Genomic DNA, 57,671 nt, shown 5'->3' with positions numbered 1-57,671 from the left:
TGTTTCTTGGCGTTAAGCCAAACGCGGCCAATCGAAATTCCAAAAAATTTCCTGACGTGGAGGTGAAAGAAACCGGATTAAATGTTAAAACCGAAGTAACTCCTCCATTGGCTCCATCAAGGGACAACGATAAAGGTCCAGAAGTAGTTACTGGCACATTAGCCGGCACATCATTACCTCCTGACCTCCCACCAATTATTGCCAAACGGCTTCCTGTATTTCTGTAACCAAGTTGGTTAGGTCCTCCATCAAAATTCTGCGTAATTGATGTTGAACCTTGAGCTTGAGCGGCATCAATCGTCAATCCTAGCGCAGCAGCTAAAAGCAGGGTGTTAGGAAGCTTAAGTTGTTGAATAAAAGAGGAAAAGTTTTTCATACTGTTGCAGGTGGATATGTCAATTTTTTTATAAATAAAGTTAAATAAACAACAAATACCGCAACTCTTATTATGATTATTTTTTGTCTTGCTATAACCACTTATCTGCTTCGCATAGGCAGTTATATTATCAATACCATTTTTTCCAAAAAAGACCATCCCACCTGATACATATGCAATTGCCTTTCAGCAGAATATAGTTTATCAAGTAGTAGATAAATTATACTGTATTGCTTCCTAGTACAATAACCAGCGTCATCAGATATAGCCTACTTCTCTCGCTATTGAGAGAGGTAGGCTATACCTGAATTAGTAGCAGGTGCGCTACTTTAATCCGCTTTTGTGAACTTGCGCACTATGCGTCCGGTGCTAGAAATTACTTCTAGCTGATACAATCCTACCGGTAGCGACGCCACGTCTATTACGGTGGTAGTGCCAGGAACCTCGCCGGTTAAGACTACGCTACCCGTTGTATTCAATATCCGGTAGCGCGTATTAGGGGCTGGCACCACAACCGTAATCGTCGTTTGGGCTGGTACGGGATACAGGGCCAACTCCTTTTCTGAAGTGAATGTTACAACTGGCGAGAAGTTTTCGTTGCCATCAATGTCGAGCTGGCGGAGGCGGTAGTAACTGATGCCGACAACAGGGTTTCGGTCGAGAGTAGCGTAGTGCTGTGGTCGGCTGCTTTGCCCTTGGCCGGCCACAGTAGCCACAGTAGTGAAGTGGCGACTATTAGTGGAGCGTTGTACTTCAAATGCTGCGTTATTCGTTTCCGAGGCGGTAGTCCAGCGCAATTCTACACTCTGTGAATTGCGCCGCGCCGAGAAACTAGTAAGCACCACAGGTAGCGGGTTGGCTATTCCGGCGGTGCTGGCTAATGCAAAGCTACTGAATGAGGTGAACGGCGCCGACACCAGAGAGGTAGCCGTATTGCGAGACCGACTAATACTGCTCCAGCCGCTACCATTGCTCTTGGCCACTACAAACGTTGGATCGGTGGGGTCTGTCACACCGTCATTGCTTCCAAAGCTCAGTTCGATAGTTCCCTGGAATGTATTAGCCGGCGGCACCGGGCTGGGTGTCACAGTATAATAGCGCACTCTCGACACGCGGGTAAGGGTACCAGTTAGTACTTGGTCGGCGGGGGCGCCTTCCTGCTGCTCGGCGGTGTAGGTGGTTGTTCCGGCAGGGGCAGTGCTTATAGTGAGGGTCAGTGGCCGATAGTGGCCGCCCTTACCTATTGGAAACGTAACGGTACCGGTTGTAGCTACCTCGCGCGCTAGGGGCCCACTTATGAAACTGCCGGAGGTATTGCTTACAGAGCCGGCAACAGTTAATACGCTGGCAGCCGTGGTAGCAACTATGCCGCTGGTCAGCACGAGGCCACCGTTTACACGTAGCGGGGTGGCCAGCGTCAGGCCGGATGGATTGTCTACTACCACGTCCACGTTGGCTCCCAGGCCTGAGCTGGTGGATGAAGTAGGAGTAATCAGGGCCGAGCCACTGATAGTTTGGGATGCAATACCGTTGAAAACCAGTTGCTGAGTGGACGAACCGGCTGGGATAAATCGGAAAGCCCCCATATTAATTAAATTGCCACTCAACCTAACACTGGCATCCAGCGAAATCGTGAGGGTGACATTGGCATCGATGCTAAGGTTGCCACGGACTACCAGGGCGGAGCCACCCGATGATACATAGGATTGTGCAGTGGTGGTAGTGGCCCGAAACGCGAGGCTACCGAAGGTGCGGCCCGAGGCAGAGATAGTTGCCGAACCGGAGTTGGTATCAAACTCGAAAAGACCGGTTTCCGTACCGGCCCCCGCTGACAGATTTTCAATCAAAGCCGTGGCGCTGCGGATCGTTCGGTGCACGTATCGGCCGCCATTGTAGATGATGAAGTTTGGGCCACTAGCCGTTACGTCAACCGGAACAGAGCCGCCGGTAGTCGAGCCGGAATTATTAATGAACGTGGCGCCGCTGTGCAATACAAAAGCCGCTGCTGAGTTGGTGAGACGCAGATAGTTACCGGCCGTGTTTGTGCTCGGTAAAATGGCTGTAATGCTGGGGCCACCTCCAGGATTGATAACGAACGAGCCTAAGCTTAGCGTGCCGCTAGCCGCTGAGGGCAGCATAATGGTATATGCACTGGCTACTACGCTATGGTCGAGTAGTACGTCGTCGTTGGTGGTAGGCACTACGTTGGTAGTCCAGTTCTGCGCATCGGCGAAGCTTGCGCCATCTCCCCCACCATCCCAGCGCACTAAGCCTGGTACCGGGTTAGCAGTACCGGTAACTTCCACCTCAGCCCTAGCGCCATTCACGTCGTGTAGTACAGGGGCTGATGCAGTAGTACCTGGCGTAGCTCCCGCCAAGAAGCGCACCCACACCTGCTGTGTAAGCGTGCCGGTAGCAGTAGCGGTAGCAGTTTGCTGACTGGCGAAACCAGCGGCCGCCGAAGTAACCGACACCTCAAACGAAGCCGGCGCAGTAATAGTCACGGTGCTATTTGCCCCGAGCATAGCCCCATCGAGCGTGTAGGTTTGGGCCGCGGCAGTGGTGTTGACCTGGGTGGTGAAGCTTAGAATAGTTGCCGAGGTAGTAAGTACCGGCGTGGTATTGATTGCAACGGCACCATACAGGTTCACTTCATCTACGCTGTAGGTGCCGGCGTTGCTGGCGCTGGCAAAAGCGTAAAATCGGAAAGCCACACCCGTTGTCAATCCACTGAAGTTATTGAGGATTATCGTTTTCAACCCTCCTCCAACGGTTCCGCTAGCTATAGCCCTTGCGTAGTTATCTAGGCTAGACCGGATTTCATACTGTACAGGGCCGGTTGCCGATGTCTGATCCACAAAGGAAAGGCTAGTGAGTTCGGCTTGGTAACCGGTAGCTGGCGCGAAAGTGAATTGTACGTAGCGGTTCAACCCAACGCTGGTAGTCGTAGGCCAGTCGTTGGAGTTGTAACGGCCAGTGCCAGCAGCGGCCGTTACCCCGACCCGGCTAAAGACTGTACCCGTCACGTTTGCGGCCTGAATGGAAGGACTGTCGCTATTCGCAAAATCATACCCAAGCAACGGTGGTACCGCTGGAACAGCCTGCGTAGTGGCTATCTGGTCGGTGCCGTAGCCAGTACCAGCACTATTGGTTGCATAAGCAGCTATGTAGTAAGTGGTTCCCGGCGTCAGGTTTCGCAACGAACTAGTGTAGCTCCCAACACCCGAACTGGCCAGTTCATTGAATACTCCGGCCGCTCCCAGCCTGGGGCCAGGCGCGGTAGCATACACCACTCCTCGCGCCGTGATGGTAGCATTTCCGGTAGCTATTACGTTACCACCCGTTTCGGCGGTAGTAGCAGTGATAGTGGTAACGGCAGCGGTAGTAACCGTAGGAACCGCCAAGGCCGTTGCACTCAAAAGAATTTCATACGCTGCCTCATCGGCATCATTGCTGTTCACTATCAGGCGCGCGGTTTTAGTGCCAGCGCTGGTTGGCGTAAACACCACAGAATAGTTGCTGCTTCCTGCCGCTCCAATGGTAGCGGCTGGCTGCATGGTAACCGCAAACTGCGACGCTCCCATGCCCGCAAGTATCACTGGGGGCTGGCTGGTCAGGTTCAGCGCAAGCGTACCAGTGTTTTGAATCGTGAAAGTTCGGACATCCGTGCCTCCTACCGCAGTGTTACTGAAGCCAGCGTACGTAGCACCATTCAGCACGTCAGCACCTGCTTGCTGTATATTGATTTCCGGGGCCGCGGACAGCGCCAGCGTACGAACGTCCAACTTAAGCGGGGTAGTTTGCAGATTAGGCACCAAGTCTTCCGCTACCACATACACATCATACTCCGTGGCCGCAGTCAGGCCGGTTATCTGGCTGGTTTGGGTGGTGTTGGGAGCAGCCACCGGAATATTGCCGCTAAACGACGCTGCGACAGGCGTGTTAATGGCCGTCTGAGCATTCTTTACTTGCGTGGCAGTCGGTGCGGCAGCGCCATCCGGCAATACTATATAATAGGCGGTACCAGCCTCGCTGAGGCTGTTCAACACAGAAAAACTAGTAACCGCAATACTGCCAATAGCGGGGAAAGCCGCAGTGAAGCTAGGCGGAGCGGTATCGGCGTTGGCAGGTGTCAGTCCCGCCGTAACCGACAAGTCATCTATTGCTAGCCCATCATTGTCGCCCGTAGCGTTAAAATCCAGAAAACGTAGCCATACCCCTCCCCCATTCACAATGGTAAGCCCAGTTATAGTGTAGGTTTTAGAAGTTTTATTAGCGGCGGCATTTCCATCAAGCGCTCCTATGGCGCCCATTGCAGTAGGCGCGTTGAAGTCAAGCTGGTCAACATCAATGTAGCTACCGTTGGTGAGGTTAATGGCGTTGGTACTATACTGACATTCGAGTCGGTCAGGTCGATTCGCTGCACCAAGGCGATACTGCTCCCCAGTATAGCTGATAGTGAGCTGGTTGATGGTTTGGCCTGTGTTATTGGTGTATGCTACTCCAAAAACAGAAGCAAATGTTGCTCCGCCCGATATACTTCCCAGAGCCCGGTCGGTGGCCCCAAGGGTACTACCAAAGCTGTATGTGTCAGCCGTTGCACCACTGCCAGTGTTGATGGTATAGCTGGCGTTAACAGCGGAACTTGTACCGGTCTCGCTGAAAAATACCCCATTGGGTAATATTGAAGAGGTGGCTGCGGTGGCTGCTAATCCGTTGAAATTCTCTGTTACAGGAACTCCAACCGTTGTTATAGCCTTCGCTTGTCCCACTCCCACTCTAGGATGCAAGGCCAGCAGCAGAAAGGTGAAGGACACAAAACGAAAATAAAAAGCTTGACCTATTGTATATATTCCAGACATACGCGAAAGACAGAGAACCACGAAGTGTAATGCCTTGACTATCAATTAGCCTAGAACGTTATAATGGTATTACCCCACAGCAATATATCATTTTACTATGACTATCTGTAATTTAACCATAAAAAAAGCCCTCTACTATGGTAGAGGGCTTTTATAGCTGAGTAGTAGAACGAATTAGTTCTTCACTACTTTACGGGTTACTTGTTGGTCGCCAGTGCCTACTGTTACAAGGTAAGTACCAGACTGCAACTGGCTTAGGTTCACCTCGCCAGTAGTCGGCAGTGTTTGTGCACGTACTACACGACCGGCCAAATCAGTGATGGTTATTTTCTGGGCTACACCTGCTTGGGCTTGTGGCAGACTGATGGTAAGGGTGCCAGAAGTTGGGTTTGGATAGAAGTTGACTTCGGTCAGACCAGCATTCTTCACAATCACCACTGGTGAGTAGCTAAACTTGCCATCGTTGTCAACTTGCTTGAGGCGGTAGTAGCTCAATCCAGCGAATGGCCGCTCGTCTACGGCCTCATAGGTAGAGCGGGCAGTGGTAGTACCGCGTCCTTCTTTGAAGAGCAGCGTTGTAAACTGCTGCCCGTTCTGGCTGCGCTGCACTTCAAAGCCCCGGTTGTTCTTTTCAGAAGCCGTTACCCAATTTAGGTTCACCTTTTCGTTGCGCAGTTGCGCTGTGAAAGATACCAGTTCCACTGGCAGCGGTAGCTGCACCGTTACCGGCAGGTTTGGAGTCTTGTAGTTCTCTGCGCCGCCTACCTGGTCATTGTTGTACTCGAACCCAAAGAAATAATAATTCACGTTGGGGTCGAGGTTGGTAACCACTGCTGTAGGAGCCGAGCTGGCAAACACCACATAATTGCCATTGATTTGGGTACCATCTCCGTAACGGTTGTTACCAGGGTCATACGAAGCAGCGTCTTGTGGAAAGAAGCCAACTCCCAGTGTGCTGCTAGTGCTAGCAATAATCAGTCGGTTCTGACCAAAGCCAGCAGCTTCAGGATTGCCTGGGAAAGGGGAGCTATCCTCTTGCGTGAATACCAACGTTACGCTAGTGCGGTCTGCCGACCGAGTTACGGTACCCGCTGACTGGCGCGTAGGCTCTATAGCAATAGAATTGCCTTGTAAGCGTACCCGGGGTTGATCAGACTCTACATTGGAGTTGATGTCTACAGTCCGAAACAGCAAGTCAGCCAGCGCCGAGCCTACCCGCGTTGGAGCATAGCGCACATACAACGGACGACGCGCAATACTGTCATTGGCATCGGGAGTATACGTTACTTGCGTGCTGAAGTCATTGGCATTTCCAGTAAGCGAAATTTCAAACTGTGGTGTACGGCTGGGGTTCAGCGGTGACTCTGCTCCTTGCGAAGGCTCAGGGTCTCGTGGCACCCGGATGGTGAGCGTGTTTCTTACCCGGGCCGCCACTACTGTCAGAGTCTGAACACCAGACTTGGTAAATTTCACTTGGTTTGTTACCGATGTGAACAGTCCACGCACCAATACTTCCGGTTCGCTGGAGCCGTTTACAGAAACGAACTGAGTGCGAGCCGGCGAACTGCTGTTAGACACTACCTGTCCCCGGTTAGTTTGCGCACCTGGTGGATAGTAACGGACATAAATTGTAGTTAGGTCTACGTCGCCATTCTGCGTAGGATCAGCGTTGCCACTCTTTGGAGTCAGAACGATGGAGTTGCCAGTATTGGTGCCCAGGCTGCTGAAACCGGCAGCTCCGGCCGTAAGCGAAATCTGGAAAAACTGGGGCGCAGTGATAGTAAGGTTACGAAGCAGGTTATCGGCCGAAACGTTGTACGACTGAATGTCGGAAGGAACACCAGGCGCCGTACTGAATTCGCGCAAACGGGCATTAGTAAGAGAGATATCCGAAATACCGCCGCTTGGGTTACTGGCTGTTACGTTTACTATCACGTTTGCAGCGTTGGCGCTGCTAAGCGTAATAGTACCAGCAAACGAATTGATAGGTACCGTAGCAACCAGGCGTACCTCAATGGTTTGGTTGGTGATGTTACCGAATGAGTTTGGCGTAATGGATACGCTGCTCCCAAAGCTACCACCGGCTGTTGCATTTCTGATTTCAATGTTAGCTACGGATGGCGTCAGCACTAAGGGCTCCCCTAAGCTGGTAGCACTCACTGTGAAGCTTTCCACCTGAGCAGAGCCACTGTTCGTTACCGTGCCAAATGCCACTGTAGTTGGCGTTGCATTGATAACAGGAGTAGATGGAGCAGCCGAACCAGAACCGCTAACAGCTACATTTATTGAAGCTGAACCAGCAGTTGCTCTTACGTTACCAGCAATGGCACCTGTAGTGCCAGGCACGAAACGAACATCAATAGTGGCGCTAACCCCTTTATTCACCAAAGGAATAGTAATTGGGTTAGGCGAGAAAGGATTGTTACCGACACGAATTTCGTAACCTGCTGGCGCAGATACGGTTACATTACTGGTCAAATCCTGGCCTTCTAGCTGAAAGGACTGCGCAGGTGAACTGGTACCTACTGTTTGAGGGCCAAAGCTCAGAGAAGTCTGGTCGGATGTAAGAGAAGGAATGGCAGGCGTCGCCGGGCCAAGTACATCTATACCACTAGCAGGCGTGACATCTGCACCAACGCTAGCTACAGTTATAACGCCGCTTACGTTACTTGGAGGATTAGGAGCCTCATTGCTGGTCGGAGCAAACTGAACTTCAACTATTGCCGAAGCATTGCCAGCAGCATTAGGAGTAACTGCAACAGTTTGGCTGAATACACTACTAGTCCCAATGCGAACCAAGAAACCACTTGGGGCAGTTACGACTACATCGTCTGTCAGATTACTGCCCGTTAAAGTAAAAGGCTTCGGCGCAGAGGTTGCGTTTACAGCTGTATTTGGGAAATTGAGAGCAGTAGTGCTAAGCTGAATAGTTTTGGCCAGGCTGTTTACTGTTACGTCGTCTAGACGAAACTCTTTGTTGTTGTTGGTAACTGCAGTAGCCTGAGCTGTACGCACGAAATTAAATGCCAGTGAGTTGACATTAGGAATCGACGTCGTAACCGTGTATAGATTCCAGGCGAAGTTGTTGTTAGCGGCTGTGAAGTTCGTGGTGCGGGTATAGCTCAAATTAGTAAGAGCACCACCATTAGCAGAGTATTGCACTACAAAATCGCCAGCTACAGGGGCAGCCCCACGGTATGTATACAAGCCAAAAGTCAATTCTACTCGCCCCAGAGCAGAAGTATTAATATCACGGATATTAAAATTCTGGGGAAGTACCTGAGTACCATTTACAGGTGCTCCATAGAAAATAGATACCCCGCGCGAGGCACCAGGATAGTTATTGGAAGCAGCCGCAGCAGTAGTAGCTATTAATGCATTACCAGAATACACGAATGTACCCCTATCGGTACCTAATGCGTCGTAAGCGAAGCCCCCTTTGTTTGTGTAGGAAGTAACTGTTTCGCGCGACACACCATTTACACCACTGTCGCTCATCGGCTCAGAGAAAGTTTGGGCTTTCCCTGCTAGCGATGCTGATAGAAGGAAAAGCAATACCACCCAAAAAGGGTGATTTTTCGTCGGGCGTGACGCAGGTATCTGGTAGTGAGGTTGCAAGGCCCGGCGCATGGTACGCAGGTAAGAGTGACTCATAATGGTATGAAAAATTGGGAAGGAGTTACAAACAGAAAACGAAGTGACTAAAGGAGTAGCTTCTAATGAAGCTGAGGCTAATTACGAGAGATACATATGGATAGATTGTTAAATTTCTTAGATGTTATAACATTTTCTATAGAATTGCGCAGCCTTAGCGTTTCACGAATTGTTCATCTATCGTGCCAATTGCTTTCCTACTCTGTATGCTTAAGAGAAAATTGCTTTACGCTCATCAGTTACATCCGGCTCCGTCCTAACAACTATTTAAAACTGTGACTCTTTGCGTGCAAAAATGCAGCATTTTTTACTCTTCACCTATCTACTTTTATTAAAAAAAACAAATTTTTAGTTAGGCAACCGTTACACGCATAATTAACCCCTATTTAGCAATTTGCGGTTATCAATACTACATGCGCCGCTTATATAACGGAACTATCAATAGTCAAATTTTTTCACAAAAATATTAAATTACACAAATATCAAGGCTCTCTTGTGTGTATATGGCTAAGTACAACTAGGATTGATTAATATTCACTTTTTTATAAAAATAATTTTATTTTTTACTAAGAAACATAGCGTTATAATACATCGAACGAAGCTATTTATATGATTATTTTTATGAAATTTATCAACTATTTAATCATGTATTAACACATGATTAGAAATCAGATCTACTTGTACTTATCTATCTACACAAGCCTTATTAATATATTAAATCATTTTTAACAATACCTAAATATATTCTTGTTTTCAAAATGTTGTACATACACCTGTTTGCTCAAGTGAGCAAGTGGGGTACAAACTCTGATAAATTGGTAATGAATCCTGTTTCGCGGCGGAAGCCAATAGCACAAGCACTACCAGCCCAGAACACTCCAGCCTGATAATATCGCCCTTGCTGATCTTGTGGTAAATTGGCAAAACGTTGGCGCACCTGAGGTTGGTGAGAAAATTCGCCTGGAATAGCTTGACCTGGCTGCGTACCGATTAGCTCCGTCACATTCTGGCCTTCGCGCCCGAAGAGCGGCTTGCGCACATAGCGCCCTTCTAAATCGTCAAGCGAGGCTTCCAACAAAAGCGGATGGTATGGGAAGTTCTGCCACAGCCAAGCCAATATGCCTTTGCTTTGAAACAGGAGAGTATAGGCCGGATTAGCAATAATAAGGTCGCGGCTTTGAAGCAGTTGGACAAGATCCGCGGTTAGCTCGGGCTCTTCTTCCGCCAGAATTTCCCAAGGCACCAGCTTGAACACGAAGGCAAACCGCTGCCACTTACCGGACTCTACTTCTGCCCAAGCCCCCCGCTCTTCCCCCTGTACTGACACGTTCATGGCGTCAACAGAGCATACATGCGTCAGTTCGAATCCTGCCTCGGTGGCAGCAGCAGCCAGAACAGCACAGTTAGCTGCGTCTTCTTCGCTCTCAGGCAGATGCACCAGCAACAAAGTTGGCTCTAAGTCGCGGTTGAGGTCAAGCCATTGCGCTAGCTGGCTTTGCAATCCTTCAAATAACCCATTGGCCTGCCGCTCATCATCGGCTTGGCCGGCGGCTATTAAACTAGCCCATTGCACCACTGCTGTTTCAGGTAAGCAAGTGGCCGTATCGGCGTTGAACTCAAGCAGCTTGGGGCCGTCGGGCGTGTCGGCAATATCGAAGCGGCCGTAGAGGTGCCAGTGCCGGTCGTCGTTCCAAGAGTGCCGCACAGCAGCCCACAAGTTGTTGGGCACAGCCAATACTCGTAGCAATTCGTCGGGAATAGGATCGGGAATAGACTGCACCATCAACTCGTAGAGCGTGTCGGCGGCTTGTAGCAATGTATCGGCCGTAGCCTCGGGAAGCTGCACGGCCTCCCGAGCTACGTAGTTCTGGCAGGCATCTTCAATGGCCCAGTCCCAACCTAACTCCCGCACAGCTGGGCCGATGTCGCCGGTAAGTGGCAATAGTTGTATCTGTGTCATAAACGTACCTATTACCTATATATAAGATACTAGCCCCCGAAGCCCCTGCTGCTGGCGCGGCTGCCAAAGCCTGAGCTCCGCCCTGATGGCGCGCTGCTCCGCACGCTACTATTGCGGCCAAAACCGGTGGTGCGCACTACGCTAGAACTGGGTCGTATGCCCGAAGTAGATGAGGTGCGGTTGCCACTGAAACCACGCCCAAAAAATCCCCGGCCCTGGTCTCGCTCCTGGGCTACCCGGCTGCGCCAGCTATTATTTTGCTGAATAAGCCCCGGATTGGCGTAGGCTCCCACGTTAGGCGTAAGAAAACGACCGGCCATGTAGCCAATGCCACCCCACATTAAAATATCCATCATGCCGGTGCCGCCGGCGCGGTTTTCGGGATAGGCGCGGCTGTAATCCTGCATCTGCTTTTGCAGCGCCTGACCTTGCAGCGTATCCACCTTGCCATCGAAATGCTTGAGCACGGCAGCCACTTGTTCTTTGCCGGCGGGCCGTTCGGCCGTTATTTTCCACTCGCCAGGCTTTACTTCCGTCATTTCGGTAATAACTCCCTCGGAGTATGAATCGCCGTTGCCGCTGCTCCAACTGTCGGAGGTATTTTCGGGTTCGGAATTGCCGGAACAGGCGGGCAAGCCTACGCCCAAGCTGGCAGCCGCAGCTACCAAAAACATGTTACGGCGCCAGTCGCCGAGGCGGAAGTATGGTTTGTTCATAGCAAAGGACTACTTAATAGCTGGGCTTGGTTGATGATTCGAGGTAGTTAACGCAAAACCTACAATTTCATCTAGCTTCAGCTACCATTCATGAGCAATTTTCAAGGGTATTGGTTGCACCTGCTTGGCTGGCTGTGGCTTTTATAAGCCGCAAAATCACACTACCAGAACGCAACACGGGCTGGCGAAAACAGATTTCGCCAGCCCGCAGGTGGTTGTTTTGAAACGATTTGATGGGCCGTCGGCTAGAGAAACCACGTCGTAGCGGGCAGAGCAAGCGAAGTCGGCTTTGCGGGTCCAGGTGTTGGCGCTGGGGTCGTACTCCCAGAAGTCGTTGAGGCGGTTGACGCCATCGTAGCCGGTGCCCATGTAACCTTTGCCGTTTGCCTCAGCGTGACCAGCAGCATTCGGGGGTGATTTATAGGGCAAGAAGTAGGGAGGTTGAACAGCTGAGGGAGTACCAAACCAGCCAGCAGAGTTGCGGCCCTGCTACTTGGCCTGAGCACTTTCACTCACCTACACAAGCCTACCGGCTCCCCTGCCCGCCTCCAAAACACTATCTGCCAACCCTCCCAATTCCTAGACTTTTCTCCCTATCCATCCGATAAGCCGGAGCCGCTACGCGCCTATTCCCAGAGCGGATAATGCTCTAGGTGCACTTCCTGCTCGAAGAAAATGCGCGTGCTTTCCTCGAACGAGCGGGTGAAGTCGGAAACGTAGAAATGATGTGCCGGCGGCGTTGGTTTCGGCTCAGCGGCTAATTGGTGGCTGATCAGGTAGCTTTTCACATGGGCGGCCACCACGTCGGAAGCGTCCAGCACTTCCACGTCGTTCTGGTAAAAATCGGCTATCTGCTGCTTGATGAGCGGATAATGCGTGCAAGCCAGCACCAGCGCCTCAATGCCCGCCAGCGCCGGGTTGGTAAGGTAGGAGCGGATGATGCTGTCGGAAATGGTGTTGGCAAAAAAGCCTTCCTCAATCATTGGAGCCAGCAGCGGCGTGGCTAAGCTTTGGAGCCGAACCCCCGCGTCCAGGTCATCTATTTTCTTGCGGTACACGTTGCTGTTCACGGTTTGCTTGGTCCCGATGAGGCCTACCGTGCGGCCGGCATAGGCTGCTCCCACATGCGCCACTATCGGGTCGATGACGTTGAGCACCCGTGCCTTCGAGCCCACGTACTCGCGCACCAACTCGTACGCCGCCGCCGAGGCCGAGTTGCAGGCAATCAGAATCAGCTTGCATTGCTGCTTGAGCAACAGGTCGCAGATTTTGACGGAATAGGCCTGAATGGCAGCCGTAGATTTGTCGCCGTAAGGCAGGTGAGCGGTGTCGCCGAAGTAAACAAGCCGCTCGTGGGGCAGCTCACGGGCCACGGCGCGGGCCACGGTCAGCCCGCCGATGCCACTATCGAATACGCCGATGGGGCGAATGGTAGAATCCATAGGTAATGCGTAACAACTGATGAGGTTCCGGCCCAACGCCGCAAGCTGGCGGGCCGTCCGCCACACAAAGTTGCCGGTTTCCTCCAACTCCGCCGGACTTCAGGAGCGCGTGTTAATTATTAATTGTTAATTAACACGGAAATTCCTTGCTTATTCGTGCTTATGAGCATCATTCTGGAAGAAATCAACAAGGCCCTGGAGGCTTTCGATTCCACTCAGGGCCGCCCGGTTGCCATTGAACTGGGTGAGCGGAAGTACACGCAGCTCGTGCTGGATGTGGCGCATCTGCACGGGGCCGGCGGCGAGCTGACGCACAACACAGGCCGGCCGCTTGCATACAAAGGGCTGGAAATTCTGCGTGACGATGTGCACGTAGATCGGGTACGGGTAATATAAACCTGAAGCTTATTGACGCCAGATTACTGCATGTGCGCAGTCGGGCAGAATTCGCCGTGTTTTTGGCTTGCCCGAGGGCGTTGCAGCTGTTTCTTTTTTATAGCGTTACGCTTAGAGCTTGATCTTCTCGCAACACCATACGCTAAATCCAATATTTTATATGGTCCATCCGTCAACTGTCAGTCGGTAAAGAGTAAATTTGCAGTTTAGCTGAGTGACTGCATAAGTCTTGGCAGTTGAGTTTGATACGTTTATGTTGTGTTAGTGCTATGGAGAAGGCGGTTATTCCTACATCCTTACGGCAAGCGCAGACGGAGCCAGCCTCACAAACGGAGGTGCTTGCGCACCTCAAACAAAGCTTAGCCGTAGTGCAACATGCTTTTGTGGGCGTGGCACTTCTTACCATCGAGGGCCAATTTCTCTGGGTCAATAAAGGCACCGCAGATTTGCTTGAACAGATGGCAGAGAAACCTGTGGGGCAAGCACTCTGGGCCGCTTTTCCGCCCGCGTCAACTGCCACCGGCCAGTCGTTTATGGCTCCCACCAGTCTCTCGGCCCTGACATATGAAACACTGCTACCCGCTGCCACCCATCCAGCCCGCTGGCTGCGCGTGAAACTGCAACCGGCCGTGCTGCCTCACCCGCAGGAAACAACATCCAGCTATTTCCTGGCACTCTTCGACGATATAACCAGTGAAAAAGCTCTTCAGGCTACTGCCACCGCTCAGCAACTTCAACTGCGTTACCTCCATGAACAAGCACCAGGCGTGCTGTTTCAGTGGCGGCTCCTTCCTAATGCCGTAGCACACCTCTCCTACATCGGCAGCACTGCGCAGGCCATTTTCGGTTTCCAACCAGCCACACTCGAGGTGCTAACGGCCGTGGTACACCCCCAAGACCAGGCGCAGTGGGCCATTTTTTTGCAGGGGGCTAACTCTAAAAATTCAGCTCATTTTGAAGGCCGCTTATTGGTGCCTGGCCAGCCGTTGCGCTGGTGCAGCGCCCACTACCAACTATCCACCCATGATGCTAATGGCACACTTTATACGGGGGTGCTACAAGACATTACTCCGCTGCACGAGGCTGAAGAGACCATACAGGAAAGTGAAGCACGCTGGCTAATGGCCATCGAGCGGTTTGGCGACGGAGCGTGGGAATTCAACTACCAAACCGGCGATGATTACTTTTCCAGTGCCTACCGGGCCATGCTCGGCTACCCTGATGAGGACTTCCCGGCAGGGTTCCAGGCCTGGCACAACCACGTGCACCCCGACGACCAAACTACTAGCCTGGAGGCCGCCGATGCGTATTTGCGCGGCGACGTTCCCATCTATTCGGTGGAGCGCCGCCTGCTGTGCCGCAACGGCGAATATAAATGGGTACTTACCCGGGGCTTGATTACCAAGCGCGATGCTGAAGGCAAGCCTTTGATTATGACGGGTGTACACACCGACATTTCCGAAATTAAGCAGGCCAATTCTGTTATCGAAGCGGCGCAACGGCGGCTGTCGGCTACTATTGCTAATTTCCAGGAAGGCATTTTACTGGAAGACGAAAACCGCCGGGTGGTGCTCGTAAACGAGGCATTTTGCCGAATGCTACAGTTGGAAGTTACACCCGACTACTTGGTGGGAATGGAAACCGAAACCTTGATGGCCGCCACCCAGGCCAATACCGCGGCGGAGCAGGGTTGGCTGACGGGCAGCAACGGCAGCACCCTGAAGCAGCAAGCCGTTATCGGCGACCTACTGGTTCGGAAAAACGGGCAAGTATTTCAACGAGACTTTATTCCGGTGCTCAGCAACCAGGTTTCGTTGGGCTACCTCTGGAAATTTCAGGACGTAACCGAGCAAAAAAAAGCCGAAGGAGCCCTCAAGCAACGTGAGGAGAAGTACCGGCGCATCATCGAGCAGATGAAGCTTGGGTTGGTGGAATCGGACCTGAATGACGACGTGCTCTACGTTAACCAGGTGTTGCGCGACACACTAGGCTTTTCGGCCGATGAGGTAATCACGCAGGAGATGCTGCGGGCAATGCTCATCCAGGAAATATCTCAGCCGGAAACGGAAGGCCCGCAGGCCTACGAGGTAGCCACCTGGAGCAAAGACGGCCGCCAGAAATGGTTGCAGGTGAGCCGCTCCCCGGTGTACAACGACGAGCAGCAGCGCACCGGCATCATCCGTATCACCCTCGATATAACCCACCAGAAAGAGCTGGAAAACAAGCTGCGCACAGCCAAGGATTTTGCCGAGGAATCATCGAGAGCCAAGGAGCTGTTTTTGGCCAACATGAGCCACGAAATTCGCACCCCGATGAACGCTATTCTGGGTATGGCCCACCTAATGTCGAAAACCCCGCTTACGCTCGAGCAGGACGACTATCTACGGGCCATTTCCACCTCGGGCGCCAACCTGCTAGTTATCATCAACGATATTCTTGACCTATCAAAGATTGAAGCGGGGCAACTGCAAGTGGAGCGGATTGGGTTCAACCCGGCGCAGTTGGTCGCACAAATCGAAAAAACGCTGCTCTATCGCGCCGAGGAACAAGGGCTGACGTTTGTGGCCGAAGCTGCGCCCGAGTTGCCACCGGTGCTGCTAGGCGACCCTTACCGCATCACGCAGGTGTTGCTCAACCTGGCCGGCAATGCCATCAAGTTCACCGAGAAAGGCCACGTAATCATATCGTGCGAATTACTTAGCCTGGTAGCCAATACCGTCGAAATTAAGTTTACGGTGACTGATACTGGTATTGGTATTGACCCAGCCTACCTGAACGACATTTTCAAGGAGTTCAGCCAGGAAGATCCGTCGGTGACGCGCAAGTTTGGGGGCACGGGGCTGGGCCTGAGCATCAGCAAAAGCTTGGTGACGCTCATGGGTGGTGAACTGCGCATTCACAGCGAAAAGCACATTGGTACCGCCAGCAGCTTTATTCTGCAACTGCCGCAGGGCTCGGAAGCAGATTTGCCGCACCGGGAAGCCACCGACCAGACCCAGCTAAAAAAGCTGAAAAACAAAAAAGTGCTGCTGGTAGAAGACAATCGATTCAACCGTCAGATTGCCAAAGCTTTACTTACCAATATCAAGCTTCAGGTAGATGAAGCCGAGAATGGCGAAGTGGCCGTGAACATGCTGCGCCGCCACCGCTACGACCTAGTACTGATGGACGTGCAAATGCCAGTGCTCAACGGATTGGAAGCCACCGCCATCCTGCGCGCCGACCTGGAGTTAACCACCCCCATTATTGCCCTCACGGCCAACGCCATTAAGGGGGAACGGGAAAAATGCCTGGCTGCTGGCATGAATGATTACTTGGCCAAGCCCTTTCAGGAGGACGAGCTATTGAAGCTGGTAGGTGACTGGATACTAGGCCCTTCCACGGTGCCTCCCGGTACCGCAACCACCGAATCTGCTGTTACCGCAGTGCTTCCCGATGCTCCAACGTCGCTGTACAAGCTCGACCTGCTTTACCAGATTGGGCAAGGCGACGAAAGCTTTGTGGCACTGATGCTGGAGTCGTTCATTGAAAGCTGCGAGGAAGCCGTGCGCGACTTTCAGCAGGTACTGCTCACCCAGGATGTCCAGCTACTACACGCTACCACCCACAAGCTCAAGCCCAGCCTCGACCACCTGCACATCTACCAGCTGCTACCCCTCGTGAAGCGCCTTGATGCTTGGGATACTGCCTTCGACGCCGATGTTCTGCCGCCCCTCGTCGAAAACGTTATCGAACTGCTCGAACAGATTATTCGGCAGATGACCTTGGATTTAGCTACGGTAACAAAAACCCTCGGCAGCGGCCCCGACATTATCTCTTGAACGAGACGTAATCGGGCCGCCACTAGAGTAATTGCGAGCTTGTGCTTCCAGGCTGCCAAGCCGTGGCTACCTTTGTAGCTATGAATCTGCTTTCTGCTGAAAACCTTTCGAAGAATTACGCCGACCGGTGGCTTTTCCGGGAACTGAACTTTGGTTTGCAACAAGGCCAGCGTGTGGGCCTTGTCGGTATCAACGGCTCAGGAAAAACCACACTGCTGCGTATTTTGGCCGGTTTGGAGCCGCCAGATACTGGTGGCCTAAGTACCCGCAAAGACACCCGCGTGTCGTTTTTGGGTCAGCAGCCGGTGTTCGATGAAACGCTGACGGTAGAGGAAACCATCTTCGCCAGCCAAAACGATACCCTGGCTGCTATCCGTGACTACGAGCACGTAGTAAACGACCCCAACCACAAGCCCGCCGATTTGCAGCGGGTAATGGAGCTAATGGACTCGTACAACGCCTGGGACTACGAGTCGCAGGTGCAACAGATATTGGGTAAGCTAGGCATCCTGGGCGAGCTGTTGCAGCGCAACGTAAGCAAACTCTCGGGTGGGCAGCGCAAGCGCGTAGCCTTGGCCCGCGTGCTGATTGAAGAGCCCGATGTGCTGATTCTCGACGAACCGACCAACCATCTGGATCTGGCCACCATTGAGTGGTTGGAAAACCGGTTGGCTTCCCCGAGCCTCACCCTACTGATGGTAACCCACGACCGGTACTTCCTCGATAGGGTAGCCAACGAAATAGTGGAGCTGGACCAGGGCCGCGTGCACCGCTACCAAGGCAACTATGCCTACTTCGTGGAGAAGAAAGCCGACCGGGAGCAGATGGAAACCGCCGAAGTGGAAAAGGCCCGCAACCTGCTCCGCAAAGAGCTAGATTGGATGCGCCGCCAGCCCCAGGCCCGCGGTACCAAGCAAAAAGCCCGCATCGACGCTTTCTACGAAACCCAAGAAAAGGCCAAGACCAAAATCAAAGGCCCAGAGATGGAGCTGTCGGTGAAAACCACCCGGCAGGGCGGCAAAATCATCGAGGTAGAGCACCTGAGCAAGAAGTTTGGCGACAAAGTGGTGCTGTCCGATTTCAGCTACGTGTTCAAGAAGAAGGATCGGATTGGCCTGGTAGGCCCCAACGGCGCGGGCAAAACCACGCTGCTCAATATGCTTACCAAGCAACTGGCTCCTGATTCCGGCACCGTAGACGCAGGCCAGACCACCGTGTTCGGCTACTACACCCAGACCGAGCTGGAATTCGACCCTACGCAACGCGTGATTGACATTGTGAAGGAAGTGGCCGAGGTAATTGAGCTGGCTGATGGCAGCGTGGTCACTGCCTCGCAGTTTTTGCAGCACTTCCAGTTTCCGCCGGCCCAGCAGTACACGCTGGTGAGCAAGCTGAGCGGGGGCGAAAAGCGCCGGTTGCAGCTGTTGCGGGTGCTCATCAAGAACCCCAATTTCCTGATTCTCGACGAACCGACCAACGACCTCGACATCATCACGCTCAACATTCTGGAGGATTTCCTGCTCCAGTTTGCAGGCTGCCTGATTATCGTGAGCCACGACCGGTACTTTATGGATGCGCTGGTGGAGCAGGTGTTTGCCTTGGAGCCGGCCGGTAAAATCCGGCAGTTCCCCGGCAACTATACCGACTACCGCGAGTGGCTGCAAGAGCAACCCGCCGACAACACTGCCCGCGACGCCGAGAAGGCCCTGAAGTCGGTGAACCCTACGACTGCTACGCCTGCTCCGGTTGCCGCTGCGGCACCTAAGCGCAAGGCCAGTTTCGCCGAGAAGAAGGAGTACGAAACGCTGGAAAAGGAAATCGAGCAACTGGAAATCCTGAAGCAACAGCTCATTGAGAAGCTGAATTCTGGCACTGGCTCCCATACCGAGCTAGCCGACTGGGCCGCCCAACTCAAGCGCACCGACGCCGATTTGGACAGCAAGGGAGAGCGGTGGCTGGAACTAGCTGATTTAGTGTAACTTCCAAAATATATCTCAATCCAAACGGCGCTGGTTTCTACCAGCGCCGTTTTGCGTTTCACCGTATCTGTTCTCTACCTTTTGTAAAGACGGGACAGTTGGCTTTGTAAACCTTCGGTTCGCGTCTTGTCGTCCGCGCCATTTGACCTGTTCAACTAAATGACGTCGAGACGCGAAATGCCGCGTCTCGACATCGGCCGAGGTTTATATATGGAAATATTATATACCTCGGAGTACCACGGCTAACAGAAATAAGATTTTGGCATTTAGAGAAATTTCGTGGCAAGTAGTGGTTGGGTGAGTTATTTTCTAAACGACACCCAGGTTGCAGGTCGTTGAAAACGGAGATAATCCAACGCTATAAATTCTTTACTAATACGTGTGTAGTAAGTGTCTGGCGTCTGGTTCTTAGGCGTTAGTAAGCCTAATGTAGTGCGTCTTGGAGGCTTGCGTTTGAAGAAAGGAGTGCGAACATTGGACTTGTTCTGCTCACTTTTTTCTTCCAACCAACTCCCCCAATCACCATGAAAAAGATCTTACACACACTGCTTGGCGCAGCAGCGCTAGCCGTACTCGGTCACTCGGCGGTGCAGGCCCAAACCTACCAACTTGTCTGGGCCGACGAGTTCAACGGCAGCATCAGCCCCGACTGGCAATTTGAAACCGGCGGCGGTGGCTGGGGCAACAATGAGAAGCAGTACTACCAGGCTGCCAACGCCAGCGTGGCCAACGGCAACCTACTGATTACGGCCCGCAAGCAAACCGTGGGCGGCATGCCTTACACTTCGGCCCGCATGATTACCAAGGGTCGTAAGGAGTTCACCTACGGCAAGATAGAAGCTCGCCTGAAAGTACCACTGGGCCAAGGCTTGTGGCCGGCTTTCTGGATGCTGGGCGGCAACATTAACACGGTTAGCTGGCCAGCCTGCGGCGAAATTGACATCATGGAGCATATCAACTCCGAGAACAAGGTGTACGGTACCCCGCACTGGGACAGCAACGGCCATGCTGAATACGGCGGCAATACCATCACCACGCCCCAGGACTACCACGTCTACACCGTGGAATGGGATGCCAGCGCCATCCGTTGGTTTGTGGACGGCACCCAGTACCACGTCATGAGCATCCTCAACAATGCGGGCGGCACCGAGGAATTTCACCGGCCTTTCTTCCTGCTCTTGAACCTGGCCGTAGCCGGCAACTGGCCTGGCCAGACCGTAGATGAAAGCAAGCTGTCCGCCACCATGTACGTCGATTACGTGCGGGTATACCAGAAAACCGGCGGCACCACGGCCCCAACCTCTACCCAAATTCAGGCCGAAAGCTATGGCTCGATGAACGGTGTGCAACTGGAAAACACCACCGACACGGGCGGCGGCCAGAACGTAGCCTATATTGATGCCGGCGACTGGATGGCCTACAACAACGTCAACTTCCCTACCTCGGGCAACTATACCATCGAGTACCGCGTGGCCAGCCCCAGCGGCAGCCGCCTGTCCTCCGACCTCAACGCTGGCTCCACGCAACTCGGTACCGTAACAATTCCGGCTACCGGTGGCTGGCAAAACTGGACCACCGTTTCGCAGACTGTGTACGTAAATGCCGGCACGTATAATTTTGGGGTGTACGCGCAGGCCGGCGGTTGGAACTTCAACTGGTTGCGCATCACTAAAGCCAACGGGGCCCGCATGGCTCAAACCACCACTGCCGATGCTCAGCAGGTTTCTGCCACCGCTGCAGCCGGACTGGCCCTCTACCCTAACCCAGTAGCCGGACAGCTCACTTTGTCGGGTGTTTCCAAAGCGGGTACTCAGGTAAGCATCCTCAACATGCAGGGCCGGCCCGTGTGGACTGGCGCATACAATGGCAAAGCGCTAGACGTATCGAAGCTGGCACCCGGACTGTACAATCTGGTAGTTGTGGGCGCCGACCAGCAAAAGCAAACCATCCGGTTCAGCAAAGAATAACCGTTCCGCACGACGATAAAAGGCCAGCCTCACGGCTGGCCTTTATGCTTTTTAGTGGGCTTGCACTAGTTCGCCCATGGGACTGTAACTGACCTTTTCCGGAGTTTGGTTGAAGTCGAAGGTGACAGGCCGCTCGTTGTAGAACAGCACGAACCGCAACCGGCGGGCCGTATCGGTGCGGGGAAAGTTCACCTGCCCGCTGACGTACTCACCAGAAGGCAGCTTGGCGGTACGCAATAGCACTGATTGGGAGCTTTGATGCTGGTTGTAGAGGTCGTCGGCGTTCTGGGCGTGCTGCTCGCGCTGGTTGGCGAAGTAGGCATTGGTGCTGGCATGGCGTTCTTCTCGCTCAACTACCTGCGCCTCAGTTTCCTTCTTTTTGATGCTGGCTACACTTTCGGCTACCTGCGTGACGGTGGTAGCAATTTCAAACCAACTCACCTTTTCGGCTTTAGCAGCTTCGGTTTCCAGGTTGGCCGTGAGGGTTTTCAGGCGCGTTTCCGGGTTGATGGCGGCTATACGGGGCAACATAGGCTGGGCACTAGGCCGCAGCGCCACGGCCGTATCAATGGGCGCGTAGAAAAATGAGGCAGGCTCAATTAGTACCGGCCGCTTGGAGTCGTTTCCAATTTCCACCTCAAACACCAGCTCGGTAGCGTCGTAGCGCACGAAGCTTAGCTTCACTTCCACGCTGTCCTCGGTTTGATATTTAGTGCTGGTGGGGTGGCCGTTTACGCTGGAGCCATCGGGCTGAGCTGGGCGCATGGCTAGGAAAGTGGAGGCGCCGCAGCTTGTAAGGCCTAGCCCCGCCAGGCATGCCCATAGTATAGAGTATCGCATAGAACGTGAGAGAGGGAGTAGCAGTTTTCAAGCTAACGGAGGCAACAATCCAGCCAATGGTTGTATGCAAAGCCACCAACTCACTCACAAATCGGTAGGCAACGCAAATTGTCCATCGGTAGCTGGAGCAAACGCCCACCACCGCCGCACGGCCGCCAGCGGCACCGGCCCAAAAACGTGCGCGAAATGCTCTTGCCGAGCTTCCACCCACTCCCACTCCACCCGCACTCCGGCGGCCGTCAGCGCATCTTCATCCCACTCCAACAACACTAAGTCGGTACGACCAGCATAATAGCGGCGTGTGGTTTCCAGAATCTGCGTCTGTTCGGAGCTATGAATGAAGCCTTCCGCCACCAAATCGGCGCTGGCGAAAAGTCCGGTTCTCTTGGCCTGCTGCCAATCGGTTGGTTCGGCTATGCGGTAGAGCATATGTGGAGGGTAGGGCGTTGGTATTGAAAAAAAAGCGTCATCCTGAACGCAGAGAAGGATCTGGGTGGTGTAGTAAAAGATTCTACTGCACTACCCAGATTCTTCTCTGCGTTCAGGATGACACGTTATGAGCTAAGACGTAGCTTGATGCTTTCAGCCTTGGCTAGCTTTCCAAAGCTCCTGCTGCACTGCTTTACCAACGGTGAGCATGATGCGCGTAGGGTTGGGCACCAGCGTGATGCGGGCTTCTTTGCCGGGATATTTCTCGGAATCAACCCACACGCCTTCTTTCGGCGAAGGTTTGCCACCGGTGCTGGAGGGCAAGTAGGCCGTGGGCAGCAGCACGTCGGTATCGGAATTGAGTTCGGTGTGCACTTTGTCGAGGGCGGCTTCCAGGTAGGTGCCGTATTCGTCGTTGAAGTCGTCTTCCAAGTCGTGCAGTTCCTCTTCCACGTCGTCGTAGCGGGCATCATCGTACTTCATGTCGTGCAGGACTTGCTTTTTCTCGATCAGGGTAACGAGGGCGCGGTTTAGCTCTTCCAGATTCATAAGGGGTAGGCAATAGGTTTAGGCTGCAAAGGTGGTCAGGATTCGGCATTTTCGCGTGCCGCTCCCGCACTTGTCCCAATTTTACGAAAGAACCATGAATCTGTCTTCCTCTGTTCGCAGCTATGCGCTGGTTACGCTGGCCGTGGCCTCGTGGGCGCTCAACTTCCACCTAGCCGTGCCGGTTCTGAAGTTTGTGCCGCCATTGGCCGGCGCCGCGCTGCGCTACGCGGTGGGTGGCGCGGCGTTGCTGGGGTTGATGCTGGTGGGCGGCGGCTTCTGCTGGGCGCGGGTGCGGGCACACTGGGTAGGAATTCTAGTAGTGGCGGGAGCTGGCGTGTTTCTCTTCAACTATGCGTTTTTCGAGGGCTTGCAGTACACCTCGCCGGTCAATGCCACGCTCATTATAGGCCTGAACCCCGTCACGACCATGCTGCTGGCCACCCAGATGCTAGGCACGCGGCTCACGCCGCGGCAGTGGCTGGGCGCGGCCCTGAGCCTGGCGGGCGTACTCGTCGTTATTTCCAAAGGCAGTTGGGACACGCTCAGCAGCCTCAGCTTCTCACGCGGCGACGTATGGTTTCTGCTAGCGAATCTGGCGTTTGCGCTCAACCACGTATCGGTACGGCGGTTTTTGTCAGGTATGCCCGCACTGGAAACTACTGCGGTTACGTCGTTGCTGGGGCTACTGCTGCTGGCGGTGCCGGCTGCCCCGGCGCTGGTGGCCGCGCCGTACGCTACGTTTCCATTCGTGGGGTTCTGGTTGCCGTTGCTGGTAATGGGCGTCCTGGGTACCTGCCTAAGCTACATCAGCTGGAACCGGGGCCTCGTGCAAATCGGGCCCGATAGGGCAGCCCTGTTTATGAACTTGGTGCCGGTGTTTTCGGTGCTGATTGCGCTTACCTACGGCGGCACCGTCACGGGTCCGCAGCTGGCTGGTGGGGCGGTGGTGCTAACTGGTATTCTGGTAGCACAGCTAGGAGCCAAGAGAAAAGCTGTACCTCGGCCAGCTTAGGTTAGGAGCTGATCTAGAATATTAGCTCCCCTCCTCATCTGAGGGGAACTAGCTCCTAACTTCCTACATCAATCCACAATAAACCTTATTTTTACCCACGTTTCCACCAGTCCCACCCTCACCCATCCTCCCATGCAAACCATGACCTCGCCAGAAGTACTGGCCCAACCCGCCCAGGACTTCCTGCCGCTCAACGGCACCGATTACCTGGAGTTTTACGTCGGCAATGCCAAGCAGTCGGCTTACTTCTACCAAGCGGCTTTCGGCTTCGAGCTGGTGGCCTACGCTGGCCCCGAAACCGGCGTGCGCGACCGAGCCAGCTACGTGTTGCAGCAAAACAAAATCCGCTTTGTGCTCACCACTTCCCTCCTGCCCGACTCCGACATCACGCGGCATGTGGCCCAGCACGGCGACGGCGTGAAGGTGATGGCCCTGTGGGTGGACGATGCCCGCAAATCGTTTGAGGAAACCACCAGCCGCGGCGCCAAAGTGGCTTTCGAGCCTTACACGATGGAAGACGAAAACGGCTCCGTGACGCTGGCTGGCATCTACACCTACGGCGAAACCATCCACACCTTCGTGGAGCGCAGCAACTACCGCGGCCCGTTCCTGCCCGGTTTCGTGGCTCGCACCAGCAAGGTACCGCAAGGCGCGCCGGTGGGCCTGGAAGTGGTTGACCACTGCGTAGGCAACGTGGGCGGGGGCGAAATGAACCAGTGGGTGAAGTTCTACGAGGACGTCATGGGCTTCAAGCTGCTCATCACCTTCGACGATGAGGACATCAGCACCGAGTATTCGGCCCTGATGAGCAAGGTGGTGAGCAACGGCAACGGCTTTGTGAAGTTCCCCATCAACGAGCCCGCCGAAGGCAAGAAGAAAAGCCAGATTGAGGAGTACCTCGACTACTACCACTCGCCGGGCGTACAGCACATGGCCCTCATCACCCACGACATCCGCACGACCGTAACCGAGTTGCGCCGCCGCGGCGTGGAGTTCCTGACGGTGCCTGCCTCCTACTACGACGACTTGCTGGAGCGCGTCGGCCACATCGATGAGGACCTAGACAGCATCCGCGACCTGAACCTACTGGTGGACCGCGACGAGGAAGGCTACCTGCTCCAGATTTTCACCAAGCCGGTGGAAGACCGGCCCACCGTGTTCTTCGAAATCATCCAGCGCAAAGGCGCCAAGAGCTTCGGCAAAGGCAACTTTAAGGCCTTGTTCGAAGCCATTGAGCGGGAACAGGGGCTGCGCGGGAATCTGTAGCCGCTAACCAATCCAGCATGTACACAACGCCCGCTTCTCTAAAGATGAAGCGGGCGTTGTGCTGTAGTGGCTGTTTCGGTTATAATGCCACCAATAGATATATAACCGAGACACATTTGCGGGCTAAGCAGATATAACCGAAGTTTGAGAGACACGCCAGTTTCGGCAATAAGAATGTTAGCTGATATATTATGGACGACTTAAACGAAATGGCGAAATTTCATTCTGCTGGTGCAACGGTTAGACACAAATCACTCTTTGCAGATTTGCCGACTCATAAAAATGAAAGTGAATTATCCGCTGACTTCATAAAGAAGTGGGCAGTTCCATTTTATATGGAAATTGCTTCTTATGATAACACCAGATGGATTGATAAAATTAAAGAAATCAAAAACGAAATAACGACCGACGTATGTATTTCCCTCTTGGGTGACTTCAATTGGCGAACAAGATTAGTAGGTGCTTATTTCGCAGCAGTGAAGGGCTACCAAGAACTTATTGACATCATCGGCAATCATCTTCTAAAAAGTGAATTCTGCTGTGTTGGACACATTTACGCTCTGACACTTACCTTTTTTAAAACGGATAAAAGTGTTGGCTTTCTAAATCAGTATCTTGACTATTATCTTACAACGCCGAGTTTATATTTTGACCAAAAGTCTGTAATGGAATCCTTGCTTTATTTGGACTCAATAGACAAGACTGAAAACTGTAAAAGACACTTTGAAAATTGGAGACGTTTAGAACAAGACAGAAAACCACTTGAAAATCAACAAGCTTTGGCACTTGCGAAGCTTTTAGAACAACAAGAAGGGAAAGGTGTCGCTGAAGATTATCTACAATCACTATCATCTATCGACAACGACAGGGTTGAAAACCTTTCAATAGATTATGTTGCCGAACAAATAACTATACTCAAAAATCTTAATCAATACAGCAGCTAACATTGCATTGGCATTATGGCGGCTGACCAGCATAGGCTCAACATTTGTGCTGCTATTTAGCTTTTTGTGATATATTCAGCTGACATAATTTTATTTCTACCACAACGCCAATGCCTCAACGTTACAAATACTATCGAGGCGAAAGTGCGTTCAATTAGTAAAACACCACTTAGCCTTTTACTAATTACCAAACCATTTTATATTTAAATAAAAGTGTGTTTATTAATTATCATGCTGAGCCTGTCGAAGCATCTCTACTGAGGTAAGGCATTCAGCATTGCAACGGAGCGGTAGAGATACTTCGACAAGCTCAGCATGACGGTCTACATTACTTCTTAAGCACCCGTTTTCAGTTACTATCTACAGACTCTAGCTGTATAGTCCCAGCTTAGATATTCCATATCTAAAATATTTCGTCCAAGTATCTCGGAAGCGGCCCGTACTGTGGCGTTCTTTACGGCTACAAAACGGCTATTGCTTATGCTTCAAAAATTTACGCTACTTCTAGTTCTGCTGACTGCCTTCCAGGCCCGCGCTCAAACCACCGGCTGCCCCGATACGCGGGCGACCAACTACAGCCCCGCCGCCACCGTCAACGACGGCTCGTGCCAGTACGCTACCACCGCTACCACGCTCACTACCAGGGCCACGCTGCCCGCTGATATTGCCGAAACCTCGGCGCTGCAATACACCAGTCAGCAGCTCTGGACGCTCAACGACAGCGGCAACTCCCCCCTGCTCTACAAGCTCGACCCCGCCACCGGCAACATCACCCAGCGCGTGCGCATCGGCAACTTTCCCAATGTGGACTGGGAAGACCTGGCCGCCGACGCGCAGTACCTCTACATCGGCGACTTTGGCAACAACAACGGCGACCGGACCGACCTGCGGATTCTGCGGGTGCGCAAAGCCGACATCAACTCGGCCGCGCTGGACACCGTGGACGCCCAGGCCATCCAGTTCAGCTACCCCGACCAGACCACCTTTACGCCCGGCACCAACAACCACAACTTCGACTGCGAGGCGCTGTTCTACGCCAACGACTCCCTGCACCTGTTCACCAAAAACTGGGCAGACCGCCAGACCAAGTATTACACGGTGCCCGCCACGCCCGGCACGCACGTCGCCCGCCTGAAGGCCAGATTCAACGTAAACGGCCTGATTACGGCTGCTAGTGTCAACCCCACCGGCACCGAGGCCTGCCTGCTGGGCTATAACAACAGCAACGGCTCCACCTTCCTGTGGCTACTCTCCGACTTCACGGGCACCAAGTTCTTTGCCGGCAACAAGCGCCGCATTGAGTTGCCCAACGCCATCCAAATCGGGCAGGCCGAGGGCGTGACGTTCATCGACCGGTACCGGCTCTATCTCTCCAACGAGCGGATTACCAACATCATCACCATTCCGCAGCGGCTCTACGAGTTGAATACCAGCCCGTGGCTAGCCACCCCAATGGCTACCGCAACTAGCGCGCCACTGGAAAGTGCGCAGGTGTTCCCGAACCCGGCTCGGCAGAGCGTGACCGTGCAGCGTGCGGCGGGGGTTACGGGCTCCGTGGAAGTGAGCTTGCAGAACATGCAGGGCCAAACGCTGCTTTCCACGGCCATTCAGCCCACGCAGATGGCCCAAACCATCAATCTGGTGCCGTACCCGGCGGGCTCGTACGTGCTGCGCATTAAGTCCAGCGCGGGCACTTTTTCCAGAAAAATCGTCAATCAATAAACCTCTGGCTGTGAACCGGAGTAACTGCAAACGCCAAATCGGTCGGCCGCCGGCTGCCCGATTTTAACGTAAATCCTCTTTCTTTACCGCCACACTTGCTCTCTATTCTTTCAACTCCCCCCTCATGGCCCTTACCGACGCAGTTCAGCAGAAAATAAACACCTGGCTCACCGGCAACTACGATGCCGCTACCCAAGCCGAAATCCGGGAACTACAGGCCCAAAATCAGGAAGATGCGTTGTCCGATGCCTTCTACCGCGACCTGGAGTTCGGGACGGGCGGGCTGCGCGGCGTGATGGGTGCCGGCTCCAACCGCATGAACCGCTACACGCTGGGCATGGCTACCCAGGGCCTCAGCAACTACCTGTTGCAGCAGTTTGCCGGTCAGGAAATCAAGGTGGCTATTGCCCACGATTCGCGCAACAACAGCAAGGAATTCGCCCGTATTGCCGCCGACATTTTCTCGGCCAACGGCATTACCGTGTATCTGTTTGAGGCGCTGCGGCCCACGCCGGAGCTGTCGTTTACCATCCGCCAGCTAGGCTGCCAGAGCGGCTGCGTGGTTACGGCCTCCCACAACCCCAAGGAGTACAACGGCTTCAAGGTGTACTGGAACGACGGCGCGCAAGTGGTAGCGCCCCACGACAAAAACATCATCAAGGAGGTAGAAGCCATTCACTCCGTGGATGAAGTGAAGTTCCAGGCCGACGAGTCGAAAGTGCACATCATAGGGGCAGAGCTGGACGAGGCCTACCTTGCCAAAGTGAAGGCCCTGAGCATCAACCCCGCCGCCATCCAGCGTCAGCACGACTTGAAAATCGTGTACACGCCGCTGCACGGCACCGGCATCACGCTGGTACCCAAAGCACTGGCGCAACTCGGCTTCGACAACGTGCACGTTGTCGAAGGCCAGGCCACGCCGGATGGTAACTTCCCCACGGTGCTGTCGCCGAACCCGGAGGAGAAAGTAGCCATGCAAATGGCTCTCGACCAAGCCAAGGAGCTGGATGCCGACATCGTATTGGCCACCGACCCCGACGCCGACCGGGTGGGTATGGCGGTGAAGAACACGCTGGGCGAATGGGTGCTGGTGAACGGCAACCAGACCGCCGCGTTGCTGACCTATTATCTGCTGTCGGCGCGCAAGCAAGCCGGCCAGATGACCGACAAAGACTTCATCGTCTACACCATCGTAACCAGCGAAATGCTGGGCGACATTGCCGATTCGTACGGCGTGAAGAGCTACCAGACGCTCACCGGCTTCAAGTACATTGCCGGCCTGATTCGAGAACTGGAAGGCAAAGCCACCTACATCGGCGGCGGCGAGGAAAGCTACGGCTTCATGATCGGTGACTTCGTGCGCGACAAAGACGCCATATCAGCCTGCGCCATGATTGCTGAAATGGCCGCCGTAGCCAAGGACAACGGCCGTACGCTTTACGAGGAAATGACCCAGATGTACGCCACCTACGGCCTGTACCGCGAGCATCTGATTTCGCTCACCAAGAAAGGCCAACGCGGCGCCGAGGAAATTCAGGAAATGATGGCCGGCCTGCGCGCCAACCCGCCCGCTACCATTGCCGGCTCGGAAGTGGTGGAACTGCGTGACTACAAAACCGGCTTGCTCCACGACCTACGTACTGGCCAGCAAACGCCCACCGGCCTGGAATCCAGCAACGTGCTCCAGTTCATCACCGCCGACGGCAGCAAAATATCGGCCCGCCCCTCCGGCACCGAGCCAAAAATCAAGTTCTACTTCAGCGTAAAAGCCCCGCTCAAGTCGCACGTTGATTTTGCCTTAGTGGAAAAGCAGCTCAACGAAAAGATTGAAGCCATCATCGAGGATATGCAGTTGAAATAGAAGCTATTGCAGCAGACAAATAATAGCCTAGCAGGAACACTGCTAGGCTATTTCATTTTAGAGTATGACAACCCATTACGACGGTGTTCTGCGAAGACAATTCTTGCTAGAACATGTACATAAAGGTTTTGCAGCAGCCTTAGCCGTTTTCTTACCTGCCTTCTCTCTGGCTGCATACGCAGGTCTAGATATTATTGCTGCCATGTGGGTAGCAAGTGCGGTGGGATTGGCGCTGATAATTGCCGTTTGCACTTATCAGCAAAGGTTCTCTTTAGATACTAGCCATCAACGCTACCGTTCCTATCTCTGGATAGCGGGGCTACGCTTCGGAAAATGGCAACCGCTACCTGCAATAAGCCATATTGTAGTCAAGCCTTACAGTCACTCACACTACCTTTCTCTAACCGATGGTGTACCGGTAGAGCTTGGGTCGAAGGCAACAGAAAGAAAATGGCAGGTTCTTCTGAGTGTTGTCGGTAAACCGATAGGAATTATTGCAGCTTACCTTGATCAGGAAGAAGCAATACGATCTGCTGCCTCGTTGAGCAAATTGCTCAACGTAGAAGTGACAAAATAATACTTTCTATTCCTTCTTCATCTGGTAAAACCGCACGTAATCCACTAGCATCTGCTGGGGGAAGGCGTCGGCGTCGATGCCCTTCTGGCCGCCCCACTCGCCGCCGACGGCCACATTAAGCAGCAGGTGAAACGGCTTGTCCCAGGGCCAGGCTTCCCAGCCGGTGCCCTCGTTGCGGGTGGCGAAGTAGAGCTGCCCGTCGATTTCGGCGGTAATGGTTTCAGGCGTCCATTCTACGGCGTAGGTGTGGAAGGCCGTGGTGGCGTCGGGTAGCTTGGTGACGCTGGTTTTCTGGTTGTTGATGCGGAAATAGTAGGCCTTGCAGTGGGTGCTGGCGTGAATCACGTTCGGGTCGTAGCCGACGTGCTCCATGATGTCGATTTCGCCGTTGTCGGGCCAGCTGTGGTTGCCGTAGGGGTTCTGGTCGGGTAGCATCCAAATGGCAGGCCAAGTGCCGCGCCCGCCTGGAATCTTAGCCCGCACCTCGAAGCGGCCATAGGTCATACTGCCACCTTTGCCCTTGGACAGCAGGCGGGCGGAGGTGTACTCGTTGGCGGGCATCAGGGCTTCGCGGCGGGCTTCCACTATTAGGTTGCCGCTTTCTACCCGGGCGTTTTCGCGGCGGGCTTTGGTGTAGTACTGTAGCTCTTTGTTGCCCCAGCCGTTGCCGCCTACGTCGTACTTCCACTTAGTGGAATCGGGCAGGCCAGTGTAGTTGAACTCGTCGCTCCAAGCTAGCTTACGAAAAGTATAGCGCGGTTTAGCAGGTGGGGCAGAAACTGGTTGAGTGGAACCGAAAATATCACTCAACAGCAGGAAGCCAGATATAAAGGTGGAAATCATGTAGTAAAGTGCAAACTCTTACTCATTATGAGTAGTTCTTCAACAAAATAAACGTCCTGCGGGGTTGGCTGGGGCCTGCCTACTGCTTCGCTGCAACAATGCAACTAAGTAGTAGACAGGCCCCAGCCAACCCCGCAGGACGTTGCGGTAACAAATGGGGGCAGCCGCACCCGGCCTCCATTACTCCGGGTGCAGCCACCGCCCAGTCCGGCGGGTCAAATTCCCAAAAAATCCCCGCCGGAATAGCCTTTGTGAGCGAGTAGCTGAGTGATTGAGTAACTCGTTCTTACAGTGCAGTTAGGCATTCGAAACGATTTACTCAGTTACTCATTGTGGATACTGGTAGTGCCGCACGTAGTCCACCTCCATCTGCTGGGGGAAGGTGGCAGTGCCGTCGGGGTTGCCGTCGAAATTGCCGCCTACAGCCACGTTCAGAATCACGAAAAACGGGTTATTGAACGGGTAAGCATAGCTGCCGACGTCGGTATTAGTGAAGCGGTAATACTCCTGCCCGTCCAGGAAAAAGCGCATCAGATTCTTGCTACGCACCACCGAAAACAAGTGGTAGTCGTCGGATAGGTCGGCGGTTAGCTGCTTGGTAGTGCCTTTGTACTGGTGCGTAGCCGAGCTACTGCCGTAGTGCATGGTGGAAAGCATCTCGCGGGGTTTGCTGCCACGCAGTTCCATGATGTCGATTTCGCCGCACACCGGCCAGTTGTTCTGGTCGATGTCAGCGCCCAGCATCCAGATGGCGGGCCACACACCTTTGCCTTTCGGCACCTTGGCACGAATATCCGTCCGGCCGAACTGGAAGCTCTGCTTGCCCTTGGTAATCAGCCGGGCCGAGGTGTAGCTACTTCCCTGCTGCCGCGCCCTGATTATCAGTTTGCTGCCATCGACCAGCACGTTGTCGGTGGAGCTGGTATAGGTTTGCAGCTCGTTGTTGCCCCAGCCGCCGGCTCCCAGCTCGCAGGTCCATTTGGTTAGGTCGAGGGTGCTGGTGTTGAATTCGTCGCTCCACACTTGGTTGGTGTACTGGGCGTAGTCGCGCGCTTCCTCGTTCACCGCCGTTGCCGTAGGCGTCGGGGCCGGGATATTCTTGGTTTTGGTTTCGGTGCACGACGCCAGACTCAGGGCCAGCATGCAGCCGGCCCCAAGAAATGCATTGCGTCGTACCCGCTCAATTACAGTAGTCATTGAAACGCGCTTATGGTAGTAGTACTAAACAGCCAATAGGAGGCTGCCTATGGCTTCACTACCATTTTGATAGTGAATACGGTACCTCCGTTTTGGCCGCTCCCGGCGCGCAAGGTCATCTTCTGGCTGTCGATGCTCAGAATGCGGTACACCCGCTCGGTAGGAGAAGCATCGGTGGCGGCAATGAAGGCTCCCGAGCGGCTGAGGGTGAGCTGAGCCAAGCCAGTGCCTACGGCCGGACCAAACACGAACGGCGACGTACCCGACTCCGGCGTGGTACAGATATAGCCAGCCGCGGCCGAGAAAGTCTGGGCTTTGGCATTGTAGGTGAACGTGTTACTGGTCGAGAAGGTGTACTCGTCGTCGGACTGGCAAGTGGGCAGCGCCCCAGCGGCTACTCCCGCAAAATAAGTAGCGGGCGAGGCTTCGGTACCTACCGCAATGGGGGCGTTGGCAGCATTGTCAATCATCCAAGTGCGCGACGAGCCACCCGTTAGCAGCTGGTTTACTAGGTTCAGCGTGGAGGCAATTACCACGTCCTGGGTAGCAGAGGTGGTAGTACCGGCCCGACCGGCTGTGGTCAACTTCGCTTTGAAGGTGCCGCCCTGGGTGTAGACGTGCGTAACGGTTTTGCCCGAGCCAATGGTACCGTCGCCGAAGTCCCACTGGTAAAGGAAGGCATCGGGACTGGTGCTGGTGCTAGTAAACGTCACTTCCGAGGTGAGGCCCACCACTCGGGGCGCTGTGGCCGTAAAGCTCGACTCGGGCTTGGGACCTTCCAACTTACCTTCGTCTTCTTTGTCGCAGGCGGTGAGCAGGAGCGTGCCGGCCAAGAAGGCCAGCACCGCTTTATTCAGGATATGTTTCATTGCTTATGAAGCACTAAGAAGTCGTGAGAAAGGGGGCTTAGTAGCCAGGATTTTGCTTCAAACCGGGGTTGGCATCCAACTCCGACTGTGGAATGGGCAGCACCAAGTTTTTCTCGGTTGGAATGCCGCGGTTGATGCCCAGGTTGAGGCTGCGCAGGTAGGCGGCCTGGGCCGTCATTACCGGAATCAGGCCGTATTGTGTGCCATTGTAGCGCTTCAAATCAAACCACCGATCGAACTCGAAAGCCAGCTCGTATTTCCGCTCGCGCAGTACAGCCCCCGTGAAATCGGTGGTGCTGGAAGTCAGGTCGCGGGCTGCTGATGGCGTGTTGATGGGCAAGCCGAAAGCCCGGCGGCGCACTTTGTTGATGGCCTCCAGCCCTTCAGTAGTAGGCCCTACGGCTTCGGCCAGAATCAGGTACATCTCCGCCAAGCGTAGTACCGGCACGTTCAAACCCGAATCCCAGATGTTGGTGTTTACCTTTCCTACAAACCATTTCTTGCAGTTGTAGCCAAACGGTGAGCCGGTAGCCCGCGGAGCCTGCCGAGTACCATCGGGGTATACATCACCGGGCACCCAAACGGTAGCGGTTTTGCGGGTGTCGCCAGTTTCGTAGCCGTTCACAAAATCGGGTTCTGGAATGTTGAAGCCGTAGCCGCTGCCGGGCGTTTGGTTGGCACCACGAGGCCCGAAAAACTCGTTCATTGAGGAGCCCACGTTGTTGCGGTCGTACTCGTTGCGGCCGTTTATAAACTGCACCTCGAACAGCGACTCCTGCCCGTTCTCGTTGGCTACCTTAAAGTTGTCGCCGTAGTTGGCCCACAGCGTCTTGCCGGAGTTATTGATTACCTCGCGGGCCCGCTGGGCAGCCAAAGCTTTCTTGCTAGCGTCGCCCATTGCTGCTTCCGTGATGTACACTTTGGCCAACAGACCTGTTGCAGCCCACTTAGTAGCTCGGCCTAGGTCGGCGCCGCTGTAAGATGGCGGCAGGTTGCCGATGGCGTCGGTCAAATCCTGCTCAATCTGCTTGTAAACTTCGGCGGCTGCCGTGCGCGGAATATTTACGGCGGCTGGGCTGGCTGGTGGGGCCGTGAACAACGGCACGTCGCCATATACTCGCACCAGGTCGAAGTAGTACTTAGCTCGCAGGAATTGGGCTTCACCGAGGCAGCGCTTCTTGATATCGGGGTCCATGTTGGCAATGCCCGGCACCTTTTGCAGCACCAGGTTGGCGCGCTGCAAGCCAATGAAGCTACCACCCCACAGCCGGTTTATCACAGTGTTGGTAGACGGGATGTTGAAGGCTTCGAGCTGCTTGTACTCGATACCATCGTTGCCGTCGTCACCACCCGTCACCGAAATGTCGGCCATAATATCAAAGGCCCACATGGAAAGGTTGTACTGGCCTTCCTTGGTCAGCTCGCTATAGGCCGCCGTGGTAGCCTGAATAGCATCCTGCTGGGTCTGGTAGAAGTTGGCGTCGGTAATCTGGTCGGCGGGAGCTTCTTCTAGGAATTTTTCGCCGCAGCCAGTCAGTAATCCTAACGACAGCAGGAAGGCGCCGCAGGTGAGTTTCGAGATAGTCATGATCAGGTAAGTGGGAATTTGGAGAGAATTAGAACCCGATGTTCAGGCCGCCCATGAACACCCGCGTCTGGGGGTAAATACCCCGGTCAACACCACTAGCACTCACCTCGGGGTCGTAGCCGGTGTATTTGGTAAGCGTGGCCAGGTTCTGGGCCGAGAAATACACTCGAAGCTGGCTGGCCGAAATGCGGCTCATCACACTCTTGGGCAAGGTGTAACCAAAGGTCAGGTTCTTGAGACGCACATAGGAGCCATCCTCAATGAAGTGAGTGGATACCCGCAGGTTGTTGTTGGGGTCGCCGTTGATGGCGCGCGGTACATCGGTGCTAGTACCTTCGCCGGTCCAGCGGTTCAGAATGCGGCTGGTACCGTTGGTGGTGCTATAAAGGGCACTTTCCGTGATGTAGCGGTTGAGGTTGTACACATCGTTGCCCTGCACGCCTTGAATGAAGAAGCTCAGGTCGAAGTTGCGGAAAGTCAGGTTGTTGGTGATACCGAACGTGAAATTGGGGTTCGGATTGCCAATGAACTTACGGTCAGCATCGGTGATGACATTGTCGCCGTTCAGGTCACGGTACCGGATGTCGCCGGGGGCCGCACCGGGCTGCCGGGGGGCGGCGTCCACTTCGGCCTGGGTCTGGAACAAACCTTCCTTCACGTAGCCGAAGAACGAGCCAAATGCCTGGTTTACGTCGTAGCGTACGATGGTACCACTCAAGGAGCTTATACCGTTGTATGGTACCCCGGCCCCCAAGGATTCCAACCGGGTTTTGTAGGCCGACACGTTCAGGATGGTCGTCCAATTCAGGTCCGCACCGGAGCCGTTGAAGTTATGCGAAGTCAGCCCCACGTCAATACCACGGTTATAAGCTGAAGCTGCGTTGGCATTTACCGACTCATAGGTACCCGACACCAAGGACGGCGGTACTCCCGCAATCAGGTTAGGCGAGTTGCGGTTATACAGGTCGATGCTAGCCTCGAAGCGGTTATCCAAAAAGCCTAGGTCGATACCAACGTTGGTCTGGTCGTTGTATTCCCAGCGCAGGTTGGGGTTCGGCAGCCGTACTGGCGCGCCGCCCGTGTTAATGGCGCCATCCGACCCAAGCGGGTATACTGCCCCAAAGTTGATGGTGTATAGGTAAGCAAAGCGGCCAGCGTTCAGCTCATTACCTACGCGCCCGTAGCCAACGCGCAGCTTCAGGTTGCTGATCGTGTTGTTGCCCTGCAAAAATCCTTCTTCGGAAATGCGCCAGCCAGCCGAGGCCCCAGGGAAAAAGCCAAACTTCTCGCCGGGCTGAAACCGCGAGGAACCATCGTAGCGCGCAACTGCCTGGAAGATGTACTTGCCGGCAAACTCGTAGTTGAGACGGCTGAAGTAGCTGGCCAGGCGCCGGGACGGGTCGATGGAGCCCGCGTTGGTGAGCAACGCATTGATTGGCCCGGCGTTAATTACCTGCAAGTCGTTGCGCAGGAACATGGAGCGGTTAGCCTCTACGTTGCTGTAGTTGAACTCTTGCGCCGACTGGCCCACCAGAAAAGTTACCTGGTGCTTTTCGGCAAACAGATGGTCGTAAGTGGCCGTATTTTCAATCAGGTAGCTGGGCGCGTAACTGGAAGTAGCGCGGGCCCCGGCCGTAATGTAGCGCTGAGTGTAGCCGGCTAGTTCCGGTCCCTTCGGCGCAAAGCTGTTGAAGTTATCGAAAATAAGGTCGGCGCCGACGTTGGTGCGGAAGCGTAAACCTTTTAGCGGCTCCAATTCGGCGTAGAATGTGGTAATGGCCCGGTTGCGGGTGAATTTTTGGTTGACGCGCTGCGAAGTAGCCAATGGGTTTTCCTCGGTGAAATTGTCGGAGGCGCTATTAGGCTGGTACCAGTAGCCATCAGGGCGGTAAGGCTGCACCGTGGGCGGAATCCGAAGAAGCTGCTGCACCGCGCCATATTCGCCGTCGTTGCTGGTTACTTGCCGGTCGTTTAGATGAGTGAGCGAGATGCTGTTGCCAATCTTGAGCATCTTGCCCACTTGCACGTCGCCGTTGGCCCGTAACGTAAAACGCTCGAACTGTGAACCTAGCACCACACCGTCCTGCTGGAAATAAGAGCCCGACAACGCGTAGCGGGACTTCTCACTGCCGCCAGTAGCCGACAGCGCGTAGTTCTGAATTTTGGCGCGGCGGAATAGCAAGTCCTGCCAGTCGGTGCCTTCGCCCAGTGTGGAAGGGTCACGTAGCTTGTCCAGCGCAATCGGCTTGCCCGCTGCCAGCAACGACTCGTTGTTGATGGTGGCGTACTCTTCGGCGTTCAGCAAATCCAGCTTGCGGGCCACGGTTTGCACGCCGCGGTAAGCATCTAAGTTGAAGGAGGTTTTGCCAGCCTTACCCCGCTTGGTAGTGATGATAACTACTCCGTTGGCTGCCCGTACCCCGTAAATAGCCGTGGCCGAAGCATCCTTCAGGATGTCAATTGTTTCAATGTCATTTGGGCTGATGGCGTTCAACTGGTTGTCGCCGCCGTCAGGCAGCGGAAAGCCGTCCACTACATACAGCGGGTTGTTATTACCGGCCGAGGTAATACCCCGCACCCGCACCGACGTACCGGCTGCCCCGCCCGGCGCCCCGCCGTTAGAGGTGATGGTCACACCCGATACTTTACCCTGAATGGCCTGCGTCACGTCGGGCACAGGCTGGCGCACAATTTCCGCCGCGCCTACTGATGAAATGGCGCCCGTTACGCTGCCGCGCTCCTGCGTACCGTAGCCTACTACCACTACCTCGCTCAGTGCGCGGTTGTCTTCCAGCAACGTTACCGATAGGCTGGATGTGGCGCCAGTTACCGGCACTTCCTTCCGGCCGAAGCCCACGTAGCTGAATATTAGCGTGGAGTTTTCCGGAGCATTTAAAGTGAACGTACCATCGGCTGTAGTGGACGTACCAACGGTGGTACCTTTTACTATAATCGTCACACCAGGTAGTGGGTCGCCATTCGACTGCGTTACACGGCCCGACACTGGAACTTCGGCAAGCATAGCGCAATCGTTTGCCGACGTACTCTTGAAAAGAGAATTACCAGCACTGGCAGGGGCGGCCACTACTGGCCCACCACAAGCCGCCAGCAATATGGCTCGCCGCAGTAGGGTTTGAGTGTGTAGGTTTTGCTTCATGAGTGTGTGGGAATTATTGGGAAATGGGTTAAGCGTGGGATATACTTTGCCGGGGTGCTTTTCTCAGGCAGATGGAATCAAATGAGCCCCGTGTGCTGGCCGAAACTTTCTCCAACAATTAGTTGAGGACTAGAACCGATACCGAATACAGCACAATAGTAAAGGAGCTCGTTGGCAGACGGGAGTAGGAAGCTTACTAGAGGTTGCTACCCGGTTAGATGCGAGAGCTGAAACCAATAGGAGTGCTCAAATATATCAGAGGTTGTTGCGGAAATGCAATAGTAAAAAGTGCCTATACGGGCTAAAAAAAGCGTTTTTACACCTTACCAACAACTTATCTATACACTTAGCGCACAAGCAAAGCGCCCCTTTTATGCATCCATTTGGCCGCTAAGCCACTTATTCCTTTGCAAAGCTGTCAGCTAAAAAACAATGAAAAAAGTGAGCTAAAAGGCCCACTTTTCCAATAATATTTTTGACATATAAGGTAGCACTTACTCACTGTCCAGTGCCTATTACTCAGCTTCGTTCTTCGGCTTCTGCCACCAAGGCATCTTCATTGGTACTAGTGGCATCCAACAGTACATGGGTCCAGCCTTCACTTTCCTCGAAGTCTGGGGCCAAGCGGCGGCGGCGCATGGCATCCATTACCTTCTGGCTGAAGCTCCAGCAGGTACCCTGACGCAGGTCAAGCACTCTGGACAGTTCCTGCGAAGAGTAGCTGCCCTTGTGTGTATAGATCAGAAACACGGCATAGAAAGCCTTGATAATAGAGAATTTACACTTTTGTAACAGCGTATAAGCCGTAGCTGATTCCACATAGCGGCACTTAGTACAGCGACGCGAATGTGGCTCTCGGCCATCACAATATTTCTCGTGGCCGCACTTGCGGCAGTGGTAGCCATCAGCCCATTTTAGGTTGGCCAGATACGTCAGGCAGGCATCTTTATCAGGATAAATCTGGCTGAACTCGCCGAAGTCCACTTCCTTGGACAGTACCCGCGCCGTTTGAGCAGCGTACAAGTCGCGCTCCAGGTCCAGGTTCAGTTTCTCAATGGCCGCCGACTGCAAAGCCAGCAGCCCATTAGCTTGCAGTAACTCCCGGTTCTGGGCGGCAATAGTTTCGCTTTGCTGGTGTAGTTCCTGCGTGCGGCGCGCCACCAAGTCTTCCAGCTCGGTGTTCAACTGATCCTTAAGCTCTTGGTTTTGACGCAGTTGCTCTACCAGCATATCCTGTGCTTGGTGCTTTTTGCGCAATTGCTTCACCATCTTGTCTTGGGCCCGGATGGTGGCGTCTTTGATACCCTTGATTTTCTCGCCTAGCGCGTATGACAGCACCACCACCTCAATCACGAAGGCCACGTTCATGCTGTACACAGTGGCCGTATTGGTGAACGTGTTGATTCCCAGCTTGCGCAGAATTAGGAAACCCACGCTGATGGCCACCAGCGCGTGCGCCAGCAGGAAAAACCGTGCCGGCCGAAATCCATGCCGCCATACCTGCCAAGCAGCATAATAAATCATGCCGTAGGGTAGCAAGTACAACCAAAAGCCCCACTCCGAATGCAGCCAGATGGTATCGAGCAGCAGCACGCCGGCACTTACCAGCACCACGCGGCGCACCCAAGCATCATAGGCAGGCAAGCGCTGCGGCGAGTCGAGGAAGTGGCGGGCGTAGTAGCTGAAAGTCAGCAGCAACAAAATGGGCGAACAGGCAATAACCAGCTGATTTAGAGCGGGAAAACCTGGCCACAAGTACTGGAATCCCAGCCCATCCTCCGACAAAAACACCAAGCTGCAACTGAGTACATACAGCACATAGCGCAGGTAGGTCTGCTCGCCGATGAACAGGTAAAGGCACAGGTTATACACCACCATAATCAGCAGCACCCCATAGAACGCGCCCAACAAGCCATATTCGGTCTGGAAGTGCACGGCTAGGGGCTGCTCAGTGCGCAGGCGGCTGAGAAAGCTGGTCTTGGAATTGGAAGTCAGGCGCAGGTAGAACGTGTGCGTCTGGTCGGCCTCCAATGGCAGCCGGAACAGGAAGTTCTTGTACGGAAACCGGCGCGAATCCAGTTGGTAGTCGGCACCGGTGTGCACTATGTCCCTGGGACTGTCGGCAAACGGGTAGAACCGAATGTCGTTGGTGTGCGAATCGAACAGTTCCAGGTACCAATGCTGTGCCATGGGCCCCTTGGCTCGTACAATCAACCGGAGCCAGTAGGCTGCGCCGGGGTGCTCCATGTTCGTGGCCACTTGGTCGCCGCGGACGAACTGCGCGGCGCGGGTGGGCTGCTGCACATCAGAAAGGGTGAGCGTACTCGACGAATCCTGGAGGACACTGTAATAGTGCGGGTCGATGAACACTTCTTCTAGCCCAGCCCGCACCTGCATGGTATCGGCCGGTACTGGGGCTGCTGTGGCTTGCGCGTTGGTAAAGGCCACCAATAGACACACCCACAAAGTATTACGCAGCAGGAACTGGCAACAACGGAATAGAGTATAGGGTAGACTGCGTTTCATAAGGCTCCCGAAGGTACGAAAAGCCGGTAAGTAAGTGCCTACTATCCGCCGGGGACAACTGCTGCCACTGGCGCGAAACGTAGCCACGCTAGCTGTGCCACAGGCTTATCCACGCACAACCGCAACGTGTGCTGTCCGACGGGCAGCGGCTGGGTTTGCAGCGTGATAGTCTGCCATTGTCCAGGCTTACTTTCTAGGCTGCCAGGCACTGTGGCAACAGTAGCTTCACCTAGTTTCAGCGTAAGACAGCCGGGACCCGGATTTTGCAGACGCACCTGCACATCGTAAGCACCTGTTTTGCTAATGGTTACAGTGTAGTTTAGCCATTCCCCGGCCGTTAGGTGGCTTACCGAAAACGTACCGTCGGGGCCGGGTTGAATGTCCACGCCGTCGTTACGGTAGGCACCGCCCTGGTTCCATGGGGTGTTATCACGGTAGTCGATTTTGGCCGAGAAATCATCGTGGTAGGCTACGCCAGCCCGGCCCAGGTCGTAATCGACGGCCTGGATGGTGCCGGGAATGGCGTGCGGCATGAACGGCGCCGAGAAACTACTGGGCTGCGTAAGGGACGTGGCCACGTCTCGGTTGGGCGTGCAGTTGCTAAACTGTACATTGCGCAACAGCGCTGCCCGGCCCTCGGGCGTTATAATACTGCCGTAGGGCTTGATGCGCAGTAAGCCCGCCGGACTGTTCACCCGCTTGATGTTCCAGTGGCACCAGCCGATATTCTGGGCGTTGAGGCCCTGCACGGCGGCGGCAAACCACTCGTTGGAATTCTCGCCCGTCTCCCCTACCCACACCGGCACCTGCCACCGCTCCCGGAAAGCCACCAGGTTATGCAATAGGTTGATTTGGTTGGGGTTGGGGTCAGCAATACTAGGGTCGTTGGGGCACCAGTAGCGGTGGGCGTTGTAAGCCAAGTTGCTTTTGTCGCGCACGGCCAGCTTGTCGGGCGTAAGATTGGTGTACTCGTTGCCGTAGCCGTTGCCTTCCAGCAGCAGAATATGTTGGTCCTGCTGGGCGCGCACCGCATTGATGAGGCGCGCATACAAGGCGCTTAGCTCTTGATTGCTAGCGGAAAGCCCGTTGGCAGCATCCATTTTGTGCGGCTCATTGATGAGGTCGTACATAGCAATGCGGGCATCGGCACGGTAGCGCGCGGCCAGTTGCTCCCAAAGCCGCACGGTCATATCCTGGTAGATGAGGCGGCCTTTGGCATCACGGCGCTTCCACAGGTCGAGGGGTACGAAGTTGTCGTTGATATTATGGTCGGCGCCCTGACCACCGGGGGCGGCGTGGAGGTCCAGGATTACGTAAAGGTTGTTGGCGGCACACCAACTCAGTACGTTGTCGAGCTGCTGGAAACCTTCTAGATTTTTGTTGGTAAACAGTTGGTTTTCATCATACCACCTGCTTAGCTGTTGCACATAGCCAGCCACATTCCGAGGGCTGCGTATTACCTGGGTACGGGCCCGGCGCTGGGTGTCCGTTAGAAATAAATCATAGTGAAATGGCACCCTTACGCAATTGAAACCTAGTTTGGCGAGGTAGTCAATATCGGCTTTGGTAATAAAGTTGGCGCGGTACTGGCGATAGAAGTCCTCCAGCTGGGTTTCCGACATAGTCCGGAGCAGGCCCTGCTTGATGCGCCACTGGCAATCCAGCGTGTCGGTTTGCAGAATATAGCTTTCCTGAAGCAGCCAGCCGCCCACATTATAGCCCCGCAGCACCACCTCCCGGCCGCTGGCATCCAGCATTTTAGTACCCGCCGCACGTAACATACTCAGTTGCTGCGCCAGTAACAGCTGGCTACTCATCAGCAAACCAAGCACCAGCAGCGCAATACCTACCACGAGGCCCATTGGAGTGCAACACTGGGCTGAAAAGCTAGTTCTGACCCGTTTCATAGAATCTGGTGATTTAGTGGCAGTGTCGGGGTCATCTCCTGACGAATGGTTTGCACTACCTCAGCCATTGATAACGCCAAAGGCAACAACTGATAAATGGCTGCGCGTAACTGCGTTGAGATTGAGGGGAAAGTTCGTTGGAACGCGGCAGGAGCGCGGAGCTACACAAGCCAGCAGGCGGAATCATTCGGTTGACAACCGGCTTCCGAAATGGCATCTTGAACAGAAATACCGCACCAAATAACTAAGCCGTTCGTCTAAAAAACAAGCCTTGAAACCCGCCGCTACGCTTCTAAAAGGGTTTTTTGAATTACAGAGATGCTTGGCTATACACTTACCACACACGCCTAGGCACAGCTGGCACCCAAGCATTCCGCACATACCTATAGTATATGGTATACCTCGCAACAGATAAGAAACAACCAGAAAAATAAGTCTACGCGTGAATTATTTATCGCTCAGCATAGCGCACAAAATGTAGCGCAGAAGCCAAGGTTCTTCAGCCAGCTATTAGTAACACGTAAAACGGCGGCCCCAATGGAGCCGCCGTACTATGCTTAGTGTTCTAATTCCTTGTAGTTTATTGCGCCGTTAGCGTGAAGGGCACCATTTGCACGTCGCGGGAGTTGCCACCTACCATCACCTGGAAGTCGCCGGGTTCGGCCGCAAATTTCAGGTCGGTGTTGTAGAATTTCAGGTCCTCAGGCGTCAGACGGAAGGTTAGGGTGCGGCTTTCCCCTTTCTTGAGCATCACCTTCTGGAAGCCTTTTAGCTCCTTCACTGGCCGTGTGATAGAGCCCACCATATCCCGGATGTAAAGCTGCGCCACTTCCTCGCCGTCGTAGTTCCCGGTATTACGCACCGTCACTTTCACATCGAGCGTGCCATTCATGGACAGACTGCTGTCACTTAGCTCAGGCTTGCCATATTCAAACGTGGTGTAGCTCAGGCCGTAGCCAAACGGATATAGGGGGTCGTTGCTCACATCCATGTAGCGCGATTTGTACTTATCCAGCGCCACGCCAGCATAAGGCCTGCCGGTCATCTTGTGGTTATAGTACAGCGGAATCTGGCCGACGTGCTGCGGGAAGGTAGCCGTTAGCTTGCCTGACGGATTATAAGCGCCAAACAGCACATCAGCAATGGCGTTACCAGCTTGGGAGCCCGCAAACCATGTTTCTAGGATGGCATCGGCGTTTTTATCTTCCCACGGCAGCGTCAGGGGTCGGCCGCTCATCAGCACGATTACCAGCGGTTTACCGGTTTTTTTGAGGGCCTTCAGTAGCTCTAATTGCTGGCCCGGCAGCCCAATATCGGCACGGCTGGCGGCTTCGCCGGTCATGCCTTGGCTCTCACCTACAGCGGCCACAATTACATCGGCGCCTTGCGCAACTTGCACAGCTTCCTGAATCATGGCTTCGGCGCTGCGCTTGTCCACGTTCAGCTCGCCGCCGTGCTCATTTAGGCGGGCAATCATCTGCTCATCGTCGGTGAAGTTGGCACCCTGGGCCGTTACAATCTTCACGCCGCTGCCGGCCACGTTTTTGATGCCCTGTTCCAACGACACGGCTTGTTTCCAGTCGCCGGCACCGCTCCAACTACCAATCATGTCGCGCTGACGGGTGGCTAACGGGCCAATTAGGGCTATGGTGCCGGTTTTTTTGAGAGGTAAGGCGTTGTTGCTGTTCTTGAGGAGCACCATGCTTTTGCGGGCAATGTCGCGGGCATCGGCAATGAACTCCTTCTTCATCATGGTTTGCTTGGCCCGCTTCTCGTTGGTGTAGAGGTAGGGGTCCTGAAACAGCCCGAGCTTCCACTTCGCCTCCAAAATCCGGCGGCAGGCCACATCAATCTGCTCCTGCTTTACGGTGCCGTCCTTCAGGTTCTGAGCCAGATTCCGCAGGAATATCTCGCCTACCATGTCTTGGTCAATGCCAGCATTTAGGGCCAGCGCCGACACCTGCGCATCGTTGCCCATGCCGTGGGCGGTCATTTCGTTGATGGCAGTATAGTCGGTAGCCACAAAGCCGTCGAAGCCCCATTGGGTGCGCAGCAAATCGGTCATCAGCCATTTGTTGCCAGTGGCGGGCACACCGTTGATGTCGTTGAACGACGACATCATGGAGCCTGCGCCAGCCTCTACGGCGGCTTTGTAAGGCGGCAGGTACTCGTTGTACATGCGCACCAGACTCATGTCGGTGGTGTTGTAGTCACGGCCGGCTTCGGCGGCGCCGTACAGCGCAAAGTGCTTCACGCAGGCCATGACGGTGTTGTTTTTCTTGAGGTCGTCGCCCTGATAGCCGCGCACCATTACGCGGGCAATCTGGGAGCCGAGGTAGGGGTCTTCGCCCGAGCCTTCACTGATGCGGCCCCAGCGCGGGTCGCGGGCAATATCCACCATGGGCGAGTATACCCAGTTGATACCATCAGCCGAGGCTTCTTCGGCGGCAATGCGGGCACTGCGTTCCATGGCGGTGAGGTCCCAGCTAGAAGCCAGACCCAGCGCAATCGGGAAAATGGTACGGTGCCCGTGGATAACATCGTAGCCGAAAATAAGCGGAATGTGCAGGCGGGTTTGCTTCACAGCCATTTCCTGAAGCTTGCGGGCGGCTGTAGGCGTGAAGGTGTTCAGCACCGAGCCCACGTTGCCGCGCTTGATGCTGGCGTCTACGTCTTTACTCACCATCGGCCCAGTTACGTCGAAGCCTACGGTAATCATGTTGAGCTGGCCGATTTTTTCTTCCAGCGTCATCTTCTGCATCAAGTCCGCAATGAACTTGTCCATCTTGGGGTCTTGAGGTGCCGACGAAGTAGTGGTGGCTGCTTTTTGAGCCTGGGCCAGCGGCGTCAGCAGCCCCAGCGACAAAAGCAGAGCGGTTCGGAAAGCGTGTTTCATGTGGGAATTATGGAAAGAGTGGGTGAAAGCGGGTCGGTTGGCGTTGAAAAAAGCGTTACCGCTACTGTGCACATGGCTGGGCAGCAACGCCCGGGCTGGTTTCGAGCTGATAAAAAGCCTACTACCCGTTTCCGGCCAGCTGATGCCAACTTGCTACGAGCTTAGTACGCCATAGCCAAGATTAGGTAGTGAATCGGGCATGGAACAGCTTTACCAACACGGCAAAATACCGTCAGGATAGAAGGTACTGCAAGGATTCGAGCGCTGGCCGCTTGGTTTCAGCCGCCATACTTAATGGGTATCGGTATGGCAACACTCACCGGCTTTAGTAGCACAGAAGGCCTTTTTCACTGCTGCTGGGGCACAATACTACAAACCTTTCCGCTGTTGAAGAAGGGATTTTTCACCGGTGCTGGATTTCGCTGGCTGCTCCCAGAACCCTACATACTTACTACCGGCTAACTTGAAATTTTCTGATTGTTTCTTAACCGCCGCGCGTTCAGAAACGCTCTTGCTTAATTGGCGAACAGGCCCACTGATCGGCTACTTAGCGGTGTGTGGTAAGTGTATAAGTTTGGCGACGCGAGCTTGGCGGGCCGATTTCAAGGCTTGCTTTCCGCTATACAGTGCTGATATCTTTGATTGGCCCCGTCCCCGGCGCACTCCGCTTGGCCTGCTATTTCGGCACTTCTTTTTAGCTGAACCACGTGCCTGATGGCGCTACTGCTTGCCGCTTGCTCTGTAACCCGGCGCTTATAGCCGCGCACCTCCTCCCCTTTTTACCAGTGCCACGCGTCATCACCTCAGCCCGCTAGCAGTAACGGCGGCTACTCACTGGCATTTGGGCTGCGTCCTTTTTTCCACTCCTGCATGTTTATTCTTTCCAAGTCCACCCTTTCGCTGGTGCTGCTGCTTACCCTGCATTTGGGCGCAGCTGGCCAGCAGAAACCCGCCAGCCCGGCTAAAGGCGCAGCGGCGTTCTGGCTAACCAATCCTGATAAATCGGTACTATTTAAGTCGCAAATTGCTTTAACCTGGAGCACCGCGGCAGCCCAGGCGGGCACGCCGGTTATTGAAATCGATGAGAAGCAGACCTTCCAAACCATTGACGGATTTGGATACTGCCTAACCGGGGGCAGCGCTGAACTGCTGCACCGCATGGGCGCCAAGGAGCGCAACGCCTTGCTGCAAGAACTCTTTGCCACCGATGGCAACAATATTGGGGTGAGCTACCTGCGCCTGAGCATCGGGGCCTCCGACCTCGATGCTGCGGTGTTTAGCTACGACGACCTGCCCGAAGGCCAGACCGACCCCACGTTGGCCAAGTTCAGCCTCGCCCCCGACCAGGCGCACCTGATTCCGGTGCTCAAGGAAATCCTGACCATCAACCCGCGCCTCAAAATCCTCGGTTCGCCTTGGTCGCCGCCGACCTGGATGAAAACCAATAACAACTCGAAAGGCGGGTCGTTGAAGCCGGAGTTTTATGATGCCTATGCCCGCTACTTCGTGAAGTACATCCAAGGTATGAAGGCGCAGGGCATCCGCATTGATGCCGTAACTGTGCAAAACGAGCCGCTGCACCCCGGCAACAACCCCAGCTTGCTGATGCTAGCGGAGCAGCAGGCAGAGTTCGTGAAGAAGAACCTCGGCCCGAGCTTCAAGGCGGCGAAGCTCGACACGAAAATTATTGTGTACGACCACAACGCCGACCGGCCCGATTACCCGCTCACCATCCTCAACGACCCCGAAGCCCGCAAGTACGTGGACGGTTCAGCCTTCCACCTCTACGCCGGCCCTATCGATACCCTAAGCAAAGTGCACGACGCCTACCCCGATAAGAATATCTACTTCACCGAGCAGTGGGTAGGCTCAAAAAGCAAGTTCGCGGATAACCTGCCGTGGCACGTTCGTACGCTCATTATTGGGGCTACCCGCAACTGGGCGCGCACGGTGCTGGAGTGGAACCTGGCCGCCGACCCGCAGCAGAACCCGCACACGCCCGGCGGCTGCACCGAATGCCGCGGCGCCCTCACGCTGGACGGCAACACCGTGACCCGCGAAGATGCCTACTACATCATTGCGCACGCCAGCAAGTTTGCCCGCCCTGGCTCGGTGCGCATTCAGTCTACCGCTTCCAAAACGCTGCCTAACGTGGCTTTCAAAGCACCGAATGGCCAAAAAGTGGTGATTGTACAGAACAACACCGCCATGCCCCAAACCTTCAGCTTACGCCACCAAGGCAAGCTGCTGACCTCGGCGCTGAAGCCGGGGGCCGTGGGCACCTACGTGTGGTAGCTGCTGGTGCAGCCGCCACTACTTATTCTTTCCTGCTTGCTCTTGCGCTATGAAAAAGCCTGATTACGTGTTTACCCGTTTGGTGTTGGCGCTGGTGCTAGGAACTGCCATTGTGAGCTGCGGCGAAAAAAACTCGCCCGATCCTACTCCCCCACCGCCGCCCCCGGTGGAGCCTACAGGGCCGTCGCAGGTGGCATTGTGGCTGACCACGGCCAACCGCTCGTCGCTGTTCAGCAAGAGCACGCTGGCCTTGAACTTCAAAACGGCGGTGGGCCAGAACCCGACCATCAGCGTCGATACCACCCAAACGTACCAGACCATCGACGGCTTTGGCTACACGCTGACCGGCGGTAGTGCTCAGCTGCTCAACCAGATGGCCGCCACCGACCGGGCCGCGCTGCTGCGGGAGCTATTCGCCACCGACGCCAGCAACATCGGCACCAGCTACCTGCGCATCAGCATCGGGGCTTCAGATTTGGATGCCAGCGTATTCACCTACGACGACACCGCCCAGCCCGACCCCACGCTGGCGCAGTTCAGCATTGCGCCCGATAAGGTGAACCTGGTGCCGGTGCTCAAGGAAATTCTGGCCATCAACCCCAACATCAAAATCCTGGGCTCCCCGTGGACCGCGCCGACCTGGATGAAAACCAACGGCAGCTACATTGGCGGCTCCTTGAAGCCGGAATATTACGCCGCGTACGCCCAGTACTTTGTGAAGTACCTGCAAGCCATGCAGGCCGAGGGCATTCGGGTGGATGCGGTGACGCTGCAAAACGAACCACTCAACCCCCAGAACAACCCCAGCATGGTGATGACGGCCACCGAGCAGGCCACGTTCATTAAAAACAACGTAGGGCCGGCGTTTCAGGCAGCGGGGCTGACCACCAAAATCATCCTCTACGACCACAACCTTGATGTGCCCGAGTACCCGCTCACGGTGCTGCGCGACAACCAGGCCAGCCAGTATGTCGATGGCTCGGCGTTCCACCTCTACGCCGGCAACATTGCGGCCATGAGCACGGTGCACGACGCCTTCCCGAACAAGAATGTGTACTTCACGGAGCAGTGGATTGGTGGCCCTGGCAACTTCGCCGGCGACCTGAACTGGCACACCAACAACCTCATTATTGGGGCTACCCGCAACTGGAGCCGCAACGTGCTGGAGTGGAACTTGGCCGCCGACCAGAATTACGGCCCGCATACCAACGGCGGGTGCAGCACCTGCTTGGGCGCCCTCACTATTTCGGGTAACAGCGTGACACGCAACACCGCCTACTATACCGTGGCGCACGCGGCCAAGTTTGTGCGGCCGGGTTCGGTACGCATTGCCAGCAACGTGCCCGGCAACCTGCAAAACGTGGCCTTCAAAACGCCCGACGGCAAGAAGGTGGTGGTGGTGCTCAACGCCGGCAGCAACGCCCAAACCTTTGATATCCAGTACCGCGGCAAGGTCATCACCTCTCTGCTGGAAGCTGGCGCCGTGGGCACCTACGTCTGGTAAGGCGCTGGTAACCAGCGTCCACCCACTTTTCCTTTTGTATTCACGCTTACCCCATTGCCTATATAGTTCGCTCCGTTTCTGCCTGCCTAACACCTGTTCGCCGCTCCGTTCTCTGAAGTTTCATTCCCCGAAGTTTCTTTTCACAACCAACCCCAATCCCACCATGAACACAACCCTCACTCTCTCAGGCATAGCGCGGCGGCTATGCACCACGTTGGCCCTAGCGGCCGGCCTCAGCCTTGGCCAGCAGGAACAGGCAGCAGCGCAAAGTTTTCTACGGGCCGATGGCGGCCGCATTGTGAATGCCAGCAACCAGGAGGTTATCCTGAACGGCATGAACCTGGGCGGCTGGGCCGTGCAGGAAGGCTACATTGTGAAGCCAGGCTGGCCAGGCCTTGATGGCAAAGCCACGCAGGGCAGCGTCAAAAAAACGCTCTACAACTTTGGTATGAGCGACGCGGCGGTGGAAACCTTCTACCAGAACTACCGCAACAACTTCATCCAGAAGCCCGACCTCGATTACATTGCCTCCAAGGGGTTCAACTGCGTGCGGCTGCCCTTGCACTACGACCTGTTTCTGACGCCCGCCCAACGGGCCGTGCGCAACAGCGTGCTGCGCGGCACCGTCAGCTACGATTCCTACGTCAGCTCGCTCACCAACTGGTACAACAGCAACCAGCTGTTCAACGACGCGGCCAACATGGAGGCGTGGCGCATGATTGACAACACGCTGGCCTGGGCCGCGGCCAACCAGATGTACGTGGTGCTGGATTTGCACGCCGCCCCCGGCTCGCAAGGCACCGACGCCAACATTGCCGATGCCCTCACGCGGCTGGACTTGTGGAACAAGCCGGTGTACCAGAACATCACCGACCGGCTGTGGGCTACCATTGCCCAGCGCTACCGCAATGATGCGCGCATTGCCATGTACGACCTCATCAACGAGCCCAACAACGTACCCAGCAACCAGCAGATTCACGACGTATTCCAGCGCCTTATTAATACGGTGCGGGCCCAAGGCGACAACCACTTGCTGATGATTGAGGGCAATGGCTGGGGCAACGACTACAACTACATGGAGAAGCGCACCTTCACCAACAACGCCAACCTGGTGTACAACTCCCACCGCTACAGCGGCACCGGCTACCTGCTCGACAACAATGTGAACAGCGTGGACAGTGGCAACCCCAACAACCTGCGCACCATCGGCAACCTGACCCGTTTCCGCACCGACAACAACGTGCCCATCTGGGTAGGAGAAACCGGCGAAAACACCGATACCTGGATGCGCGACGCGGCCCGCAGCCTCAACTCGGTGGGCATTGGCTGGTGCCACTGGACGTATAAGCGCTTCGAAAACCAGAACAACGCGGCGTTCATGCACATCAACCCGCCCTACATTGTAGATGGCACGGCGGGCCTGAACCAAGTGCTCAATAACATTCTGTTTGCCAACTGCGTGCCCAACTCCACGGTGGCAGCCGTTTCGCCCAACCAAAACGGCATCGTGAACTACCCCGGCGGCGGCAACTACTACGGCACTACCGGCAGCACGCCGAGCGGCCCGGCCATTGGGCGCATCTACGAAATCAGCTCCAAAAACGGCGGTAAGGCTCTCGAAGTATCGGCTAGCTCGCAGGCCAACGGCGGCCGGGTGCAGCAGTGGGGCTGGGTAGGTGCCGCCAACCAGAAATGGAAGTTGGTAGACGCCGGCGGTGGCTACGTGCGCATCGTGAACCTGAACAGCAACAAGTCTTTGGATGTAGCCGGCCCCTCCACTGCCGACGGCGCACTGGTGCACCAGTGGGATTGGCTGACTCAGGACAGCCAGTATTGGCAGGTGATTAGCAACGGCGACGGCACTTACCGCATCATCAGCAAGTACAGCGGCAAGGCTCTGGATGTGCAAAACAACTCCACCGCCGATGGCGCGGCTATTCACCAGTGGACCTACGGCGGCGGCAACAACCAGCGCTGGTACTTCTCCGACCAAGGCGCCGCCGCCCGCACGGCGCTGTCTGCCACCACTACTGCCGCGCAAGCTGATACCCGCTTGCAAGTGTACCCCAACCCGGCGCAGTCGGAAGTGGCCTTCGATTACACTGCCCAGCAGGCACATAGCCTTGATGTGCGCGTGGTGGATATGCTCGGCAAAACGGTGCTTACCCGCCCTGCCAACACCGTGCATGCCGGCTCCAACCACTTCCAGCTGAACGTTGCGCTGCTGTCGGCGGGGGTGTATACGCTTCGCATTGATTCGCCCGAAGGCCAGCTGCAACGGCAGCTTGTCATCACCCACTAACCTCATTTTTTCAGCTGCGGCCCGCCGGTTTTCCTCGGCTGGCGGGCCGCTAGGCGGAAGTATCCGCTCTATTTCTCTTTTATGCTTAAAAAGTTTCTGCCCTCCCTGTTGCTGTCGGCGCTTGGCGCAAGTGCCGCGGTAGCCCAAGCCCCCAAATCGGCCGCGCCGGCTAAAACCTATTCGGCCGCCGGCAAGCAAGTGCAGGTGTACACCACCGCCGACAACACCCAACTGCGCCTCGCCGCCACCGACAAGCTGACGTTTCAGGCTCAAGCGCAGCCGCTGGAAACCCAGCCTACGGTGTTCGTTGACCCCACCCACACCTTCCAAACCATGCTCGGCATTGGCGGCGCCCTCACCGATGCCGCCGCCGAAACCTTCGCTAAAATGCCGAAAGCCCAGCAGCAGGAGTTTTTGCAAGCCTACTACAGTCCCACCAAGGGCATCGGCTACACGCTGGGCCGCACCAGCATCCATAGCACCGACTTTTCCAGCGGCAGCTACACTTACGTAGCCGACAACGACAAAGCGCTGAAAACCTTCAGCGTGAAGCACGACGAGCAGTACCGGATTCCGTTCATCAAGCAGGCCATTGCCGCCGCCGGGGGCAAGCTCACGATGTACGTCAGCCCCTGGAGCCCACCGGCCTGGATGAAGGACAGCAAAAGCATGCTCAAAGGCGGTAAGCTCCTACCCGAATTCCGCCAGACTTGGGCCGATTACTACGTGAAATTCATCAAGGAATACGAGCGGCAGGGCATCCCCGTGTGGGGCCTCACGGTGCAGAACGAGCCAATGGCCGTGCAGAAATGGGAGTCGTGCATTTTCACCGCCGAGGAGGAGCGCGACTTCGTGAAAGGCTACCTCGGGCCGACACTGAAAAAAGGCGGCCTCGGTGACCGGAAACTCATCGGCTGGGACCATAACCGCGACCTGATGTTCCAGCGCGCCAGCACCCTCTTCGACGACCCTGAGGCTAGCAAATACTTCTGGGGCATCGGCTACCACTGGTACGAAACCTGGACCGGCAGCGCCATGCAGTTCGACAACCTGCGCCGCGTACACGAAACCTACCCCGACAAAAACCTAATTTTCACGGAAGGCTGCGTGGAGAACTTCCAGTTCGCTGGCATCAATGACTGGAAGTTGGGCGAGCGGTACGGCAACTCGATGATCAATGACTTCAACGCTGGCACCGTCGCCTGGACCGATTGGAACATCCTGCTCGACGAAACCGGCGGCCCCAACCACGTTGGCAACTTCTGCTACGCTCCCATCATCGGCGACACGCGCAGCGGCAAGCTGCTTTACACCAACGCCTACTACTACATCGGCCACTTCTCGAAGTTCGTGCGGCCCGGTGCCCGCCGCGTGGCCACCACCACCACTCGCGACGTGCTGCAATCCACCGCCTTCGTCAATACCGATGGTAGCGTGGCCGTAGTGGTGATGAACAGCACCGACAAAGAGCAGCCCTTCCAGCTTTGGCTGAAAGGCCAAGCCGCCCAAACCACCAGCAAGCCCCACTCCATCATGACGATGGTGGTGAAGTAAACACGGCATCCCTCATTAAGTCAGCTTTCATTCCTTTTATTTTCTAACCTCAAGCCGACCTATACTAAGTGCATGGGTCGGCTTGTATGTTTGCAATTGAATTGTCCTTTCTCAACTACTAATTCTAAATGGCGCGTATTTACCTTCTATTTTATTTGTTGTGCATAATAGACTTAGCCCAGGCACAAGGGCTGCCAGGCTACGTTCTTACCCAAGCCGGAGACTCTTTACTAGGAAATGTTGCCGAGAAAAGTGGCCAACGCGTCTACCTGTACCCAGCGGCAGGTGGTAGGCCCCAGCTATTTCGGGCCGACCAAATACGCGGCTATGGCTTAACTAATCAGTTGGCCGTTCGCCGACGAAATGTACGCTTAGCCACCGGAGCCGACTCGATGCTACTTGTAGCACCCACGCAAGTAGGTACGGCCAGCCTCTATGCCAATGGCAACAACCTGTTGCTACTACCTCCCGCTGCCGATACGCTGTATGAGCTAACCCCAACCAACTGGCATTTGCTGTTCAATCGCTACTTGTCGGGCTGCCCTACACTTGTGCAAAGCGACCCGGAGGTACTGCGCATCAGGTTTAGCGAAGTCAATGTGCGGCAAATGCTGGCCCGCTACAACCAGTGCCTAGCACCCGGCTGGAAAAACGCTACAACTTATACATCCATGTGGCGGCAGAGCTTCGGACTGCAAATAGCCCCTATGCGCATAGTATCTTCTCAAACCTATAGAGCTCCTGGCACTAGCGCTACCGGCTGGGGCGGACAGTTGGGCTTGGAGTGGATCCATACACGGGCCAGTGGCTTACAAATTACCCTATCAGGGGGCTACTTGTATCTTCCCCTCACCACCCCCAGCTATACTGTAACCGGGCCATCTAATCAGCCGGCGGAAGAGCGGTTTCGTGTACAGTCGAATTTAGCTACCGTTGGCGTATCGTTAGGCAAACGGCTGGGTCGTCCTCAACGCCCCAATCTGTACGGAGGGTTAGGAGTGGGCTTTAATTATCGTTTCCATGAACGTACAACGTATCAGCTGCGCACTTCTACCAGCGGTGGAGATTTTCAAGACTCTTTCAGTTTATCTGATGCCGGGGGTATTACCCTTCACTTCAACGCTGTGGTCGGGGTATTGCTACCGATAAGCAATCGGCAGGAAGTGCGCCTCGCAGCTGAATACCGCAATTATTCCTATAATAACATAAGCAGCATTGGGTTACAGCTAGCTTACTGCTGGATGCACAAATAAGGGTACGAGCCTTACTCTCGCCGCTTCATGAATCTTGCGGTTCTGTCGTGGCAAAGAGGGTAATCTGGGTCCTTAAATGAAACACAGCTAACCATAAACCTCGCCTCATTACCAACTGACTCTCGCTAGCAATACAGATCAGTGTGTATGTGTATTCCTTAGCTTTTCGCTCACGTCCTCCCTACTAATATTCGGTGAAATTCTATTCTTTACTCAGCGCCCTGGCATTAGTTACTGCCTCTGCTGCCGCACAAAACACTGAGCAAGGCTACATTTTAACCACAGCTGGCGACACTTTACGCGGCAACGTTCTGTTTGTGGGCCCCAACCAACAGACCCTCCGGTTGCGCCGGCCCAATCAAGCGCCAGTTGACTTCAGCGCTACCCAGGCTTCCAGCTACGGTGATGCCACAGGGGCGTTATGGGAAAGCCACTTTATTGGCCCAAACGGAACAGCTCGGTTCTTGGCTCCTCTGGTGCGTGGCCCAGTAAGTTTATATTCGGGTAAAAACGAAGCCGGTAGCCAACGCTTCTTTTTACAGCCTGCTGATTCCGCTTACGTAGTGGAGGTGCCACCAGATAGAGCGCGCTTGGCGTACTTACGCTTGCTGCCAGGCTGTGCTGATTTTGACTTTGCTTTCAGCAAATTCGAGCAGCAGTATCCCTACACTTACAGTGGCATGACCCGTTTGGTAAAAGACTATAACGCTTGCCGCTACCCCCAGAAAACCACTAAGCTAGTGGCCACTCCGGGAGGCACCCGAACCCAGTTTGGATTGAAAGGGGGGGTGCATGCTACCCGGTTTAATTTTCCAGGAATTAGCCTCATTGATCCACAAAAAATTCAGGGCAGCTACGAGGCGGGAGCTTTCGTATTAGTGCGTACCAAGACTCGGTTTGCAGTGCAAATTGAGGCTATGTATATAGCGTTCCGAGGCGAATATGGGCCTTCCAAATACTATAATGGCAACGCTGTTTATACCACTACCCGGACGCTGGCCATTCGTTATGCCCAATTGCAAGTGCCGCTCTTGTTTCGCTACACAATGGGTAGCGGCAGCTTGAGTCCTTATATCAACGCTGGTCCGCTGTACGGCTTCAATTTCAACCAGAAATCAGAAGATATCTACCAGGATTCCAATAAGCCTTCTCCGACCCGTGTACCAGTGAAAATCTCCGGCTCTAACAGTATTGGAGGTGCAGCAGGCGTAGGGCTGCTTATCCGGCAGAGCTCGTTACCCATGCTTAACGTAGAAGCCCGTTTCGATTATCGTATTGATAGTAGTGGACTTTATGACAGTACGCCCACCCACACGTCGCTTCGCCTCGACGTCGGCGTGCTTTTCTAACCACAATGTAGTTGGCAATGTGTAGGCTAATATGAATCCCTCGTTTTCACCTACTCCCGCCGCTCCTGCTTGGAACCTAGAATGAACAGAATCAGCAGCAGAAACGCCGCAATGCCCAAACTGTACCACGTTACGAAGGGCAGGCCACGGTAGTAGCGCATCTGGCCCACTGGATAATGGCCCAGCAAGCTCATTCCCGCAAACAGAATCATGGCCACCGATACCGCCGCCAGAATACCGCGGCTCACCAACTGGTCGGCTTTGCGCAGCAGCAGCAGGTAGCCACTCAGCTCGACGCGCACCCGCAAGTCGCCCTTGCTGATTTTGCGCACGATTTGGCGAATGTCGGCAGGCAGGGTCTGGATGAGAGCCAGCAGCTGCGTGCCGGTGTATTCGGCTTCGCTGAGGATATTTTCGGCGGAATATTGCTCGGCCACGATGCGCGCCCCGTAGGGCCGCACAAACTCAAAGGTGTTGAAGCGCGGGTGCAGCACCTTGCCAATGCCCTCCAGAATCACGAGGGCCCGCAGGATTAGAAATACCGCGCCAGGCACTTGCAGCTTGTAGTTGTAGATAACACCCTGCAAGGCATCGGCCAAGTCCGACATGCTCATGTCCTTGACATCGAGGCTGGCGAAATCCTCAATCAGCTCGCTCAACGACGCTTCGAAGGCCCGCATGTCCGGTATGTCGGAGGTGATGGCGAGGCGGCGGAAGCTCAGGGCCATGCCGCGCGCATCTTGCCGAGCCATGCCGATGAATACGCCAGCAAAGGCGTATTTCTGCTGCTTGGTGAGCTTGCCCACCATCCCGAAGTCGATGAGTACCAGCGTGCCGTCGGGGCGCACCAGCACGTTGCCGGGGTGCGGGTCGGCGTGAAACATCCCGAACTCGAATATCTGTGTCAGGTAGATATCCATGCCTGTTTCGGCCACGGTTTCCGGACTTAGTCCCCACTCCAGCAGTTGCGGCTTGTCGGTGATTTTGCAGCCGCTCACAAACTCGATAACCAGGATACGGGCGGTGCTTAGCTCCCGGTAGGGTTTCGGAATATAAAAGGTTTCGTAGTTGGCGTAGAGCGTACGGAACTGCTCCATACTGCGGGCCTCGGAGGTGTAGTCCAGCTCTTTGGTCATGCTTCGTTCGAAGGCATCTACCACGTCCTGCGGGTTGCTTAGGCCCTGTTTGCGCAAGAAATTGGCGGTCAGACGCACCAACTCGTGCAGCAAGGCTAGGTCGGAGCGCACTTTTTCCTGCACGTCGGGGCGCTGCACTTTCACTACCACTTCCTCGCCGCTCAGCAGCCGCGCCCGGTGCACCTGCCCAATGCTGGCCGAACCCAGCGGCACGTCATCAAACTCGGAAAATACCTCGTCAATCGGGCAACCCATTTCCCGCTCGATAATGGCTTTAGCCTCCTGCACATCAAACGGCGGCACGTTGCTTTGCAGCTTCTCGAACTCATCGATGAGGGGCTGGGGCAGCAGGTCAGCGCGGTTGCTCATGGCCTGCGCCAGCTTGATGAACGTGGGGCCTAGCTCCTCGATAATCATCCGAATCCGCTGCCAGCGCGTGGTTTCGAACACTGCCTGTTCGCCTTCCTGCCACGAAATACGACGGCTCTTGGGCACCAGCCGCCGCAAGGGCGTGCTGGTTACGGCATCCTCGAAGCCATAGCGAATTAGCACCTCAGCTACCTGCCTGATTCGGGTCAGGTTGGAAATCGTCTTTTTAAACATGCAGCCGCAGATTATGCAGATTTTTCGGATTTCGCAGCCTCAGCAGCTTAATTGAAACCCGAATTAGGGTGGCTCTAAAAACGGTCTTACCGGTCATTCCGAATGAAGCGAGGAATCTGGGCATAATGCTTGAACAACTTCACCCAGATTCCTCGCTTCACTCGGAATAACAAGGTTGTTACTGCCCGAATACAACGTACGATAACATCTTAACTCTTATACAGAAAACCCCGCTCGTTGAACACGGGCGGGGTTTTTCGTGCTAGCAAGCAGCAGTAACTTACGCGTTGTCGGCGCTGGTTTCTTCCTTTTTGGCAGC

The 57,671-nt window shown here is 54.9% G+C and carries 36 protein-coding genes (2 of these 36 only partly in view); 16 read left to right on the top strand and 20 right to left on the bottom strand.

The features are described from left to right. The 7 genes from G536_RS31880 to murI form a co-directional block, all read right to left on the bottom strand. Positions 1-535 carry the start of a T9SS type A sorting domain-containing protein gene (locus G536_RS31880; RefSeq protein ID WP_084708836.1) on the bottom strand. 863 nt of this gene lie to the left of the window's left edge, so only the first 535 of its 1,398 coding nucleotides appear in the window; it begins with the start codon at positions 533-535; the stop codon falls past the left edge of the window. A 170-nt stretch (positions 536-705) separates the two neighbouring features. Further along, complete coding sequence (locus G536_RS31160) at positions 706-5,193, bottom strand: beta strand repeat-containing protein (RefSeq protein WP_169515156.1); 4,488 nt, start codon at positions 5,191-5,193, stop codon at positions 706-708. Positions 5,194-5,412: 219 nt separating this feature from the next. Further along, positions 5,413-7,413, bottom strand: coding sequence for a T9SS type A sorting domain-containing protein (locus G536_RS32545; protein ID WP_169515155.1), 2,001 nt, complete (start codon positions 7,411-7,413; stop codon positions 5,413-5,415). Positions 7,414-9,673: 2,260 nt separating this feature from the next. Next, positions 9,674-10,852, bottom strand: coding sequence for a glutathionylspermidine synthase family protein (locus G536_RS0123680; RefSeq protein WP_051167083.1), 1,179 nt, complete (start codon positions 10,850-10,852; stop codon positions 9,674-9,676). 29 nt (positions 10,853-10,881) lie between these two features. Continuing rightward, on the bottom strand, positions 10,882-11,568 hold the full coding sequence (locus G536_RS29605; protein ID WP_022826096.1) for a Cj0371 family chemotaxis-regulating polar lipoprotein: 687 nt from the start codon (positions 11,566-11,568) through the stop codon (positions 10,882-10,884). Between the two features lie 156 nt (positions 11,569-11,724). Next, a complete protein-coding gene (locus tag G536_RS31870) occupies positions 11,725-11,997 on the bottom strand; it encodes a Kelch repeat-containing protein (protein WP_245575881.1) in 273 nt (90 codons plus the stop codon). Positions 11,998-12,194: 197 nt separating this feature from the next. Further along, positions 12,195-13,010 (bottom strand): glutamate racemase, encoded by an 816-nt coding sequence (gene murI, locus G536_RS0123665; protein ID WP_026880530.1) that lies wholly within the window; start codon positions 13,008-13,010, stop codon positions 12,195-12,197. A 162-nt stretch (positions 13,011-13,172) separates the two neighbouring features. On the opposite strand from murI, the gene G536_RS0123660 reads away from it, so the two are divergent. The 4 genes from G536_RS0123660 to G536_RS0123645 all read left to right on the top strand — a co-directional run bounded on the left by G536_RS0123660 (position 13,173) and on the right by G536_RS0123645 (position 21,173). Further along, positions 13,173-13,406: a hypothetical protein gene (locus G536_RS0123660; RefSeq protein ID WP_022826093.1), complete on the top strand. Its 234-nt coding sequence runs from the start codon at positions 13,173-13,175 to the stop codon at positions 13,404-13,406. Between the two features lie 458 nt (positions 13,407-13,864). Next, positions 13,865-17,227, top strand: coding sequence for a PAS domain S-box protein (locus G536_RS31150; protein ID WP_169515154.1), 3,363 nt, complete (start codon positions 13,865-13,867; stop codon positions 17,225-17,227). A gap of 80 nt (positions 17,228-17,307) precedes the next feature. Next, positions 17,308-19,206, top strand: coding sequence for an ABC-F family ATP-binding cassette domain-containing protein (locus G536_RS0123650; protein ID WP_022826091.1), 1,899 nt, complete (start codon positions 17,308-17,310; stop codon positions 19,204-19,206). A 524-nt stretch (positions 19,207-19,730) separates the two neighbouring features. Further along, complete coding sequence (locus G536_RS0123645; protein ID WP_022826090.1) at positions 19,731-21,173, top strand: carbohydrate-binding protein; 1,443 nt, start codon at positions 19,731-19,733, stop codon at positions 21,171-21,173. A gap of 51 nt (positions 21,174-21,224) precedes the next feature. Here G536_RS0123645 and G536_RS0123640 read toward each other — a convergent pair whose 3' ends face one another. The 3 genes from G536_RS0123640 to G536_RS0123630 all read right to left on the bottom strand — a co-directional run bounded on the left by G536_RS0123640 (position 21,225) and on the right by G536_RS0123630 (position 22,991). After that, positions 21,225-21,938, bottom strand: a complete 714-nt coding sequence (locus G536_RS0123640; RefSeq protein WP_022826089.1) for a hypothetical protein — start codon at positions 21,936-21,938, stop codon at positions 21,225-21,227. 159 nt (positions 21,939-22,097) lie between these two features. Further along, positions 22,098-22,442: a DUF952 domain-containing protein gene (locus G536_RS0123635; protein WP_022826088.1), complete on the bottom strand. Its 345-nt coding sequence runs from the start codon at positions 22,440-22,442 to the stop codon at positions 22,098-22,100. Positions 22,443-22,595: 153 nt separating this feature from the next. Beyond that, positions 22,596-22,991, bottom strand: a complete 396-nt coding sequence (locus tag G536_RS0123630) for a hypothetical protein (RefSeq protein ID WP_022826087.1) — start codon at positions 22,989-22,991, stop codon at positions 22,596-22,598. 94 nt (positions 22,992-23,085) lie between these two features. Here G536_RS0123630 and G536_RS0123625 point away from each other — a divergent pair, with 94 nt between their 5' ends. From G536_RS0123625 to G536_RS0123600, 6 genes are all read left to right on the top strand, one after another. Next, the gene (locus G536_RS0123625; protein ID WP_022826086.1) at positions 23,086-24,003 is read left to right on the top strand and encodes a DMT family transporter; all 918 of its coding nucleotides are present in this window, start codon (positions 23,086-23,088) and stop codon (positions 24,001-24,003) included. 132 nt (positions 24,004-24,135) lie between these two features. Next, positions 24,136-25,269 (top strand): 4-hydroxyphenylpyruvate dioxygenase, encoded by a 1,134-nt coding sequence (gene hppD / locus G536_RS0123620; RefSeq protein ID WP_022826085.1) that lies wholly within the window; start codon positions 24,136-24,138, stop codon positions 25,267-25,269. 191 nt (positions 25,270-25,460) lie between these two features. After that, complete coding sequence (locus G536_RS31145; protein ID WP_022826084.1) at positions 25,461-26,213, top strand: DUF6000 family protein; 753 nt, start codon at positions 25,461-25,463, stop codon at positions 26,211-26,213. A 480-nt stretch (positions 26,214-26,693) separates the two neighbouring features. Beyond that, the gene (locus tag G536_RS29590; protein WP_022826083.1) at positions 26,694-27,935 is read left to right on the top strand and encodes a T9SS type A sorting domain-containing protein; all 1,242 of its coding nucleotides are present in this window, start codon (positions 26,694-26,696) and stop codon (positions 27,933-27,935) included. 124 nt (positions 27,936-28,059) lie between these two features. After that, positions 28,060-29,796: a phospho-sugar mutase gene (locus tag G536_RS0123605; protein ID WP_022826082.1), complete on the top strand. Its 1,737-nt coding sequence runs from the start codon at positions 28,060-28,062 to the stop codon at positions 29,794-29,796. Positions 29,797-29,860: 64 nt separating this feature from the next. Then, on the top strand, positions 29,861-30,373 hold the full coding sequence (locus tag G536_RS0123600) for a hypothetical protein (protein ID WP_022826081.1): 513 nt from the start codon (positions 29,861-29,863) through the stop codon (positions 30,371-30,373). A 6-nt stretch (positions 30,374-30,379) separates the two neighbouring features. Here G536_RS0123600 and G536_RS0123595 read toward each other — a convergent pair whose 3' ends face one another. The 8 genes from G536_RS0123595 to bglX form a co-directional block, all read right to left on the bottom strand. After that, a complete protein-coding gene (locus G536_RS0123595; protein ID WP_022826080.1) occupies positions 30,380-31,216 on the bottom strand; it encodes a glycoside hydrolase family 16 protein in 837 nt (278 codons plus the stop codon). Between the two features lie 327 nt (positions 31,217-31,543). Then, complete coding sequence (locus tag G536_RS0123590) at positions 31,544-32,413, bottom strand: glycoside hydrolase family 16 protein (RefSeq protein ID WP_022826079.1); 870 nt, start codon at positions 32,411-32,413, stop codon at positions 31,544-31,546. 47 nt (positions 32,414-32,460) lie between these two features. After that, positions 32,461-33,282: a PKD domain-containing protein gene (locus G536_RS0123585; RefSeq protein WP_022826078.1), complete on the bottom strand. Its 822-nt coding sequence runs from the start codon at positions 33,280-33,282 to the stop codon at positions 32,461-32,463. Positions 33,283-33,319: 37 nt separating this feature from the next. After that, positions 33,320-34,870 carry a RagB/SusD family nutrient uptake outer membrane protein gene (locus tag G536_RS0123580; protein ID WP_022826077.1) on the bottom strand — a complete coding sequence of 517 codons (1,551 nt, stop codon included), beginning with the start codon at positions 34,868-34,870 and terminating at the stop codon, positions 33,320-33,322. A 28-nt stretch (positions 34,871-34,898) separates the two neighbouring features. Beyond that, positions 34,899-37,892, bottom strand: coding sequence for a SusC/RagA family TonB-linked outer membrane protein (locus G536_RS29585; RefSeq protein ID WP_169515153.1), 2,994 nt, complete (start codon positions 37,890-37,892; stop codon positions 34,899-34,901). A gap of 654 nt (positions 37,893-38,546) precedes the next feature. Continuing rightward, complete coding sequence (locus G536_RS0123570; protein ID WP_084708828.1) at positions 38,547-40,553, bottom strand: 7TM diverse intracellular signaling domain-containing protein; 2,007 nt, start codon at positions 40,551-40,553, stop codon at positions 38,547-38,549. Between the two features lie 41 nt (positions 40,554-40,594). Continuing rightward, positions 40,595-42,460 (bottom strand): cellulase family glycosylhydrolase, encoded by a 1,866-nt coding sequence (locus tag G536_RS29580; RefSeq protein ID WP_084708826.1) that lies wholly within the window; start codon positions 42,458-42,460, stop codon positions 40,595-40,597. A gap of 580 nt (positions 42,461-43,040) precedes the next feature. Then, entirely contained in the window at positions 43,041-45,356 is a 2,316-nt protein-coding gene (gene bglX, locus G536_RS0123560) for a beta-glucosidase BglX (protein WP_026880528.1), read from the bottom strand. An 870-nt stretch (positions 45,357-46,226) separates the two neighbouring features. Between bglX and G536_RS0123555 the strand changes: the two genes are divergently transcribed. The 6 genes from G536_RS0123555 (at position 46,227) to G536_RS0123530 (ending at position 55,613) form a co-directional block, all read left to right on the top strand. Further along, positions 46,227-47,651 (top strand): glycoside hydrolase family 30 protein, encoded by a 1,425-nt coding sequence (locus G536_RS0123555; protein WP_022826072.1) that lies wholly within the window; start codon positions 46,227-46,229, stop codon positions 47,649-47,651. Positions 47,652-47,700: 49 nt separating this feature from the next. Continuing rightward, positions 47,701-49,155, top strand: a complete 1,455-nt coding sequence (locus G536_RS0123550) for a glycoside hydrolase family 30 protein (protein ID WP_022826071.1) — start codon at positions 47,701-47,703, stop codon at positions 49,153-49,155. 163 nt (positions 49,156-49,318) lie between these two features. Continuing rightward, the gene (locus G536_RS31140) at positions 49,319-51,457 is read left to right on the top strand and encodes an RICIN domain-containing protein (RefSeq protein WP_022826070.1); all 2,139 of its coding nucleotides are present in this window, start codon (positions 49,319-49,321) and stop codon (positions 51,455-51,457) included. An 81-nt stretch (positions 51,458-51,538) separates the two neighbouring features. Beyond that, positions 51,539-53,011, top strand: coding sequence for a glycoside hydrolase family 30 protein (locus G536_RS0123540; RefSeq protein ID WP_022826069.1), 1,473 nt, complete (start codon positions 51,539-51,541; stop codon positions 53,009-53,011). 344 nt (positions 53,012-53,355) lie between these two features. Beyond that, positions 53,356-54,264 carry a hypothetical protein gene (locus tag G536_RS0123535; RefSeq protein WP_169515152.1) on the top strand — a complete coding sequence of 303 codons (909 nt, stop codon included), beginning with the start codon at positions 53,356-53,358 and terminating at the stop codon, positions 54,262-54,264. A 194-nt stretch (positions 54,265-54,458) separates the two neighbouring features. Beyond that, positions 54,459-55,613, top strand: a complete 1,155-nt coding sequence (locus G536_RS0123530) for a porin family protein (RefSeq protein ID WP_022826067.1) — start codon at positions 54,459-54,461, stop codon at positions 55,611-55,613. Positions 55,614-55,663: 50 nt separating this feature from the next. Here G536_RS0123530 and G536_RS0123525 read toward each other — a convergent pair whose 3' ends face one another. Together G536_RS0123525 and G536_RS31135 are read right to left on the bottom strand one after the other, a co-directional pair. Beyond that, positions 55,664-57,352, bottom strand: a complete 1,689-nt coding sequence (locus G536_RS0123525; RefSeq protein ID WP_022826066.1) for an ABC1 kinase family protein — start codon at positions 57,350-57,352, stop codon at positions 55,664-55,666. Positions 57,353-57,632: 280 nt separating this feature from the next. Continuing rightward, a protein-coding gene (locus G536_RS31135; protein WP_022826065.1) for a phasin family protein crosses the window boundary here: on the bottom strand, positions 57,633-57,671 show its end. 441 nt of this gene lie beyond the right edge of the window; only the last 39 of its 480 coding nucleotides appear in the window; its start codon lies off the right edge, out of view; the stop codon is at positions 57,633-57,635.

The organism is Hymenobacter norwichensis DSM 15439, from assembly GCF_000420705.1.
Lineage (GTDB): Bacteria > Bacteroidota > Bacteroidia > Cytophagales > Hymenobacteraceae > Hymenobacter > Hymenobacter norwichensis.
This window is presented reverse-complemented; position numbering and strand designations above follow the sequence as displayed.

Excerpts from the sequence above, each read along its gene's own strand:
- G536_RS0123680 (WP_051167083.1), bottom strand. The coding sequence starts at position 10,852 with ATGACACAGATACAACTATTGCCACTTACCGGCGACATCGGCCCAGCT.
- G536_RS29605 (WP_022826096.1), bottom strand. The coding sequence starts at position 11,568 with ATGAACAAACCATACTTCCGCCTCGGCGACTGGCGCCGTAACATGTTT.
- murI (WP_026880530.1), bottom strand. The coding sequence starts at position 13,010 with ATGGATTCTACCATTCGCCCCATCGGCGTATTCGATAGTGGCATCGGC.
- G536_RS0123660 (WP_022826093.1), top strand. The coding sequence starts at position 13,173 with ATGAGCATCATTCTGGAAGAAATCAACAAGGCCCTGGAGGCTTTCGAT.
- G536_RS31150 (WP_169515154.1), top strand. The coding sequence starts at position 13,865 with ATGGCAGAGAAACCTGTGGGGCAAGCACTCTGGGCCGCTTTTCCGCCC.
- G536_RS0123650 (WP_022826091.1), top strand. The coding sequence starts at position 17,308 with ATGAATCTGCTTTCTGCTGAAAACCTTTCGAAGAATTACGCCGACCGG.
- G536_RS0123645 (WP_022826090.1), top strand. The coding sequence starts at position 19,731 with ATGAAAAAGATCTTACACACACTGCTTGGCGCAGCAGCGCTAGCCGTA.
- G536_RS0123640 (WP_022826089.1), bottom strand. The coding sequence starts at position 21,938 with ATGCGCCCAGCTCAGCCCGATGGCTCCAGCGTAAACGGCCACCCCACC.
- G536_RS0123635 (WP_022826088.1), bottom strand. The coding sequence starts at position 22,442 with ATGCTCTACCGCATAGCCGAACCAACCGATTGGCAGCAGGCCAAGAGA.
- G536_RS0123630 (WP_022826087.1), bottom strand. The coding sequence starts at position 22,991 with ATGAATCTGGAAGAGCTAAACCGCGCCCTCGTTACCCTGATCGAGAAA.
- G536_RS0123625 (WP_022826086.1), top strand. The coding sequence starts at position 23,086 with ATGAATCTGTCTTCCTCTGTTCGCAGCTATGCGCTGGTTACGCTGGCC.
- hppD (WP_022826085.1), top strand. The coding sequence starts at position 24,136 with ATGCAAACCATGACCTCGCCAGAAGTACTGGCCCAACCCGCCCAGGAC.
- G536_RS31145 (WP_022826084.1), top strand. The coding sequence starts at position 25,461 with ATGGACGACTTAAACGAAATGGCGAAATTTCATTCTGCTGGTGCAACG.
- G536_RS29590 (WP_022826083.1), top strand. The coding sequence starts at position 26,694 with ATGCTTCAAAAATTTACGCTACTTCTAGTTCTGCTGACTGCCTTCCAG.
- G536_RS0123605 (WP_022826082.1), top strand. The coding sequence starts at position 28,060 with ATGGCCCTTACCGACGCAGTTCAGCAGAAAATAAACACCTGGCTCACC.
- G536_RS0123600 (WP_022826081.1), top strand. The coding sequence starts at position 29,861 with ATGACAACCCATTACGACGGTGTTCTGCGAAGACAATTCTTGCTAGAA.
- G536_RS0123595 (WP_022826080.1), bottom strand. The coding sequence starts at position 31,216 with ATGATTTCCACCTTTATATCTGGCTTCCTGCTGTTGAGTGATATTTTC.
- G536_RS0123590 (WP_022826079.1), bottom strand. The coding sequence starts at position 32,413 with ATGACTACTGTAATTGAGCGGGTACGACGCAATGCATTTCTTGGGGCC.
- G536_RS0123585 (WP_022826078.1), bottom strand. The coding sequence starts at position 33,282 with ATGAAACATATCCTGAATAAAGCGGTGCTGGCCTTCTTGGCCGGCACG.
- G536_RS0123580 (WP_022826077.1), bottom strand. The coding sequence starts at position 34,870 with ATGACTATCTCGAAACTCACCTGCGGCGCCTTCCTGCTGTCGTTAGGA.
- G536_RS29585 (WP_169515153.1), bottom strand. The coding sequence starts at position 37,892 with ATGCTTGCCGAAGTTCCAGTGTCGGGCCGTGTAACGCAGTCGAATGGC.
- G536_RS0123570 (WP_084708828.1), bottom strand. The coding sequence starts at position 40,553 with ATGAAACGCAGTCTACCCTATACTCTATTCCGTTGTTGCCAGTTCCTG.
- G536_RS29580 (WP_084708826.1), bottom strand. The coding sequence starts at position 42,460 with ATGAAACGGGTCAGAACTAGCTTTTCAGCCCAGTGTTGCACTCCAATG.
- bglX (WP_026880528.1), bottom strand. The coding sequence starts at position 45,356 with ATGAAACACGCTTTCCGAACCGCTCTGCTTTTGTCGCTGGGGCTGCTG.
- G536_RS0123555 (WP_022826072.1), top strand. The coding sequence starts at position 46,227 with ATGTTTATTCTTTCCAAGTCCACCCTTTCGCTGGTGCTGCTGCTTACC.
- G536_RS0123550 (WP_022826071.1), top strand. The coding sequence starts at position 47,701 with ATGAAAAAGCCTGATTACGTGTTTACCCGTTTGGTGTTGGCGCTGGTG.
- G536_RS31140 (WP_022826070.1), top strand. The coding sequence starts at position 49,319 with ATGAACACAACCCTCACTCTCTCAGGCATAGCGCGGCGGCTATGCACC.
- G536_RS0123540 (WP_022826069.1), top strand. The coding sequence starts at position 51,539 with ATGCTTAAAAAGTTTCTGCCCTCCCTGTTGCTGTCGGCGCTTGGCGCA.
- G536_RS0123525 (WP_022826066.1), bottom strand. The coding sequence starts at position 57,352 with ATGTTTAAAAAGACGATTTCCAACCTGACCCGAATCAGGCAGGTAGCT.